Annotated in this window: 50 protein-coding genes (2 of these 50 running past the window's edge); 20 read left to right on the top strand and 30 right to left on the bottom strand. The window is 64.7% G+C overall.

The genetic code is table 11. The features are described from left to right. The 5 genes from BMY68_RS03875 to BMY68_RS03895 all read right to left on the bottom strand — a co-directional run. Positions 1-386 carry the 5' portion of a hypothetical protein gene (locus tag BMY68_RS03875; protein WP_007924960.1) on the bottom strand. Its footprint begins 13 nt before the window's first position, so 386 of the gene's 399 nt are visible here — the first part of the coding sequence; the start codon lies at positions 384-386; the stop codon falls past the left edge of the window. 115 nt (positions 387-501) lie between these two features. Continuing rightward, on the bottom strand, positions 502-867 hold the full coding sequence (locus BMY68_RS03880; protein ID WP_009043256.1) for a DUF2784 domain-containing protein: 366 nt from the start codon (positions 865-867) through the stop codon (positions 502-504). A gap of 36 nt (positions 868-903) precedes the next feature. Next, positions 904-1623: a phosphatidylcholine synthase gene (gene pcsA, locus BMY68_RS03885; RefSeq protein WP_007924962.1), complete on the bottom strand. Its 720-nt coding sequence runs from the start codon at positions 1621-1623 to the stop codon at positions 904-906. 303 nt (positions 1624-1926) lie between these two features. Beyond that, entirely contained in the window at positions 1927-2523 is a 597-nt protein-coding gene (locus BMY68_RS03890) for an NADPH-dependent FMN reductase (RefSeq protein ID WP_085530470.1), read from the bottom strand. Beyond that, positions 2520-3374, bottom strand: a complete 855-nt coding sequence (locus BMY68_RS03895; RefSeq protein WP_085530471.1) for a sterol desaturase family protein — start codon at positions 3372-3374, stop codon at positions 2520-2522. Before BMY68_RS03895 ends, BMY68_RS03890 begins: the two co-directional genes overlap by 4 nt. Before the next feature lie 69 nt (positions 3375-3443). On the opposite strand from BMY68_RS03895, the gene BMY68_RS03900 reads away from it, so the two are divergent. Further along, positions 3444-4403 (top strand): AraC family transcriptional regulator ligand-binding domain-containing protein, encoded by a 960-nt coding sequence (locus tag BMY68_RS03900; protein ID WP_085530472.1) that lies wholly within the window; start codon positions 3444-3446, stop codon positions 4401-4403. Positions 4404-4539: 136 nt separating this feature from the next. Continuing rightward, positions 4540-5781: an MFS transporter gene (locus tag BMY68_RS03905; protein WP_062825404.1), complete on the top strand. Its 1242-nt coding sequence runs from the start codon at positions 4540-4542 to the stop codon at positions 5779-5781. Here BMY68_RS03905 and BMY68_RS03910 read toward each other — a convergent pair. After that, positions 5778-6404: a TetR/AcrR family transcriptional regulator gene (locus BMY68_RS03910; protein ID WP_062825405.1), complete on the bottom strand. Its 627-nt coding sequence runs from the start codon at positions 6402-6404 to the stop codon at positions 5778-5780. The two genes, BMY68_RS03905 and BMY68_RS03910, sit on opposite strands and share 4 nt — an antisense overlap. 104 nt (positions 6405-6508) lie before the next feature. Here BMY68_RS03910 and BMY68_RS03915 point away from each other — a divergent pair, with 104 nt between their 5' ends. Then, positions 6509-7123: an NAD(P)H-dependent oxidoreductase gene (locus tag BMY68_RS03915; protein WP_085530473.1), complete on the top strand. Its 615-nt coding sequence runs from the start codon at positions 6509-6511 to the stop codon at positions 7121-7123. Between the two features lie 55 nt (positions 7124-7178). Here the strand turns inward: BMY68_RS03915 and BMY68_RS03920 are convergent, their stop codons facing one another. Continuing rightward, on the bottom strand, positions 7179-7496 hold the full coding sequence (locus tag BMY68_RS03920) for a DUF2388 domain-containing protein (RefSeq protein ID WP_007924983.1): 318 nt from the start codon (positions 7494-7496) through the stop codon (positions 7179-7181). A 168-nt stretch (positions 7497-7664) separates the two neighbouring features. Continuing rightward, entirely contained in the window at positions 7665-9038 is a 1374-nt protein-coding gene (ppnN, locus tag BMY68_RS03925) for a nucleotide 5'-monophosphate nucleosidase PpnN (RefSeq protein WP_007924984.1), read from the bottom strand. A gap of 290 nt (positions 9039-9328) precedes the next feature. Between ppnN and BMY68_RS03930 the strand changes: the two genes are divergently transcribed. From BMY68_RS03930 to BMY68_RS03940, 3 genes are all read left to right on the top strand, one after another. Next, on the top strand, positions 9329-11464 hold the full coding sequence (locus BMY68_RS03930; RefSeq protein WP_175534805.1) for a C1 family peptidase: 2136 nt from the start codon (positions 9329-9331) through the stop codon (positions 11462-11464). Further along, positions 11461-11871, top strand: coding sequence for a hypothetical protein (locus BMY68_RS03935; RefSeq protein ID WP_085530474.1), 411 nt, complete (start codon positions 11461-11463; stop codon positions 11869-11871). The genes BMY68_RS03930 and BMY68_RS03935 overlap by 4 nt, the downstream gene beginning before the upstream one ends. A gap of 218 nt (positions 11872-12089) precedes the next feature. Beyond that, positions 12090-12497, top strand: coding sequence for a response regulator (locus BMY68_RS03940; protein WP_085530475.1), 408 nt, complete (start codon positions 12090-12092; stop codon positions 12495-12497). 95 nt (positions 12498-12592) lie between these two features. Here BMY68_RS03940 and BMY68_RS03945 read toward each other — a convergent pair whose 3' ends face one another. Next, positions 12593-13462: an isocitrate lyase/PEP mutase family protein gene (locus tag BMY68_RS03945; protein ID WP_009043268.1), complete on the bottom strand. Its 870-nt coding sequence runs from the start codon at positions 13460-13462 to the stop codon at positions 12593-12595. A 504-nt stretch (positions 13463-13966) separates the two neighbouring features. Between BMY68_RS03945 and BMY68_RS03950 the strand changes: the two genes are divergently transcribed. Next, on the top strand, positions 13967-14506 hold the full coding sequence (locus tag BMY68_RS03950; RefSeq protein ID WP_085530476.1) for a DUF4174 domain-containing protein: 540 nt from the start codon (positions 13967-13969) through the stop codon (positions 14504-14506). Positions 14507-14647: 141 nt separating this feature from the next. Here the strand turns inward: BMY68_RS03950 and BMY68_RS03955 are convergent, their stop codons facing one another. Then, complete coding sequence (locus BMY68_RS03955) at positions 14648-15871, bottom strand: aspartate aminotransferase family protein (RefSeq protein WP_085530477.1); 1224 nt, start codon at positions 15869-15871, stop codon at positions 14648-14650. Between the two features lie 101 nt (positions 15872-15972). Between BMY68_RS03955 and BMY68_RS03960 the strand changes: the two genes are divergently transcribed. Then, complete coding sequence (locus BMY68_RS03960) at positions 15973-16875, top strand: LysR family transcriptional regulator (protein ID WP_085530478.1); 903 nt, start codon at positions 15973-15975, stop codon at positions 16873-16875. 73 nt (positions 16876-16948) lie between these two features. Here BMY68_RS03960 and BMY68_RS03965 read toward each other — a convergent pair whose 3' ends face one another. From BMY68_RS03965 to BMY68_RS03980, 4 genes are all read right to left on the bottom strand, one after another. Continuing rightward, on the bottom strand, positions 16949-18781 hold the full coding sequence (locus BMY68_RS03965) for a flavin monoamine oxidase family protein (protein ID WP_085530479.1): 1833 nt from the start codon (positions 18779-18781) through the stop codon (positions 16949-16951). Between the two features lie 213 nt (positions 18782-18994). After that, positions 18995-19504: an NUDIX hydrolase gene (locus BMY68_RS03970; protein ID WP_085530480.1), complete on the bottom strand. Its 510-nt coding sequence runs from the start codon at positions 19502-19504 to the stop codon at positions 18995-18997. Positions 19505-19512: 8 nt separating this feature from the next. Then, positions 19513-20220 (bottom strand): NUDIX hydrolase, encoded by a 708-nt coding sequence (locus BMY68_RS03975; RefSeq protein ID WP_085530481.1) that lies wholly within the window; start codon positions 20218-20220, stop codon positions 19513-19515. 1 nt (position 20221) lies between these two features. After that, positions 20222-20767, bottom strand: coding sequence for an adenylyltransferase/cytidyltransferase family protein (locus BMY68_RS03980; protein ID WP_085530482.1), 546 nt, complete (start codon positions 20765-20767; stop codon positions 20222-20224). 183 nt (positions 20768-20950) lie between these two features. On the opposite strand from BMY68_RS03980, the gene BMY68_RS03985 reads away from it, so the two are divergent. The 3 genes from BMY68_RS03985 to nadE are packed head-to-tail and all read left to right on the top strand — an operon-like array spanning position 20951 to position 23666. Further along, positions 20951-21598: a nicotinamidase gene (locus tag BMY68_RS03985; RefSeq protein WP_085530483.1), complete on the top strand. Its 648-nt coding sequence runs from the start codon at positions 20951-20953 to the stop codon at positions 21596-21598. A gap of 9 nt (positions 21599-21607) precedes the next feature. Further along, positions 21608-22837 carry a nicotinate phosphoribosyltransferase gene (pncB, locus tag BMY68_RS03990; RefSeq protein WP_085530484.1) on the top strand — a complete coding sequence of 410 codons (1230 nt, stop codon included), beginning with the start codon at positions 21608-21610 and terminating at the stop codon, positions 22835-22837. A 1-nt stretch (position 22838) separates the two neighbouring features. Further along, complete coding sequence (nadE, locus tag BMY68_RS03995) at positions 22839-23666, top strand: ammonia-dependent NAD(+) synthetase (protein ID WP_085530485.1); 828 nt, start codon at positions 22839-22841, stop codon at positions 23664-23666. A 76-nt stretch (positions 23667-23742) separates the two neighbouring features. On the opposite strand, the gene BMY68_RS04000 is transcribed toward nadE, so the two are convergent. The 5 genes from BMY68_RS04000 to BMY68_RS04020 all read right to left on the bottom strand — a co-directional run bounded on the left by BMY68_RS04000 (position 23743) and on the right by BMY68_RS04020 (position 29471). Further along, positions 23743-24210 (bottom strand): hypothetical protein, encoded by a 468-nt coding sequence (locus BMY68_RS04000; protein WP_085530486.1) that lies wholly within the window; start codon positions 24208-24210, stop codon positions 23743-23745. Between the two features lie 110 nt (positions 24211-24320). After that, positions 24321-25634 (bottom strand): NAD(P)/FAD-dependent oxidoreductase, encoded by a 1314-nt coding sequence (locus BMY68_RS04005; protein WP_085530487.1) that lies wholly within the window; start codon positions 25632-25634, stop codon positions 24321-24323. 57 nt (positions 25635-25691) lie between these two features. Beyond that, entirely contained in the window at positions 25692-27056 is a 1365-nt protein-coding gene (locus BMY68_RS04010) for a glutamine synthetase family protein (RefSeq protein ID WP_062825419.1), read from the bottom strand. 480 nt (positions 27057-27536) lie between these two features. Then, on the bottom strand, positions 27537-28196 hold the full coding sequence (locus BMY68_RS04015; protein ID WP_009043282.1) for a methyltransferase family protein: 660 nt from the start codon (positions 28194-28196) through the stop codon (positions 27537-27539). A gap of 372 nt (positions 28197-28568) precedes the next feature. Further along, on the bottom strand, positions 28569-29471 hold the full coding sequence (locus tag BMY68_RS04020; protein WP_085530488.1) for a LysR family transcriptional regulator: 903 nt from the start codon (positions 29469-29471) through the stop codon (positions 28569-28571). Positions 29472-29654: 183 nt separating this feature from the next. On the opposite strand from BMY68_RS04020, the gene BMY68_RS04025 reads away from it, so the two are divergent. Continuing rightward, positions 29655-30299 (top strand): hydrolase, encoded by a 645-nt coding sequence (locus BMY68_RS04025; RefSeq protein ID WP_092160408.1) that lies wholly within the window; start codon positions 29655-29657, stop codon positions 30297-30299. A gap of 143 nt (positions 30300-30442) precedes the next feature. Here BMY68_RS04025 and BMY68_RS04030 read toward each other — a convergent pair whose 3' ends face one another. Further along, positions 30443-30772: a hypothetical protein gene (locus BMY68_RS04030; protein ID WP_009043285.1), complete on the bottom strand. Its 330-nt coding sequence runs from the start codon at positions 30770-30772 to the stop codon at positions 30443-30445. Positions 30773-31341: 569 nt separating this feature from the next. On the opposite strand from BMY68_RS04030, the gene BMY68_RS04035 reads away from it, so the two are divergent. Beyond that, positions 31342-33702, top strand: coding sequence for a DNA polymerase II (locus tag BMY68_RS04035; RefSeq protein WP_175534824.1), 2361 nt, complete (start codon positions 31342-31344; stop codon positions 33700-33702). A 32-nt stretch (positions 33703-33734) separates the two neighbouring features. On the opposite strand, the gene BMY68_RS04040 is transcribed toward BMY68_RS04035, so the two are convergent. Then, the gene (locus tag BMY68_RS04040) at positions 33735-34031 is read right to left on the bottom strand and encodes a hypothetical protein (RefSeq protein ID WP_085531523.1); all 297 of its coding nucleotides are present in this window, start codon (positions 34029-34031) and stop codon (positions 33735-33737) included. A gap of 278 nt (positions 34032-34309) precedes the next feature. On the opposite strand from BMY68_RS04040, the gene BMY68_RS04045 reads away from it, so the two are divergent. Then, complete coding sequence (locus BMY68_RS04045) at positions 34310-35743, top strand: serralysin family metalloprotease (RefSeq protein WP_085531522.1); 1434 nt, start codon at positions 34310-34312, stop codon at positions 35741-35743. 119 nt (positions 35744-35862) lie between these two features. Here the strand turns inward: BMY68_RS04045 and BMY68_RS04050 are convergent, their stop codons facing one another. Beyond that, on the bottom strand, positions 35863-37485 hold the full coding sequence (locus BMY68_RS04050) for an MFS transporter (RefSeq protein WP_085531520.1): 1623 nt from the start codon (positions 37483-37485) through the stop codon (positions 35863-35865). A 210-nt stretch (positions 37486-37695) separates the two neighbouring features. Then, positions 37696-39342, bottom strand: coding sequence for a GMC family oxidoreductase (locus BMY68_RS04055; RefSeq protein ID WP_085531518.1), 1647 nt, complete (start codon positions 39340-39342; stop codon positions 37696-37698). A 132-nt stretch (positions 39343-39474) separates the two neighbouring features. Here BMY68_RS04055 and BMY68_RS04060 point away from each other — a divergent pair, with 132 nt between their 5' ends. Then, on the top strand, positions 39475-40368 hold the full coding sequence (locus BMY68_RS04060; RefSeq protein ID WP_085531516.1) for a LysR family transcriptional regulator: 894 nt from the start codon (positions 39475-39477) through the stop codon (positions 40366-40368). Between the two features lie 183 nt (positions 40369-40551). Here the strand turns inward: BMY68_RS04060 and BMY68_RS04065 are convergent, their stop codons facing one another. The 5 genes from BMY68_RS04065 to BMY68_RS04085 form a co-directional block, all read right to left on the bottom strand. Beyond that, entirely contained in the window at positions 40552-42429 is a 1878-nt protein-coding gene (locus tag BMY68_RS04065; protein ID WP_085531514.1) for a DUF3857 domain-containing transglutaminase family protein, read from the bottom strand. Positions 42430-42803: 374 nt separating this feature from the next. Then, positions 42804-43199, bottom strand: coding sequence for a YybH family protein (locus tag BMY68_RS04070; protein ID WP_085531512.1), 396 nt, complete (start codon positions 43197-43199; stop codon positions 42804-42806). Positions 43200-43216: 17 nt separating this feature from the next. Next, on the bottom strand, positions 43217-44317 hold the full coding sequence (locus tag BMY68_RS04075) for a DNA alkylation repair protein (protein ID WP_085531510.1): 1101 nt from the start codon (positions 44315-44317) through the stop codon (positions 43217-43219). 202 nt (positions 44318-44519) lie between these two features. Continuing rightward, complete coding sequence (locus BMY68_RS04080; protein ID WP_085531508.1) at positions 44520-46343, bottom strand: monovalent cation:proton antiporter-2 (CPA2) family protein; 1824 nt, start codon at positions 46341-46343, stop codon at positions 44520-44522. 218 nt (positions 46344-46561) lie between these two features. Further along, complete coding sequence (locus tag BMY68_RS04085) at positions 46562-47452, bottom strand: LysR family transcriptional regulator (RefSeq protein WP_009043295.1); 891 nt, start codon at positions 47450-47452, stop codon at positions 46562-46564. Positions 47453-47619: 167 nt separating this feature from the next. Between BMY68_RS04085 and BMY68_RS04090 the strand changes: the two genes are divergently transcribed. The 4 genes from BMY68_RS04090 (at position 47620) to BMY68_RS04105 (ending at position 52904) form a co-directional block, all read left to right on the top strand. Then, the gene (locus BMY68_RS04090; protein WP_085531506.1) at positions 47620-48696 is read left to right on the top strand and encodes a 4-oxalomesaconate tautomerase; all 1077 of its coding nucleotides are present in this window, start codon (positions 47620-47622) and stop codon (positions 48694-48696) included. A gap of 45 nt (positions 48697-48741) precedes the next feature. Continuing rightward, positions 48742-50064 (top strand): C4-dicarboxylate transporter DctA, encoded by a 1323-nt coding sequence (gene dctA / locus BMY68_RS04095; RefSeq protein WP_009043297.1) that lies wholly within the window; start codon positions 48742-48744, stop codon positions 50062-50064. A gap of 129 nt (positions 50065-50193) precedes the next feature. Next, complete coding sequence (locus BMY68_RS04100) at positions 50194-51498, top strand: CitMHS family transporter (RefSeq protein ID WP_009043298.1); 1305 nt, start codon at positions 50194-50196, stop codon at positions 51496-51498. Between the two features lie 152 nt (positions 51499-51650). Continuing rightward, positions 51651-52904 (top strand): OprD family porin, encoded by a 1254-nt coding sequence (locus BMY68_RS04105; protein ID WP_085531504.1) that lies wholly within the window; start codon positions 51651-51653, stop codon positions 52902-52904. Positions 52905-52956: 52 nt separating this feature from the next. Here the strand turns inward: BMY68_RS04105 and BMY68_RS04110 are convergent, their stop codons facing one another. Beyond that, positions 52957-54909: a M48 family metallopeptidase gene (locus BMY68_RS04110; protein WP_085531502.1), complete on the bottom strand. Its 1953-nt coding sequence runs from the start codon at positions 54907-54909 to the stop codon at positions 52957-52959. Between the two features lie 24 nt (positions 54910-54933). Next, entirely contained in the window at positions 54934-55530 is a 597-nt protein-coding gene (locus BMY68_RS04115) for a LemA family protein (protein WP_085531500.1), read from the bottom strand. A 276-nt stretch (positions 55531-55806) separates the two neighbouring features. Here BMY68_RS04115 and BMY68_RS04120 point away from each other — a divergent pair, with 276 nt between their 5' ends. Continuing rightward, on the top strand, positions 55807-55902 hold the 5' portion of the coding sequence (locus BMY68_RS04120) for an ABC1 kinase family protein (protein WP_085531498.1). Its footprint extends 1548 nt past the window's final position; 96 of the gene's 1644 nt are visible here — the first part of the coding sequence; it begins with the start codon at positions 55807-55809; the stop codon falls past the right edge of the window.

Consider the following 55902-nt stretch of genomic DNA (forward strand, 5'->3'; position numbering starts at 1 on the left):
AACAGGTCGTGGGCGTCGAGCAGGCGGTAGGCGATTTCCGGGTTCTTTTCCAGGCCGCGGCGGATGGCGGCGGGGATCGATTGGCGGGTCTTGCGGCACAGGCCCGGCAGTTCATCGAGCTGGATGGCGATGCCGCGCATGCTGCGCACTTCGTTGAAGCTGGGGGCGATCTGTACGCGGATGCCCAGCAGTTCGTACATCCGTCGCTGCATGTGTTCGAGGTCGCTCAGGCTTTGCAGGTTTTCCAGCCGCTCGAGCAGGCGCTTTTCTTCCTGGCGGGTCAGGCCGAGGATGCGCAGGTCGGTGCCAGGGGTTTGCAGCAGGCGCTCGCGCTCGCAATCGCAGGCGCCGGGAGGGCAGGGCTGGCGGATCTGGAAATCGGGCATCTATGGACTCCACTCGAAGCGATCGCGGATCGCCGTTGCCCATGGGGTTGCCTGGAAATATACACAGACGGGGCAGGCTGTGGCGCGGGATTCGCCAGCCACGCCGTCGGTTTTTTCAAGGCTGCCGGCGCCGCCACAACAGGCGCCCGTAGACCAGAGCGTTGATCAGCAGCACCAGCGCGCCGAGGCCCAGCTGGATCTGCGGCGTCAGCCCGGCCGGGTAGATCAGCGGGATCAGGTAGTGTTCGATGAAACCGTCGCCATACCCCTGCTGGCCGGCGCCGTGGCGCAGGCGGTTTTCCCACTCGGTCAGCGGGCAGGGCAGGTGGAAGACTTCGACCGCCACGCCCCAGGTCGCGGCGGGCAGGTGCAGCCAGGCCAGGCGCGGCCACTTGAGCACCAGCAGGCCGCCGAAGAGTACGAACAGGATAAAGGCCAAGTGCAGCGATACCAGGGCGTCAGCGGCGAAGCGGTAGAGCATGTCGAGTCTCGTTGCGGTCAGGGATACAGCAGTGGTTCAGGTTCGCGCGCGGTCGAACCAGCCCAGCGCGGTGCGCCAGATGCAGATGCCCAGGAAGTACGCCGACATGGCCAGCCACAAGCCCATCACCCACGGGCCATTGTAGGGATGGTTGATCACCAGCGATAGGCTGCACAGCAGCCAGATGGCGGTCACCGCGATATTCACCGGCATGAAGCGGCGCACGCGGAAGGGGTGGAGGAATTTCATCCGGGTCAGGGTCAGCAGCGCCAGGACCACGATGCTCGACAGGCTTAGCCAGGGTGTCGGGGCAAGGATGTACAGCGCCAGCGCCACCACGTTCCAGGCCGCGGGAAAGCCGACGAAATAGTTGTCCTTGCTCTTCATGTTGACGTTGCAGAAGCAGAACAGCGACGACACCAGGATCACCGAGGTCGCCAGCAGCGCGCTGTAGTCCGGCAGCGGGATGTAGCGATAGATGAACAGCGCCGGGATGAACACATAGGTCAGGTAGTCGATCACCAGGTCCAGCACCGAGCCGTCGAAATGCGGCAGCACCGACTGCACATTAACCTTGCGCGCCAGCGAGCCGTCGACCCCATCGACGATCAGCGCCACGCCCAGCCACAGCAGGCAGGCCTTGGGCTGGTTGTCGAACAGCGCCAGGGTGGCGAGAAAGGCCGTGACCACGCCGGTCGCGGTGAAACCATGGGCGCCCCAGGCTTTGAGACTGGCGATGTGTCGGGTCGTTATCACGGGCGTTCTCCAGGAAATGAAACCAGCCATACGACGCCCCATTGGAAGAAACGGGGGCTTATCGCCAAACCTGGCCAGATTGCATCTATCGACCGGGCAGGCGGCGATAAGGTTCACCCTTGCCCGTGTCTTTGTCAGGCCGCTCATGGACTTGCCCGCGTGCAGCAGGGCGCCCAAGCCCGTGACGGCTCCTAAGACTGTAGCCACAGTTTGGCGGGGAAGGGCCCTGGCGAAAGCGAATTTCTTCACGGCGCCGGGGAGGCAGGGCGCCTCGCCGGAGCGGTCACTTCCTGTATTGCGTGGCTACATTCCGTTGGCGAAGGGCACGGCGCGGATATCGATGCGCGAGCGCAGGTGCTTCAGCGCGCCGGCGTATTCGGCCAGGACTTCCAGGCTCCAGTCGGCGCGGGCGCGCAGGTGGCGTTCTTCAGGCGTGGGCTCGGAATGCGCATTGAATACGCCTTCCACCTGGCGAACGATCAGCTGTTCCGGCAGGTAGCAGATCCGGCAGTTCTTGTAGCTGGAGGCCCGCAGTTCGGCGAGCGGGTAGGCGCCGCCCAGGCCGGCCGAGACCCCGACCAGCAATGCCGGCTTGTGCCCCAGCTCGGTGTGGCCGGCATACACGAAGAAGTTCTTGATGGCCGGGCAGGCCATGCCGTTCCACTCCGGTGTCACCACCACCAGCGCGTCTGCCTGGAGCAAGCTGGCCGAGTACTGGCTCCAGGCGCTGTTCGAGTCCGGGCTTGGCCAGAGCGGCAAGGGCGAGCGCCCGAGGTCGAGCAGCGTGACCTGCTCGCAGAGTTTCAGTTGGCGCAGGCGTTGGCCCAGGTAATGGGCAACCTTGGCCGACTGGCTGGCGAGCTGGCTGGAGCCGGCGAGCAGCGCGATATGCAGGCTCATTGCGCCACCTCCTGCTTGGCTTCGGGACGCGCCACGGGTTTGGGCGAGCGCACCAGCGGCCAGAACAGTTCCTGCTGCCAGCTGATGGGACGCAAATCTTCGATGCCATAGGCGGTGGGGCGGCGGCGGGTGATTTTCGCGGTGCCGAACAGCACATCCCAGAAGAACAGCAGATTGCCGAAATTGCCTTTGTAATGGGTCACCCCGTCATGGGCGTTCAGGCCGTGGTGGGCGGAGTGGGTGGAAGGGGTCGAGATGGTCCGCTCCAGCAGCCACATCAGCGGGCGCAGGGCCGGGATGCGATAGAGCCTGTCGTCCCAGGCGACGCTGCTGTGGGCGGCGAAGATCACCGTCATCTTGACGATCAGGTAGCCGTAGTAGACCGGCGCCAGGCCCAGGTAGATGAGCACGCCGGAGAGCCAGATGCCCGGCATCAGCAGGTAATAGAAGCTGTTGTTGCGGTAGACGATGCGGATGCTCATGTACGGCGCCGAATGGTGCGCGCGGTGCAGCGCGTAGAGGAACGGCAGGCGGTGGGTCAGGCGATGCCACCAGTACTGGGTCATGTCATCGAGCAACAGGAACAGGGCCGCGCCCGCCACCCAGTGCAAGTCGCCCAGGCTGTTCTTCAGGGACGGCGCGAAGGTGTCGAGCAGCAGGGTGCTGAGGAACATCACCAGGGGGAAGGTGAGGCCCAGCAATAGCGAGGAACCGATGATCTCGATCAGCACATCGCGACGCTGACCCTTGGGTTGGCGAAAGCAGGTACAGGCGATTTCCAGGAGGATGAAACCGAGGAAAATCCCGGCCACGACCAGGATTGGATTGTTGGCGAGCATTGTTGTATTCATGGCAATCTCGAGTCAGGCCCGACATGGGCATTGCCCGAACAATAAGAAACCAAGAGCTGCCCGGACCCTATGCGCGAACTGGACAAAAACACTGGCGAAGGGGCCAATCAGCCGGTCCGCCGTTTTCACCGGGGCCAGCTCGGCCGGGTGCTGGAGCGGGTCCTGCAACGCCAGACCCGCGGCGACCGCCAGGATTACAACTTGCTGGAACTGGAACAGTTGTGGCGCCTGGCGGCGGAGCGCGACCCGGCCATCGGCCTGCACCTGTTCGGCGAATTCACCCCCCAGGACCTGCACGTACTGGCCTACATCTGCCTGTACTGCCCGGACGTGCGCGGCGCCATGCAATGCTGGGCCGACTACGCCGCGCTGGCCTCGGACATGGACAGCCTGAAGCTGGTCAGCGACGGCGATCTGCTCGGTGTCGAACTGTGCATCGACGCGCCCGCCAGGCTGACCCGCTACGTAGTGGAGCATTACTGCGTCATGGCCCTGACCCAGATCCGCCACGGCACCGGGCAACCCGTGCGACCGGTGCGCGCCTGCTTCAGCCATTCGCGACCGGCTTACCACGAGGAATATCGCCAGTGGTTCGGCGACAACCTCGAATTCGACTGCCCGCACAACTGCCTGTACTACGACCAGGCCACCTTGCGCCTGCCGCTGCTGACGCGCCACGCCGGCATGCAGGCGTTGTTGCGCAGCGAGCTGGACCGCCGCCTGGCCCAGCGCCTGCAACTGGCCGGCTGGACCGGCAAGGTCGCGGCCAGCATGCGCGACAGCCTGGCCCGTGGCGTGGTGCCGAGCCTGGAGAACCAGGCCGAGGCGCTGTACCAGAGCCCGCGCACCTTGCGTCGGCGCCTGGAGGAGCAGGGCATGACCTTTCGCCAGTTGCTCGATCAGGTCCGCGCCGAGCTGGAGCAGCAACTGGAGTTTCTCGGCGAGAGCCGCGCCCAGATGGCGGCCCAGCTGGGTTACGGCGACCTCGCGGCGTACCTGCATGCCCGCAAGCGCTGGAAGCGCGACTGAATCCATCAGGCTCGCGGCATCACCGCAGGCGTTGCGCGGATTCCTTAAAGGAATCCACTGCATAAAAAACATGAATTTTATTTATCGCAATCGAGCCTGTAGCGTGGCCCCGTCCCTGACCGATGGAGCGCCCCCAATGTCCACCCCGCAGCCGCTGTCTCCCGCCGAACGCTACTGGCAGCGCAACCTCGCGGTGTGCGCCCTGGGGGCGTTCACCACCATTGTCGCGATGACCCTGCTGCTGCCGTTCCTGCCGTTGTACGTCGAGCAACTGGGGGTCAGCGATCCGGCGGCCATCGTCCAGTGGTCCGGCGTGGCGTTTGGCGCGACCTTCCTGTCGGCGGCGATCACCGCGCCCTTGTGGGGCCGCCTGGGTGACCGCTATGGGCGCAAGCTGATGCTGATCCGCGCCAGCCTCGGCATGGCCGTGGCCATGTCGCTGATCGGTCTGGCGGAGAACGTCTGGCAACTGGTGTTGCTGCGTCTGCTGGCGGGCTTGCTGGGCGGCTATGCCTCGGGGGCGACCATCCTGGTCGCCACGCAAACCCCCAAGGCGCGCTCCGGCTGGGCGTTGGGCGTGCTGTCCTCGGGGATCATGGCCGGCAGCCTGGCCGGGCCATTGGTGGGTGGTCTGCTGCCGCCGCTGATCGGCATCCGCAACACCTTCTTCATCGCCGGGGCGGTGATCTTCGTGACCTTCCTGGCCACCACCTTTCTGCTGCAGGAGGCGCCGCGCGAGCCGCGCCCGGCCACGCAAAAGGGCCAGGCGCCGGACAACTCCTGGGCGTCCGTAGCGGACAAAAAAACGGTATTGAGTATGTTCGCGGTGGCCTGCCTGCTGATGTTCGCGACCATGTCCATCGAGCCGATCATCACCGTGTACCTGCAGGAACTGCGGGCGGAAAACGTCACCCTGATGGCGGGGCTGGTGATGTCCGCCGCGGCCCTGGGCAGCATTATTTCCGCGTCGCAGCTGGGCAAGCTGGCCGACCGTATCGGCCACTGGCGGGTGCTGACTGTGTGCCTGGCCGCCGCGGCACTGCTGCTGATTCCCCAGGCGCTGGTCAGCGCACCCTGGCAACTGGTGCTGCTGCGCTTTCTCATGGGCCTGGCGTTGGGCGGGCTGTTGCCTTGCATCTCCAGCATCATTCGCCATTCGGTGCCGGAAAACATCGCCGGGCGGATGCTCGGCTACTCGACCTCCAGCCAGTACGTCGGGCAGGTGCTCGGCCCCCTGGCCGGGGGCTTTCTCGGTGGGCACTTCGGCATGCGCACGGTGTTTGTCGGCACCTGCGGCGTCATGGCCTTGTGCGCTCTGGTCACCTGGTGGTTCGGCTCGATGAAACCTGCCGTGGCGGTGGCAGGCGAAGCCGGTTAGACCGGGCCGGCGCCACGCCGCGCACTGCGCTCGACCATGGCGACGATGCTGTCGAACAGCTCGTCGCGGGCCTGCTCGCGGCTGATTTCTCCGGTGGCCGCGGCATGGGACAGCGCCTCGGCCGCCCCGAGCATCGCCCGCAGGCCAGCCGTGGCTATGGTCCCGGGCGCCGCGAAGGGGGCGAGGGCGGCGCGGCATTTTTCCAGGAAGATCAGCTCGTACTCCTCCTTGATCCGCGCCAGTTCCGGCGAACTGGCCAGCGCGGCGATCACCCCCGGGATCTCGCGGCCCTGGGTCAGGACGCAGTCGACATAAGAGCCGGCGATGACCGCTGCGCGGCTGGCCAGGGTCGCTTCGCTGCGGTCCAGGGCGGCGTCCATCAGCAATGTCTGGCGGGCATCGAAGTCCTGGTACAGCGCCGCCAGCAATCCTGCGCGGGTGACGAAATGGTCATAGACCACCGGCTTGGTCACCCCGGCCTGTTCGGCGAGGCGGCCCAGGGTCAGGGCTTCGGTGCCTTCCGCGCCGATCAATTGCCAGGCCACTTCCAGCAACTGTTGCAGGCGCTCTTCGCGGGACAGGCGGCGACGGGGGGGTGAAGTCTCGGAGGGGGTGCTTGACATGCTTATATACCAAAAGTAACTTACTGTTCGTAACTTACCAAAAGTATATAGGGCCTGGTTGCCGCCCTCAATCCAATTTGCCTCCATCGGCAGGAGTCTTCGCCATGCATGCGCTTATCGTTGTCGCCCACCATGATCCCCGCTCCCTCAGCCACAGCCTGGCGGCCCAGGTTGCCCAGGGGCTTGGGCCGTCCCACTCGTTCGAGATCGCCGACCTGTTCGCCGAGGCGTTCGACCCACGCTTCAACGTCGCCGACCACGCGGTCCACCGCCGGCAGGAGCAGCCACCGGCCGACGTGCTGGCCGAGCAGGCGCGCATCGACCGCGCCGATGCGCTGGTGCTGGTCTATCCGGTGTACTGGTGGTCGATGCCGGCGCTGCTCAAGGGCTGGATCGACCGGGTGTTCGCCAACGGCTGGGCATTCGATTTCAACCTCGAAGCCAATCGCTTTGAGAAGAAACTCGGGCATCTGCGGGTGCATCTGCTTGGCGTCGGTGGGGCCGATGCCGGCACTTACGGGCGCCACGGCTACGAGGCGGCGATGAAGACCCAGATCGACCACGGGATCTTCGACTACTGCGGGGCGCGGGTGCTGACCTCGGAGCTGCTGCTGGAATCGGAAAGCCAGGATCCGGCGCTGCATCTGCGCACGGCCCGGGCCATCGGTCGCGATCTGTTCAGCCGCGCCAGCGCCGCCGCGGCGGTTCAGGCGGGATGAGGGGGGATAAGGCTCCGCGACGTCCCGGTCGCGGAGCGCAGGACGGCTTCGGCCGTCAGTGCCCGGCGGGCTGCGCCTGTTGAGTGAGGATCGCCCTGGCCAGTTCTTCATCGCTGGCGTTGAGGCCTGGGTTTTCCTGACGGATTTTCTGCAGCACCGACTCCAGGTAGACGCCACGGATGGCGCCGCCGCTGGCGACGAAGCTGGAGGCGTCGTCACGGGCGGGAATCACCATCTTGTCGTCCTTGAAGGTCGAGTACAGTGAGGCGGAAACCCCTGCGGAGGTGGCGACATCACCCGCATCGACACGGGCCATGGCTGAACCTGCGGGCAGACAGAGCAACAACGAAGAAACGAGTAATAGGCGGCGCATGGGGGCGTCCTCCGACAGCGTGAAGCGAAAAGGAAGTACTACACAATCTAGGATGCGTGGCACTGCCCGGGAGTTCCCCGGGCGCTCGCGGTGGCCGCTGGCCGGGCGTTTTCTGTGGGGCAGCCAGCAGCCCCCGGCATTGCGCCGGGGGCTGTGATCACTGGGCTGTCAGCTCACGACCCGGTAGCACGGCACGTAGGCCGCGCCGCCCGGCAGTTTCATCCGGTGCTGCTGGACGAAGGATTTGAGCAGGTGATCCAGCGGCTGCATGATCGCGGTGTCGCCGTGGATTTCGTACGGGCCGTGTTTCTCGATCAGACGGATGCCCTTGTCCTTGACGTTGCCGGCGACGATGCCGGAGAACGCGCGACGCAGGTTGGCCGCCAGTTCGTGGGACGGCAGTGCGCGGTCCAGTTGCAGGCTGGCCATGTTGGCGTGGGTCGGGTCGAACGGACGCTGGAAGCCTTCGTCGATTTTCAGCAGCCAGTTGAAGTGGAAGGCGTCGTTGCGTTCGCGGCGGAACTGCTTGACCTCCTTGAGCCCCTCGGTCATCTGCCGGGCGACCTCGGCCGGGTCGTCGATGATGATCTGGTACAGGCTGTGGGCCGCGTCGCCCAGGGTCGCGCCGACGAAGGCGTGCAGTTGCTCCAGGTAGGGCGCGGCGCTTTTCGGCCCGGTGAGGATCACCGGGAACGGCAGCTCGCGGTTGTCCGGGTGCATGAGGATACCCAGCAGGTACAGGAACTCCTCGGCGGTACCGGCGCCGCCCGGGAAGATGATGATGCCGTGGCCGACGCGGACGAAGGCTTCCAGGCGCTTCTCGATGTCCGGCAGGATCACCAGCTCGTTGACGATCGGGTTCGGCGCCTCGGCGGCGATGATGCCCGGCTCGGTGAGCCCCAGGTAACGGCTACCGCTCATGCGCTGCTTGGCATGGGCGATGGTCGCGCCCTTCATCGGACCTTTCATCACGCCCGGGCCGCAGCCGGTGCAGACGTCCAGTTTGCGCAGGCCCAGCTCATGGCCGACCTTCTTGGTGTACTGGTATTCCTCGGTGCTGATCGAGTGGCCGCCCCAGCACACCACCATCTTCGGTTCCACGCCCGGACGCAGGGTGCGGGCATTGCGCAGCAGGTGGAAGACGTAGTCGGTGATGCCCTGGGAGCTTTCCAGGTCGATACGCTGGCTGGCCAGTTCGCTTTCGGTGTAGACGATGTCGCGCAGGGCGCTGAACAGCATTTCCCGGGTGCTGGCGATCATCTCGCCATCGACGAAGGCATCGGCCGGGGCGTTCAGCAGTTCCAGGCGCACGCCGCGGTCCTGCTGGTGGATGCGGACTTCGAAATCCTTGTAGGCGTCGAGGATGGTCTTGGCGTTATCGACGTGGGCGCCGGTGTTGAGGATGGCCAGGGCGCACTGGCGGAACAGGGCATAGATGCTGCCGGAACCGGCTTCGCTGAGTTGTTGCACTTCACGTTGGGACAAAGTCTCCAGGCTGCCTTTGGGGCTGACCGAAGCGTTGATGACGTGTCTTGAATGCATTCTGGATTCCTTGAAAGCGAGACCACCGGCCCATGCGGGCCCATGGCTTAAGAATAGTGAGCGGCGGGCGGGACGCCGGGAAAACATTCTCCCGGGCTTCACCACGCGAAGGCAAACGGCCACCGGAACGTGCGGCGCGTCCGCCACGCTACTTTCTCACAGCTGGTGGTCCGAAGCGAAAGCGGCGTGCATCGCCCTTGGCTATGCTCAGCCCAGTCACCCATAGGGCTGGGGAGCGCAACCAGGCGCCGGCAGTGCCAGTCTCGTCACGACATCGGGAGCGCGTGAGCATGGCATCTGCATCCGACCGGTCCGCGGTCAAAAAGGGCAAGGCTGCGGCTACAGCCAAAAAAGCCGAGAAAAAAACCACGAAAAAAACTGCCGCAACGGCCGCCAGGGCTGGCAAGAAGATCGCCCGCCGCAAGGCCGCCACGGCCCCTGTGCGGGTCCTGAACGTGCGACCGGACGGCCTGGATTTTCGCGACACCATGTATATCCCGACCCTGGTGGAAGTCCCGGTACGCCGCGAACTCAGCGACTACCGCAAGACCAGGGTGCCGGTACTCGACCAGGGCCAGGAAAACGCCTGCACCGGTTATGGCCTGGCGACGGTGGCGCATTACCTGCTGCGCACCCGTCGCTATCAGTCCGACGCCACGTTCGTCAGCCCGCACATGTTGTACGACCTGGCCCGTCGTTATGACGAATGGGCCGGCGAGGTGGACGAAGGTTCCAGTTGTCGCGGGGCGATGAAGGGCTGGTACAAGCACGGGGTGTGCCCGGCACCGCGGTGGCAGGCCAACAACCAGGCCACGACCCTGACCCAGGTGCTGGCCGAGGAGTCGGCGCTGCGCCCGCTGGGGGCGTACTTCCGGGTCAACCATACCGACATCGTCGCCATGCACGCGGCGATTGCCGAAGTCGGTGTGCTGTACGCCAGCGCCAACGTGCACGAGGGCTGGCATGCGGTCGGTGGGGATGGCCATATCCAGCCCTCGGCGAACATTCTCGGCGGCCATGCCTTCGCGATCGTCGCCTATGACCAGGACGGTTTCTGGATTCAGAACTCCTGGGGCGAGACGTGGGGGTACGAGGGGTTTGCCCACCTGCGCTACGACGACTGGCTGGCCAACGGCGCGGATGCCTGGGTCGCTCGGCTCGGCGCGCCGATCACCCTGCGCGTGTCGCTGCAGGCGGCATCGCAGGCCAAGGCGGTGGCGGCGGCTTCGTCCAGCGAGACTCTGCGGGAGATTCGCCCGCATGTCATCAGCCTGGGCAACGACGGCGCCTTCGACCCGCGTGGCGACCTGGCGACCACCGCGGCCAGCGTCGAGGAAATATTCGCCGTGGACTTCCCGCGCATCACCGCCGGCTGGGCGAAAAAACGCATCGTGGTGTATGCCCACGGCGGCCTGGTGGCGCAGGCCGGGGCCATCGAAACCGTGGCCGGCTACCGCGCGGCCATGTTGCAGGCCGAGTGTTATCCGCTGGCGTTCATCTGGAAGACCGATTACTGGAGCACCCTGGGCAACATGCTAGCCGATGCTGCCCGGCGCCGGCGCTCCGAAGGGGTGCTGGACGCGACCAAGGACTTCATGCTCGACCGCCTGGACGATGCGCTGGAGCCCATTGCCCGGCTGCTGACCGGCAAGGCCGAGTGGGACGAAATGAAGGAAAACGGCCTGCGTGCCATGGTCAATGCCAACGGCGGGGCGCGGGTGGTGGCCAGGGCCCTGGCGCGCCTGGCTGCCCAGGGGGTGGAGATCCACATCGTCGGGCACAGCGCGGGCAGCATCCTGCTGGCGCCGATGGTGCAGTACCTGGTATCCAAGGGTGAGATGAACGGCGGGCCGATGGCGCGCAGCCAGTTGAAGGGGCTGGAGGTGAAGATCGCCAGTTGCCACCTGTGGGCGCCGGCCTGCACCGTCAAGCTGTTTCGCGAGACTTATTTGGCGCCGATTCGCGACAAGCGCATCCAGAAGTTCGGCCTGTTCACCCTGACCGACCAGGCCGAACGTGACGACCATTGCGCGCATATCTACAACAAGTCCTTGCTGTACCTGGTCTCCGATGCCTTCGAGGACAAGGTACGCATACCGTTGATTCGACCCGACGGTGAGCCGATCCTCGGCATGGAGCGGTTCGTCACCGGCGAAAGCGATCTGGCGCAGCTGTTCTCCAATGCCCCGAACGCCGATTGGGTACGCGCGCCCAACGACTTGCCGATGGGCAGTCAGAATGCCTCCGGGGCCCGTCACCACGGCGATTTCGACAACGACGAAACCACGGTTCGCGCGACCCTGGCGCGGATCCTCGGGCAAGGCGGAGCGCGGCAAGCCCTGGTGTTGTCGCAACCCATCGCCGAGCGGGCGCAACGGCGGCGCCAGCTGGACCTGGCCAGCAGCATTGGCCGGAGGCAACCATGAGCATTCCTTCGCCGATCCGCCCCATCGAGGTGCCGGCCGACCAGTCCTGTGTTACCAGTGACTTCGAAATCGAAGTTGGGCATCGCTACCGTTTCCTGGTGGAAGGCCAGTGGGCCGATGCCACGGACCCACCGACCGGGCCCGAGGGCGTGGCGCACCCGGGCGGCATCCGCGAGGGCTTCGGCTGGGCCAAGCGCTTGCCCGAGGCGGCCTGGATGGCGCTGCTGGTGCGGACCAGGGGCCCGAAGGGCAAGTCGCCCTGGCGCCTGCTCGGGCGCGGCGACGGCGTCTGGTCGGACCTGCCACCGGGGCGCCTGCAGTTCTGCGCCAACGACGTGCCCGGCTTCTACCGGAACAACTCAGGGAAGATGGACGTCAGGGTGATCGATGTCACCGAGGGTGGCTAGCGGGGCTCTTGGCGGGTGCGCAGAGCGGCTTTGGGGCAGGTGTGGGAGCGAGGCGCCCCTGGCGGTGATCCCGCTGCCGTCGGCGCAACCGACGGTGCGTGCACGGTCTTGCCCAGCACCTCGGCAGGCCGAGTGAATTTATCGGCCAGGCGCTGCTCATAACTCTAAATGGCGTAATCGCGCCAGGGTTGTGTACGTAGTCAGGGAGCGGCATCCACATGAGCCCGGTTTCATCTGTCAATCCAGGCCAGCCTTGTCGCCTGCTGTTAGTGGTCGAGGACGAGCCGATGATCCTGGAGTTTCTCTGCGAGATCCTGCAGGACGAGGGCTTCGCCACCCAGGCCATGCTCCGCGCGGATGAGGCGCTGCAGTTCCTGGAAAGCCACCCGGACCAGGTGCGTCTGCTGCTGACCGATATCAATATGCCGGGCACCTTGAACGGCGCGGGCCTGGCCAACCGGGTGCGCGAGTGCTGGCCGGAGATGCCGGTGCTGGTGATGTCCGGTTATGAGACGCCGCAGAGTTCCGGCATCCGCTATCCGGTGTCGTTCATCCGCAAACCCTGGACCATCGGTCAGATCCTCGACAGTGTCGACCAGGCGTTGAACAAGGCGGGGAATAGGTAACTGGGCGGGGCGCTGGCGAGATGAGGAGCGAAGCGGCTTTCGACCACCCAGGACCTCGGGTCCTCGGTGATCGCAAGGGAGGGTGAGCTAGCGGCTCACTCTTTGACGCTCATGAACTCTTTGGCCCAGACGATGTACTCCTCGGGCTGGGTGTAGGTGTGGGCCAGCTCGGTGGCGCTGAGGTCCGAGGCCTGGGTGAAGATCTGCCGCTGTTCGCGCAGGCAGTCGTAGGTGGCCTTGATCGCCGCGAAGTACGCCGCGTGGCCGTCGACGATGATCTTCGCGCCCAGTTGCGCCAGGCGCGCATCGTCGCGCAGCGCCGGGTTGCCGTAGGTCACCAGCATCAAGGGGACCGACAGGTGCTCGGAGATCTGCTCCAGTTGCTCGAAATCCTTGATCCCGACCATGCAGATGCCGTCGGCGCCGGCACGCTCGTATTGCTGGGTGCGGCTGATGATTTCCTGGATCGGCAGGATGGCCGCGTTGGTCCGGGCGATGATCGCCAGTTCCGGGTCGACCCGCGCTTCCAGGGCCGCGCGGATCTTGCCCACGCCTTCGGCGACCGAGATCAGGTCGGTGGACTTGCGCCCGAACTGGGCCGGCAGCAGGGTGTCTTCGATGGTCAGGGCGGCGACGCCGGCGCGCTCCAGTTCGACCACGGTGCGCATCACGTTGAGGGCGTTGCCGTAGCCATGGTCGGCGTCGGCGATCACCGGCAGCTGGGCGACGCGGCCGATGCGGGTGGCCTGCTCGGCGAATTCGCTCAGGGTGATCAGGGCGAAGTCAGGCGCGGCCAGCACCTGCAGCGAGGCGACGGAGCCGCCAAGAATGCCCACTTCGAAACCCAGGTCGGCGGCGATCCGCGCCGACATCGGGTCGAAGACGGAGGCAGTGTGGAAGCAGGAGTCTGAAGCGATCAACTCGCGAAAACTACGGCGTAAATCTTGATGAGACAGCCTGGACATACGAACTCCCGGAAGGAGGTAAAAGAGATGCCGACGATAGCGTCGAGTCAAAAATGCAATCGGTTGTCCAGCGCGCCTGTGTCAAAGGTTCGCTGCGAAAACCTGGGCAGATGAAGACGAAGCAAGCAGGTATGAAACGGCGGGTGATGCCGCACCGGATGGAAAAAGCCAGGCGGGCGCTCTTGTTATGGCCGCCATGAAGGCTATCACGCCGCCGCGGCGAAAATGATGACGAATTCGTATGGGCCCATGCCAGAACGGCATAGGCCATGCCGGTTGTCATGGGCGCCAAGGCGGGTCGACCATGCCGAACAAGAGGGTTCAGTTATCACTGGCGTTTATGGGAGCGTCGATCTGTAGCGGCAAAGACGAGAGTACGCAGCGCTTGTTGCAACGCCTCGAACCAGGGGAAAGGCTCAATAAAATGTCAGAATTTGAGTCCGGGTCTGGACCTTTTCCCCTGATGCGCAATCATTAGGACGTGGATACCCAAAGGAGAGACGCATGTTCATTCGGTCATTGACCCTCGCAACGCTGCTCGCTGTCGCCGGCCCCGCAATGGCGGCCGACAACGAAGGCCCTCTGGCCCAGGATCAGGGCAAGGCGCGCCCACTGATCGTCATCGCTCCCAGCACCGTGGACCCGACCCTGGTGGCGCTGAAGAAGTCCCTCGAGGAGCCGGCCAACCGCCAGGCCTTCAGCGAACGCAACATGGTGCTCTACACGGTGATCAACACCATCGGCCAGCGCGACGGCAAGGACCTGGACCCGCAATCGACCATGGCGCTGATCCGCAGCCTGAAGCTCGGCGCCGGGGCGCAGACCAAGGTGATCCTGGTGGGCAAGGACGGCGAGAAGAAGCTCGAGCATTCCGGGGCCATCGAACTCAAGGAAGTCTTCAGCACCATCGACCAACTGCCGGCGGCGGAAAAGGAAGCCGTTGCGCCGACGTTAGCGCCGGTCTCGGAAGTCAAGGCAGCCCACGCCGGCAAGGCCGCCAAATCGGGCAAGCCTGCGGCACCACCCAAGCCGCTGGACGACTGAGTCTGGCCATCACCGTTTCCTGATAGCGCATCGCGAGCAAGCTGGCTCCTGCAGAAACATACGGGCTCCTGTAGGCGCAAGCTTGCTCGCGATAGCGTTCTAACTCACCTCGCCTGAGTTCAGCTGACCATCAGGCATCGGTCACGACACTGCCAGCATTTCTGCCTCTTTTGCTGCACCGCCATCACCTTCAGTGCTTTGCAGTGTCCGGCTGACCCCGCGCACGATCATCTCGACTTCCCGTTCATCGATGATCAGCGCTGGCAGCAGGCGGATGGTGGTACCGCGGGTCACGTTGATCAGCAGTCCGTGATCCTGCGCCGCCCGTAGCGCCAGCTCGCGCTGCGGGGCTTTGAGCTCGATGCCGATCATCAGCCCCAGGCCGCGCACCTGCAGGACCTGCGGGTGATCCGCCAGCTCCACCCGCAAGCGTTGCAACAGGTGCTCGCCCTGGCGCCTGGCGTTGGCCAGCAGGCCTTGTTCCTCGATGATCTCCAGCACGGTGCAGGCCACCCGACAGGCCAGCGGGTTGCCGCCGAAGGTGCTGCCATGGCTGCCGGGGGTGAACAGCTGCGCGGCCTTGCCCCGGGCCAGGCAGGCGCCGATGGGGATACCGTTGCCCAGGCCCTTGGCCAGGGTCATCACATCCGGGACCACACCCTCGTGCTGGCAGGCGAACCACTGGCCGGTGCGGCCGATGCCGGTCTGGATCTCGTCGAGCATCAGCAGCCAGTTGCGCCGGCTGCACAGCTCGCGCACGGCCTTCAGGTAGCCGGGCGGGGCCAGGCGGATACCGCTTTCGCCCTGGATCGGCTCCATCAGCACCGCGGCGATACGCGGGCCGTGGGCTTGCGCGGCTCGCTCCAGGGCGGCCAGGTCGCCGAAGGGCAGCTTGAGGAAATCCCCGGGCAGCGAGTTCAGGCCCAGGCGCACCGCCGGTCCGTCGCTGGCCGCCAGGGTGCCCAGGGTACGGCCGTGAAAGGCGTTCTCCATGACAATGACCAGCGGCCGCTCGATGCCTTTGTGCCAGCCGTGCAGCCGCGCCAGCTTCAGCGCGGTCTCGTTGGCTTCGGCGCCGGAGTTGTTGAAGAACGCCCGGTCCATGCCGGCCAGCAGGGTCAGCCGCTGCGCCAGCCGCTGTTGCCAATCGATGCTGTACAGGTTGGAGGTGTGCAGCAGCAGGCCGGCCTGTTCGCGGATGACGCTGACCAGTTTGGGATGGGAATGGCCGATACCCGTCACCGCCACGCCGGCCACCGCATCCAGGTATTCGCGGCCCGCCTGGTCCCAGAGGCGGGTGCCCAGGCCGTGGGTGAAGCTCAGGGGCAGGGGTTGATAGGTGCTCATCAGGCAGGTGGCGGTCATGACGGGTCGCTCCATCGAGTGGGGTGTGCTGGCAGTATCGTTAGCCACCCTGGCTAGATAAACTCGTCAATTCTTTAATCATCTTCAAGTCAGGGTTGATAATGGATCTGTTCCAGGCGATGACGGTGTACGTGAAGGTGGTGGAGGCGGGGAACATGACCGCTGCCGCCCGTGAGTGCGGCCTGTCCACCACCATGGTCGGCAATCACCTGCGGGCGTTGGAGCAGCGCCTCGGGGTCAGCCTGCTCAACCGCACCACAAGGCGCCAGCGCCTGACCGAGTTCGGTGCCGAGTATTACCAGCGTTGCCTGGCGGTGCTGGGGCTGGTGGCGGACTCCGAGCGCATGGCGGAACAGGTCCAGGGCGAGCCGTCCGGCACCCTGCGCATCACCGCGCCGCTGACCTTCGGCACCGAGCGCCTGGCGCCGGCGTTGAGCGAATTCCAGCAGCGCTGCCCGCAGGTCAAGGTGGAACTGACCCTGGCCAACCAGCGCTTCGATTTGATCGATGGTGCCTTCGACGTGGCTTTTCGCCTGGGCAACCTGGACACCACGTCGCTGATCGCCCGGCCCCTGGAGGACTACACCCTGACCATCTGCGCCGCGCCGGATTACCTGGAGCGCTGTGGCACGCCGCAAGTCCCGGAGGATCTGCAGCACCACAATTGCCTGGCGTTCGCCTATCCGGCCGGTGACGAGTGGAGCTCCACCGCCACCCAGTGGCCGCTGAGCGGGCCCGAGGGGGACGTGCTGATCCCGGTGTCCGGTTCGCTGCTGACCAACACTTCGTCCGGCCTGCACCGCGCGGCGCGGGGTGGCCTGGGGGTGGTGATGATGCCCGATGCCCTGGTGGAGGAGGACCTGCAACAGGGGCGGCTGGTGCCTGTGTTGCAGGACTATCAATTGCCCTTGCGGGCGATGCACCTGCTGTACGCCCAGGACCGTTACCGCCTGCCCAAGCTGCGCAGCTTCGTCGAATTCGCGTTGGAGAAGTGGGGGCGCTGATCGGCCGCGCGATCAAGCAAAGACCCCGTCGTGCCGGTCTGGCAGCGACGGGGTCGGGTTCATGCAGGCTCGGTCAAGCCCGTTCGACAGGCTTCAGTTTGTCCCAGGATTCCACCGGCCCCGGGTTGCCCGGCAGGCTGCCGCTGCCAAAACACACCGCCAGCTTGTTCACCGCGTTGATCGCGGTGGTGACCGCGCCTTCGGCCCAGCCAGCGGTCCAGGACACGTCATCGCCGGCCAGGATGAAGCGGTCGGGATTGTCCGTGCCGACGTCGCTCATGAACTGGGAAAAGATCCGCCGCTGATACTCGTACTGCCCCGGCAGGTTCATCTTGAAGGCGCCCAGGTACAGCGGCTGATCCTCCCAGTTGTGCTCCACGAACGCATCGACCGTGCTGTATTGCTCGTTGAGGTTGATCTGCGGGTAGAGGTTGTCCAGCAGGTTGGTGCACAGGTCGACATGCTGCGGCAGCGGCGCGGGGCGGTCGCCGAGGAACTTCAGGGCATCGTCGTTCCAGGTGTAGGACAGGAAGATCCCGCTGCCTTTGTAGTCGCCCTTGCTGGCCGAGTAGTCCACCAGGTAGGTGCCGCGGGTCAGCCGGTCGGACAGGGTGATGCTCATCTTGCGTTGCTCGCCCTCTGCCACCGGGTCGTTCCAGAACGGGCGCCGGGTGGCGGCGAAAATCTTCGCCGACTGCATGTAGTGGGTGTACATGATGGCTTCCCAGGTATCGATGGGCAGCAGGCTGTTCATGGCGGGAAGGCTTCGTGGGTTCCCCGAGTAGCGCAGTTTGTCGAGGATCCGCACATGCGGGGTGTAGATGACGCTGGGGAAGTAGCGTTGCTGGGTTTTTTGGTTGCGGGTGTCGGTAATGGAAACGAGGAAGGAGCCGTCCCGCTGGCGCTCGATGTGTCGCACCTCCTGGTGGAACGGGTCGGGGAATACCTCGCGGGCCAGGGTTTCGACCGTGGTTTCCGCGGGCCAATGCTTCATCGTGTCGCCCAGCTCTTGCGGGGTCTTCGACCAGAGCCGTTGCGGCAGGCTGGAAGAGCCGTCGAACATCAGTTGGTGGTCGGCATCCAGGCCGGTGTACAGCACGCGCAGCAGTTCAAGGATGCTGTTCGGGTAGTCGGTGTTCCAGCCGCCGGTGCCGAAGCCGATCTGGCCGAACAGGTCGATATCGGCCTTGCTCCAGCCGGAGTTTTCCAGGAGCGCGGCGTAGAAGCTGACATCGTCGCCGCTGGTGCCGGTCGTGGGGTTGACGATGGCGTTCCACAGCTTCTTGATCGTCTGTTGACTGATGGAGCCTTCGGTCATGGCCTTTTCCATGGCGGTGAAATCGTAGGTTTCCAGGAATTTATCGAAGAACTGGTTTTCCAGGTCGGTGTATTCCGGTGGTTTTGGAAAGTCCGGGTTGCCGTCCACTTCGTAATAGGTTTTTTCCCCGCGGTAATCGACCACGGTGCTGATCGCCGCGGCGGTGCCCGGGTTGGGAAAGTCCGCCGAGTTTTCGCTCATGCCGACTTTTCGGAAGTAGTGGAACAGCGCCTTGCCGGACACCGGAAAACGCATCGCGCCCAGTTCACAGAGCACCTGGTCGCCTGGGTTTTCGGGGTCGCCCTGGACCTTGGAGTAGAGCCGCCCGCCGATGCGCTCCGAGGCTTCGACCACCACCGGGTGCAGGCCCATGCGCATGGCCTCATAGGCGGCGACCAGGCCGGCGACGCCGGCACCGACGATCAGCACCTGTTTCCCGTAGTTCTCCGGGGCGACATGGCCCAGGGGGCTGCCCTGCGCTTTCTGCAGAAAGTCGGCGTAGTGAAAGGGGAAGTCCGGAATCAGCGCGGTGACGTCCTTGTTCATGCGCAGGGGAGAGCGGTTGGTTCTGGAAGGAATCGCAGACATGGGGTTTCTCCTTGAAAGTCATTTCCATGTGTTTCCACTTGCTCGATGGCTCTATATCAATAGTCGCCAGAGGTCCAAGCCTAGAACAGATTCCGGGATGCATAGGGTCGGGCGGGGGTTGTGCCCGCGCGGGGCAGCAGCGCAAGAGCGTGAGAGGAGGATTTGATGTCCGATGCCCTGGTGCCGGAGGACCGGCAGCAGGGCTGGCTGGCGTTAGGCCGACTCGCTGGCCAGCAGCATCATCGCCGCCGACAGGGTGTGGCCGTCGGTGATCTGGCCGGTGGCAATCAGCGTCATCAATTCCTGGCGACTGACCCACAGCAGATGGTCCACTTCACCATCGGTGGCGGCGGCCTGTTGCTCGGCAATCTGTACCTGACACACCGCCACCGCGCTGGCGATCAGCGACGTGTTGCTGTGCAGCAGGCCCAGTTCGCGAACCTGCGACGCCTGCCAGCCGGTTTCCTCCAGCAATTCGCGGGCCGCGGCGTCAACGGCACTTTCCCCGGCATCGATGGCGCCGCGGGGAAACTCGATGGACTGGCCGCCGATGGCCCGCCGCTTGAGGTTGACCAGCATCAGCCGGCCATCGGCCAGGGTCGGCACGGCCACCACGCCGTTCACCGCCCGGGGTTCCTTGATGATGAAGTAGCCCTGTTCACGGACCACCTTGAAATACGGGGTTTCCAGCAGGCACTGGTGGTTGTCGGCGATGGAACTCATGGGGGGTATCACTCCAGAAAACAGCGATCGAACAGGTACAGCTCGGCGGGCTTGAGATTTTCCACTGTGGCTTGCGGCCGGCCGCCGTCGCCGCTTTTCTTGCGTCCGGTTTCGCGCAGGTAACCGGCTTCGCTCATCTTCAACAGGCGCTGGCGGATGCTGGTCTTGAGCACTGGCCGTTGCAGCACCAGGGAGAAGATGTTCACCGCTTCGGGGGCGCTGAATTCGCTGCCGAGAAACATCAACGGCAGGCTGCTGTACAGGGATTTGGAAAACAGCCGCTCGTGCACCTGGGCCACCAGGCTGTTGTGGTCGAAGGGCAGCTTGAAGCTGCCGCTGGCCACGTCGCCGAGGGTAAAGAAACCCTGCTGCGGGCCGGGTTCCACCGGCTCGCTGACGATCCCCAGGTAGAAGGTCGAGGACGACCAGCAGCGCGGGTCGCGAAAGGCGTCGCCGACCGTGCCCACCTGCTCCAGCCAGGCCAGGGGCATGTCCACCTTGCTGGAGCGCCGCAGCCGCTGCACCGCATCATGCAGGCTGCGGTCCTCGACATCGCCGTTGACCACGATGCCCGGCAGGGCCCAGTGCCCGGCGAAGGGCTCGCCGTCGCGTTGATGGAGGAGGATTTCCAGCTCGGAGCGTTCGCGGTTATAGCGCAGCAGGCACAGGTCGATGGTGTGCAGGTAGGCGCTGGGGGAGAGAGGGCGGTCGGGCATATCAACTTCCGTGGACGGCGTAGAGGCCGTAGTTTAGCGGATTCATGCCCGGTGCCAGCCATTGGCTTGGCGGTGTTTCGCCGCGGGCCAGGCACTGGCGCAACACGCTGCTGCGCACCCCCGGTTGTTCTTCGATCCGCAGGATGGAGAAGCGCTGCAGCAGCTCCTCGACGCGATGGAACCCGGGCAACTGGCGCGCCACGTCCTCACCCACCACCAAGGCAATGCGCTTGCCGTCCAGAGCCAGGTCGTCCGCCAGCCGTTGCAGCAGGGTGTAACTGTAGACCGGGGCGGGATCGGCCAGGCCCAGTCGCTGCTCCAGGCGGCTCACTGCCAGTTCGGCGGAGCACTCGGGTTGCAGGTGCCGGGTGATGGCCTGCAACCAGTTCACCCGTTGCTCGAAGTCGGCCATGCGCTTGCCGTCCGGATGGCGAAAGCTGGGGACTACCAGCACGCGCCGGGCGTGGCGGGCGGCTTCGAGCATGACCCGGGCGTGACCGGCGTGGGGCGGGTTGAAGGCACCGCCATAGAGGGCCAGTTCAAACATCTGCATCTCCTTATTGGTACATGACGTGTACCTTATCATTGCTTGTGTGCGCAGGGAATCGGCATGTCATGTGCTATTTATATTGTTTGATTCGGATCGATGAAATAAAAAACGGAGTCAAAGGGGATTGCCTTTAAAGTACATGACATGTACTTTTAGCTCCATGCAAAGGAGAAAACCAGCATGAACAGCCAAACGATGAAGACCGCTTCCTTCGATGTCGATGCACAAAAGAGCTTTACCCCGCTGTGCCCGGACGAACTGCCCGTGGCCGAGGGCGACCGTATCGGTGGCGAGCTGAATTTCATGGCGACCCTGGCCAGCCTGCGCATCGGCAGCAAGGACGCCCACAGCCCCCAGGCCCCCTGGGTGGTGGCCGAGCCCGGGCAGATGCTCCAGCCCACCGGCCTGGAGCATGCCGACCTGACTTGGGTCAGCCACTGCGTACCGGGCACCGAAGGGTTCGCCCTGCTGGACGAATTACCGACGCCCTATGACTACGACTACTTCGTGTGGAAGGGTGTGGAGCCGGACCTGCACCCCTACGGCGCCTGCTACCACGACCTGCACGGCAAGCTGTCCACCGGGGTCATCGAATACCTCGACAGCCAGGGTGTGCAACGGGTCATCGTCGGCGGCCTGGCCCTGGATTTCTGCGTCAAGACCACCGCCCTGCAACTGGCCGCCGCCGGCTTCAAGGTGATCATCCATCTGCCGGCATGCCGCGCCATCAGTGCAGAGGGCGCCACCCAGGCGATCGACGAGATGCAACAAGCGGGTATCGCGGTGGCCGCGACCCGCGAAGAAACCGCCAGATTGGCCAGTGCCTGAGGAGTCACCATGGAAAGTGCATTTGACCGTAACAATGGCGTGATCCAGAGCCTGCTGGACACCGACTACTACACCTTCACCATGATGCAGGCGGTGCTGCACCAGCACCCCAATGCCGATGTGGAATACCAGTTCATTGTCCGCTCCAGAGAGTCCCTGGTGCATCTGATCCCGGAGATCCGCCAGGAACTGGAAAAGCTCGCCAGCCTGCAGATGCGCGAAGGCGAACAGCGCTTTCTGTTCAACAAGCGTTTTCGCGAGTACCTGACCCCGGACTTCGAGCAGTTTCTCGGCCTGTTCCGTTTCAACCTGCGCTACATCCACGTGGCGGCGGTCGATGGCCAACTGAGCATCCGCGTCCGCGGCCCGATGCTGCACTGCATCATGTTCGAACAGCCGGTGCTGGCCATGGTCAGTGAGTTGCGCAACCGCGACAGGTATCCGGAGGTGGAGCTTGCGGACGTCACCCGCCGGCTCTATCAGAAATTCGAATGGCTGGAGAAAAACGCCAGCCGCGAAGAACTCGCCGAACTGCGGGTCTCGGACTTCTCTACGCGTCGGCGTCTGTCGTTCAAGGCCCAGCGCGAGGTGGTGAAGATCATGCGCAGCGACTTCCCCGGGGTCTTCGTCGGCACCAGCAACGCCCACCTGGCCTACGAGTTCGACCTGCCGCTGATCGGCACCATGGCCCACCAGTGGCTGATGGTGCACCAGCAACTGGGACGGCTGCGGGAGAGTCAGAACACGGCGCTGGAAAACTGGGTGCGCGAATACCGCGGACGCCTGGGCATTGCCCTGACCGACTGCATCAGCACGGACTTCTTCCTCAAGGACTTCGACCTGTACTTCGCCAAGCTCTACGACGGCCTGCGCCAGGATTCCGGGGACCCGATTGCCTGGGCCGACAAGGTCCTGGCGCGCTACCGGGAACTGGGCATCGATCCACGGACCAAGGACCTGATGTTCTCCGACGGCCTGAACTTCGAGAAATGCCTGCCGATCCTGCGTCACGTGCGTGGCCAGGCCCGGTTCGGTTTCGGCATGGGCACCAGCCTGGCCTGCGATGTCGAAGACGTCGAGCCGCTGAGCATTGTGATGAAGCTGGTGCGAGTGCATGGCGAACCGGTGGTGAAGTTCTCCGATGACCCGATCAAGAACGTCTGCGAAGACCCGTCGTTCCTCAGGTACGCGGCGCAGGTGTTCAACGTCAACCTCAGTAACTCGCCCCTGGAGGCCTGATATGAGCAGCCAAACCCAAGAACGAATTGCCCGGGAGCTGGGCATCGATCGGCAACTGGCGCGTGGAGACGAAGCCGCGGAAATCGTCCGGCGCGTGGCTTTCATCCAGCAGGTGTTGCGCGAGTCCGGCGGCCAGGCCCTGGTGCTGGGCATCAGCGGTGGCGTCGATTCCTTGACCGCCGGCCGCCTGTGCCAGCTGGCGGTGGAGCAGATGCGCGGGGCAGGGCACGACACCCGGTTTATCGCCATGCGCCTGCCCTATAAAAGCCAGGCAGACGAAAGCGATGCCCAGGCCTCCCTGGACTTTATCTGCCCGGACTCGGTCAGTACCTGCAACATTGCCGAGAGTGTCGACGGTCTGATGAACCAGGTGCGGATCGATGGCTTGCGGCCGTCGGCCGAACTGACCGACTTCGCCAAGAGCAACGTCAAGGCGCGGGCGCGGATGCTGGCCCAGTATGCGGTCGCCAACTTCAGCAACGGCCTGGTGGTGGGGACCGACCACGGGGCCGAGGCCCTGATGGGGTTTTTCACCAAATACGGCGACGGTGCCTGCGACCTGGCTCCGCTGTCGGGCCTGACCAAGACCCAGGTGCGCGCGCTGGCCGAGGCGCTTGGCGCTCCCGGGCACCTGGTGCACAAGGCCCCCACGGCGGACCTTGAAGAACTGGCGCCGGGCAAGCTGGACGAAACGGCTTATGGCTGCAGCTACGCCGAGATCGACGCCTACCTGATGGGCGAGCCGGTGTCCGATGCCGTGCGCCATCTGATCGAAACCGCCTACCACCGCACCGCCCACAAACGCGCCTTGCCGCGCACCCCAGCCTGACTCCTCTATGGCTGTAGGAGTCGACTCGCCAGCGAAGAGGTTCGCAAGGTCGTCTTCGCCGGCAAGCGCAAGGCCGTCAATCCGGCCACTTCTTCAGTGCCGCCCGGCACTCTTCGGTCAGCTCGGGCATATGTTCCTGCACTTCTGGCCAGCCCAGCAGCTCCAGGGCCTCTTGGGCGCCCAGGCGCAGCGGCGCCCACTGTGGGTGTTCAAAGCCATTGTCTTCGAGGGTCATTCCATAGGCTTGCGGGCTCAGGGCTTCACAGGCGCTTAACAGGGTTTGCAGCCGCTGGTGCAAGTGCGGCGCCAGGTGCGCAGGGAAACGCTGCACAAAGTGCGCGAGATAATCGAGATGGTCGGACCACAGATTACACTCGGCGCAGCAACCGATCTCCGTTCGCTGCCGACCTGCATCCAGGGCCAGGAATTCCAGGGCTGGCCCCAGTTCGCCGACCAGGATGATTTTTCGGTACTCGTCCTGGCCATACCAGGTCCAGATCCTCGAGCCGATGGTTTGTGTCTCGTCGATGCCCGCTTGCACCATTTGCCTTCTCCTTGATGTCACCCACGCGGCCATCCATTCATGGATTCGCGCCGCTGCTGCCATAGGCTACAGCAGCGCGTCGGGCCCGTCCGGCGATGCTTGCATTCACCTCAACGCAACCGTTCGAGCATCTGGTAGTACCACATGCCCGCCGCCAGCATCGGGTTGCCCAGCTGGTCGCCGAAGGGTACGCGGATGTGCTGGCAGGCGGCGAAGGTGTCGTAGTGCTCGAGGTGCCCGGTGATGGCCTGGGCCATGATCTCGCCCATGATGTGGCTGGTGGCGATGCCGTGCCCGGAGTAGCCCTGGCAATACCAGACGTTGTCCGAGAGCTTGCCCAACTGCGGGATGCGGTTGATCACGATGCCCATGGCGCAGCTCCACTGGAAGTCGATGGCCACGCCCTTGAGCGCCGGGAAGGTGCGTTCGATGCAGGGGCGCAGTTCGCCGGCGATGTCCCGCGAATCCTTGCCGCTGTAGTTGGCGCCGCCGCCGAACAGCAGGCGGCCGTCGGCGGTCATGCGGTAATAGTCGAGCACGAAGCGGCAGTCGTAGACCGCCAGGTCCTGGGGGTTGAGGCGCTTGGCCAGGTCGCCCAGGGGCGCGGTGGTGACGATGCCGCCCATGGCCGGGAAGATCTTGCCCTTGAGCTGTTTCGGCTCCAGCTTGTGATACACGTCGCCGGCCAGCAGCACCTGCTTGGCGTCGATGCGGCCCTGGGCGGTGATCACCGCCGGGCGCTCGCCGTGGACGATCCGCAGCACCTCGCTGTGTTCGAAGATCAGCGCGCCGAGGCTCTCGGCGGCGCGGGCTTCGCCAATGCACAGGTTCAGCGGATGCAGGTGCAGGTTGCGGGTGTTCTTGATCGCGCCGTGGTACAGCTGGCTTTCCAGCACCTCGCGCAGCTGTTGCTTGTCCAGCAGGCTGACCTCGTCGCCCATGCCGCGGCGCACCGCTTCTTCGTAGTCGGCGCGCAGGCCGGCGAGGTGGCTGGGCTTGTAGGCAGCGTGCAGGTGGCCGTGCTTGAGGTCGCAGGCGATGGCGTATTTGTCCACGCGCTGGCGGATGATCCGGTGCCCGCGCCAACGCAACTGCCAGATGAAATCGTCGACTTCGTCGCCCAGGGTGCGGCGCATCTGCTTGCGCATGGCCTCGTCGCCGGACAGGCTGCCGGTGACCTGGCCGCCGTTGCGCCCGGTGGCGCCCCAGCCGATCTTGTGGCTCTCGACGATGGCCACTTTCAGGCCTTTTTCCGCCAGTTCCACGGCGCTGGCGACGCCGGTGAAACCGCCGCCGATGATCACCACGTCGACCTGATGGGTGCCTTGCAGGGGCGGGTAATGGGTTTCCTGATTCAGGGTGGCGCTGTAATACGAAGGGCAGCGTTCGGCTGCCGGTGTGACTTGGTTGAATGCGGCTGTCATGGGCTGTTCTCGAATTTTTATTGGGGCCGGGCCGGCGCCGTGACGCCGGCCAGCGCGTCACGCCTGGGTCAGGTACCAGCGCCAGTCCTGCTCGCCGACTTCGGCCATGAACTGGCGGTATTCGGCGCGCTTGACCGCCAGGTAGACCCCGAGGAATTCGCTGCCCAGGGCGTCGCGGGCCCAGGTGGAATTTTCCAGGGCGGTCAGCGAGGTCAGCCAGTCGGTGGGCAGCAGTTCGCTGGCCTGGGCATAGCCGTTGCCTTGCACCGGATCGCCCGGATCGAGTTGTTCGCGCAGGCCGCGATGGATCCCGGCGAGGATCGCCGCGGCGGCCAGGTAGGGGTTGGCGTCGGCGCCGCAGATGCGGTGCTCGATATGCCGGCTGTTGGCCGGACCGCCCGGCACCCGCAGGCTCACGGTGCGGTTGTCGACGCCCCAGGTCGGCGCCAGCGGCGCGTAGCTGTTGGCCTGGAAGCGGCGGTAGGAGTTGGCGTTGGGGCAGAACAGCAGCAGCGAGTCGAGCAGCGACGCGAGCATGCCGCCCACCGCCTGGCGCAGCAGCGGGGTGCCGGCCGGGTCTTCGGCGGCGAACAGGTTGTGGCCCTCGGCGTCGGCGATGCTCACATGCATGTGCATGCCGGTGCCCGCCAGGTCATCGAAGGGCTTGGCCATGAAGGTTGCCTGCATTCCGTGCCGGTGGGCCACGGCCTTGACCAGGCGCTTGTAGCGCACCGCCTGGTCCATGGCCTCCAGGGCGTCGCCGTGTTCCAGGGTGATTTCCACCTGGCCCGGGGCGTATTCGGAGATCGCCGTGCGCGCCGGGATACCTTGCAGTTTGCAGGCGGCGTAGAGGTCGGCGAGGAAGGGTTCGATCTGCTCCAGCTCGCGCAGGCCATAGACCTGGGTGTGCCGTGGCCGGCCGCCGTCGGCGTCCAGCGCCGGTTGCGGGCGGCCGTTGCTGTCGCGCTTGGCATCCAGCAGGTAGAACTCCAGCTCGCAGGCCATCACCGGGTAATACCCCTCGGCCTTGAGTTGGTCGATGACCTTGATCAGCAGGTGGCGCGGGTCGGCGATGCTGGCCGGCAGGCCTTCCTGCGGGTGCATGCTGACCTGCACCGCGGCGGTGGGGATCTGCCGCCACGGCAGGCGCACCAGGCTGCCGGCCAGGGGGTAGGCGCGGCAGTCGATATCGCCGACGTCCCAGACCAGCCCGGAGTTTTCCACGTCGTCGCCCTGCAGGGTCAGGCCGAGGATGGTGCTGGGCAGCGGCCGGCCGCTTTCATAGACCGCCAGCAGTTCCTCGCGGTGCAACAGCTTGCCGCGCGGCACGCCGTTGGCGTCGAGGATGAACAGCTCGATCATGTCGATATCGGGGTTGGCGGCCAGGAAGCTACGGGCCTCGTCAAGGGCTGCAAATTTCATGGTTCTCTCGCTTGCGCCATGGCGGCGCGCAGGTTCGGTTCATGCAGCGGCGCTGGCAGGGCCCGGTTGCAATGGCAGATAGCAAGGCGGCAAGGCTCGACGCGCAAAGGCGCGCGTTCAGAGCGAAAGCGAGAGGTCCGGAGGGCGCGAGGAATGACGCAGGCGGGAGCGGCACAGGGCCATGGGCAGGTTGACCAGCAGTTTCATCGCCGGGCCCCGGGGTTGCCGTGGAGATCGCCGTGGGTGCGTTGCGTTGTTGCCGTTCCAATGCCGATGCCGAGGCGGCTGCACGAGGCAGCAGCGCGGGGCTGGCAGGGCGGGCGGCAACACAAGGCGTTCATCGGCCGGCGGATCTCGTCAAGAATTCACGGACATTTCGTGCAAGTGAGGTTCACTGTTTTACCGGGACTGGTCCTCGCTGCCAAGGGGCGCGTCACAAAATATTTAACACCGCCCCCGGCAGCCCGACGGAAAAAATCCTCAGTAAACCCACGGCACCAGGCGCCAGGTGTAGGCGCAGTAGGTGTCGTATTGCTTGCCGAATTCTTTGCGCAGCAAGGCTTCTTCGGCGTGGATGCGGGCAATCAGCGGGATCAGCATCAAGGCGGTCAGCAGCAGGCCGACCCCGGAGCGGAAGGCCAGGGCCCAGCCCACGCAATTGATCAGCAGCCCCAGGTAACTCGGGTTGCGCAGGGTGCCGTAGATGCCGGTGGTCACCAGCTGATGGCCGGGCTGGATCGCCACCAGGCCACTGAAGCGCTTGCCCAGCACGAACACCGGCCACAGCCGCAATATGCCGCCGCCGATAAAGAACACCACGCCGAACCAGCGCACATCGGTGCTACCAAAGGTCCAGAAGTCCAGGCGGTCGGTATAGGCGGGAAGAAAGGCCAGCAACAGCCCGAGGATGCCGAAGGCGACGAGGACCCAGCGGTTTTCCCGGTCTTCCTGTTTGCCGGGGCTCAGGTTGCCTTCGCTGAACTGGGCAACAAAGGCCATGGCCAGCAGGGACAGGGTAATGACCCACAACGCCGGGTGGGAGAAAAACGCCACCGGTCCGCCCATGCCGAGGATGGCCAGGCCGAGGTAGGCGAGGGTAGCGATCAGGCTGAGCGCCGCGAGTTGGGGAGAGTTACGCATGATGGCCCCTCACGAATGCCGAGGTGTATGCCTTCAGTGTAGGTCCATCGTCGAGACAGCCCAGGTCGCCCGCGGCACCGCGTCGCCTGCATCGCCGGCAAGCCTGGCTCCTACAGAAGAGGGGGTGTTCACGCATGTCTGTAGCCGCTGCCGAGCAGCGCGAGGCTGCGCTCGAGGACGAAGTCCTCGCAAAACCTGCGCATGCGGTTTGCCTGTAGGAACGCGGTGCCTGGTTTTGCGGCCCCTGCGGTGCCGATCGCAGCCTCGCGGGCTCGGCAGCGGCTACAGGGACGCCATGGTGTTCCCGGCTTCTGTAGGAGCGAGGCTTGCCCGCGAGGCGGTGTATCTGACACCCCATCTCGCCTGGATCACCTACGGATGCACAGGCGGTTTCTCCGCCAGTTGGGCGACCAGGAACTCGATAAAGGCCCGGGTCTTCTGCGGCACGCGCCGGGCGGACGGGTACACCGCGTGGATGCTGATCGGCGGAGCCTGCCATTCGCACAGCACCGGCACCAGGCGGCCGGCGGCCAGGGCGTCGGCGACGATGAAGTCGGGCAGCAGGGCGATGCCCATGCCGGCCTCGGCGGCCTGGGCCAGCAGGTCGCCGTTGTTGGCGTGCAGCGGGCCGGTGACGTGGACGCGCTGGGTGTCCTTGCCGTTGCTCAATTGCAGGCTGACCCCGCTTTGCAGGTAGCCGTAGTTCAGGCACTGGTGGGCGGTCAGGTCGCGGGGCGTCTGCGGGGTACCGGCGCGCTTCAGGTAATCCGGCGAGGCCACCATGATCCGCGGCGCCGGGGCCAGCAGCTTGGCGACCATCGACGAGTCGGCCAGGCTGGCGATGCGAATGGTCACATCGAAGCCGCCGCGCACCGGGTCCACTTGCTGGTCGCTGAGCACCAGCTGCAATTCGATGTTCGGGTGCTGCTCATGAAACAGCGGCACCAGCGGCCCGAGACGACGCAGGCCGAAGGACATCGGCGCGTTGACCCGCAGCACCCCGCGCAATTCGCCGATGCCGTCCCGGGCCCGTTGTTCGGCCTCGTCCACGGCGGCCAGGACTTCCCGCGCCGACTCGTAGTACTCGGCGCCGGCTTCGGTCAGATGCAGGCTGCGGGTAGTGCGATGCAGCAGCTGAACGCCGATGGCTTCCTCCAGCGCCTGGATCTGTTTGCTGACTTTCGAGCGCGGCACGTCCATGGCCCGGGCCGCGGCGGCGAAGCCGTTGGCGTCGACCGTGACGACAAACGCGCGCATGCATTCGATGCGATCCATGACTGTCCCTTTTTTGGAATCAATGATTCTCGATTTTAGGGAATTGTTGCTTTTTATTCCAACCCCTAAATTAGCCACCAAGCCGGCCGCACAGCCTCCCGCAGCGGAACCCGCGCCGAGCTCCCGAATTGTGCAACTCAACGCTTTAACCCACTTAGCTATCGACAGCAAAAGGAACGCGCCATGTCTATCCGTGAACTGCTCAACCCAACCAACTCCGCCCTGATCCTGATCGACCACCAGCCGCAGATGTCCTTCGGCGTGCAGTCGATCGACCGCCAGACCCTGAAGAACAACACCGTGGGCCTGGCCAAGGCGGCGAAGATCTTCAACGTGCCGACCATCTTCACCTCGGTGGAAACCGAGAGCTTCAGCGGCTACATCTGGCCGGAACTGCTCAGCGTGTTCCCCGACCACCAGCCGATCGAGCGCACCTCGATGAACTCCTGGGAAGACAAGAAACTGGTGGAAGCAGTCAAGGCCACCGGGCGCAAGAAGCTGATCATGGCCGCGCTGTGGACCGAGGTCTGCCTGAACTTCCCGGCCCTGGAAGCCCTGGCCGAAGGCTACGAGGTGTACATCGTCACCGACGCATCCGGCGGCACCACCCAGGAAGCCCACGACATGTCGGTGCAGCGCATGATCCAGGCCGGCGCGGTGCCGGTGACCTGGCAGCAAGTGCTGCTCGAATTCCAGCGCGACTGGGCGCACAAGGACACCTACGACGCGGTGATGGACCTGGTGCGCGAGCACAGCGGCGCCTACGGCATGGGCGTGGATTACGCCTACACCATGGTGCACAAGGCGCCGCAGCGTCAGGTCAAGTAAGTCTGCCGCCAAGGATAACGCGGTTTAGCAGAAACACCGCGTCGTCCAACTATCTGGCAAGTTGCAATAAAAAAGGGACGCTCTTATTGGAGCGTCCCTTTTTATTTAATGGATCAACGGTTAGCGACAACGACAAGTTGCACTTAGCAGAACCGGTCAATCACCCGAACTTCCGACTTGTTCTGCAGCGATTGCCATTCATTCTTCAGGGTATCGAATACCCGTCCGATGAAGTCCCTGTCGGCGGCGGCCTTCTTGCCGACGTAGCCCTGGCCACGGCGGTACATTTTCAGGCGGGCCAGCAGGTCCTGGTTGTTCTTGTCGAACTCTTCTTCATGGGCGTGGGGCGACAGGCAGTCGATATGGACCTGGCCAGACTTGGCAATCCAAAGGATGTGGCTGTCATGGCTGTCTTTCTGTGCCGCGAACAGATGAGACAGTTCATCAATAGTAGGTTGATTGTTCAGATTCATTTGTAAGCCCCTTGACCATTTCGATCTATCTAGTTGAGTCGCTAATTGATATCGCTACATCGGTAAGTTGAACCCTGATACCGGAAACAGGGCGACAGAGGGTGTCTGTCGGATACAGATAAGGCCCAGAGCCTGATGCGTGTAGTCGTCTTGATTAACTGCTACGCAATAGCGTCACAACGAAGAGAAGCAGCGTAAACCTGGATCAAGCTGCCGAAGTTTTCAGTTTCGGCCACAAGCATCTTGAGGAGTTTTCGCCAGCTTCCCGCCCTTTGTACTGGACGTTCATGCCAGGTCAGTTTCATCAATCTGCCTTGTGGGCAGTACACATCCGGGTTAACAGCTCGGCGGTCAGACGAGCTTGCTCATAACACCTTTGCCACGTCTCCCGATCGGGGAGACGCCTGCATCATGCAAGGGCAAATTCGCCTCGTCAACGGTTTTGTAGTGAAAATTTTCAAGCACTACATATTGTCCGACAAAACCTTTCGGCACATGAGCGGAACGGGCTATCGCGACCGAGGACAGGTAGAATCGAGACCTTGAAACAGGTGCTTGAGGTTGCAGTGGTGGATTTACAGCAGGGCTTCGTCCTGACCCGGCATTGGCGTGACACGCCGGCAGGCACGGAAGTCGAGTTCTGGTTGGCAACCGATGCCGGGCCGCGCCAGATCCGCTTGCCGGTGCAGACCTCCGTGGCCTTCATTCCCGCCGAACAGCAGGAACAGGCCCGGCGCCTGCTGGCCGACGATCGCGATGTGCAATTGCGCCCCCTGGACCTGTGCGACTTCCAGCACCGCCCGGTGCTTGGCCTGTACTGCCCGCAGCACAATCAATTGATCCGCCTCGACAAGACCCTGCGCCGTGTCGGGGTCGAGGTGCTCGAAGCCGATGTGCGGCCGCCCGAGCGCTACCTGATGGAGCGCTTCATCACCGCACCGGTGTGGTTTGGCGGCACCCCGGGCGAGGGCGGGATACTGCTGGAGGCGCAGATGAAACCGGCGCCGGACTACCGGCCGGCGTTGAAGCTGGTGTCGCTGGATATCGAGACCAGCGAGACCGGCGAGCTGTATTCCATCGCTCTGGAAGGCTGCGGGCAGCGCCAGGTGTACATGCTCGGCCGCGCTCGCGAGGACGACAGCGCGGTGGATTTCGACCTGGAGTTCTGCGCCAGCCGCGAGCAGTTGCTCGAACGGCTCAACCAGTGGCTGGCACGGCACGATCCGGATGCGATCATCGGCTGGAACCTGGTGCAGTTCGATCTGCGGGTGCTGCACGAGCACGCGCGGCGCCTGGCGGTGCCCTTGCGCCTGGGGCGCGGCGGCGAAGAGATGCAGTGGCGCGAACACGGCAGCCGTACCCATTATTTCGCTGCGGCCGCCGGGCGTCTGATCATCGACGGCATCGAAGCCCTGCGCTCGGCGACCTGGAGCTTCCCGTCGTTCAGCCTGGAAAACGTCGCCCAGACCCTGCTTGGCGAAGGCAAGTCGATCGACAACCCCTACCAGCGCATGGACGAGATCAACCGCATGTTCGCCGAGGACAAGCCCGCCCTGGCGCGCTACAACCTCAAGGACTGCGAACTGGTGACGCGGATTTTCGCCAAGACCGAGCTGCTCACCTTTCTTCTCGAACGGGCCACCGTCACCGGGCTGCCGGCCGACCGCAACGGCGGCTCGGTGGCGGCCTTCACCCACCTGTACATGCCGCTGATGCACCGCCAGGGTTTCGTCGCGCCGAACCTCGGCGAGAAGCCGCCACAAGCCAGCCCTGGCGGCTTTGTCATGGACTCGCGGCCGGGTCTCTACGAGTCGGTGCTGGTGCTGGACTACAAGAGCCTGTACCCGTCAATCATCCGCAGCTTCCTGATCGATCCGGTGGGGCTGGTGGAAGGCTTGCGCCACCCAACGGACGAGCAATCGGTGCCGGGCTTTCGCGGTGCGCGGTTTTCCCGCACCCGGCATTGCCTGCCCTCGATCGTCGCCCGGGTCGCCGAGAGCCGCGAAGTGGCGAAACGCGAACACAACGCGCCGCTGTCCCAGGCGCTGAAGATCATCATGAACGCCTTCTACGGTGTGCTCGGTTCCAGCGGCTGCCGCTTCTTCGATCCGCGCCTGGCGTCGTCGATCACTATGCGTGGCCACGAAATCATGCGCCGCACCCGCCAACTGATCGAGGCGCAGGGCCACAAGGTGATCTACGGCGACACCGACTCGACCTTCGTCTGGCTCGGCAGCGCCCACGCCGAGGTGGATGCCACGCGCATCGGCCGCGCGCTGGTGGCGCACGTCAACCAGTGGTGGCGCGATCACCTGCGCGATGAGTACGGCCTGGAAAGCGCCCTGGAGCTGCAATTCGAAACCCACTTCTGCCGCTTCCTGATGCCGACCATTCGTGGGGCGGAGGAGGGCAGCAAGAAGCGCTACGCCGGCCTGGTGACCCGCGCCGACGGCACCCAGGAGATGGTCTACAAGGGCCTGGAAGCGGTGCGCACCGACTGGTCGCCGCTGGCCCAGCAGTTCCAGCAGGAGCTGTACCAGCGGATCTTCCACCGCCAGCCGTACCAGGACTATGTGCGCGACTACGTGCGGCGCACCCTGGCCGGTGAACTGGACGAGCAACTGGTGTACCGCAAGCGCCTGCGCCGCCAACTGGACGATTACGAACGCAACGTGCCACCCCATGTGCGCGCCGCGCGGCTGGCTGACGAATACAACCAGCGGCAGGGCCGGCCCCAGCGTTATCAGAACGGTGGCTGGATCAGCTACGTGATCACCCTGGCCGGTCCCGAACCCCTGGAAAACCGCACTGCGGCCATCGATTACGATCACTACGTGACCCGCCAATTGCAGCCGGTGGCGGATGCCATCCTGCCGTTCGTGCAGGACGATTTCAGCACCCTGGTGGGTGGGCAGATGGGCTTGTTCTAGGAGGCGTCTCGGCTACACGTGCGTGAGTTGGCTCAGTCGTCGACCGAGGTGCAAATGCCGCTGGCACCCTGTTTGCCGCTGTAGGTCACGACCACCGAGTCGTCGTCCTCTACGCTGATGTCCACCGTGATGCCCGAGCCCTTGGCCTCGAAATAACGCTCGTTGACGGTCTTGGTCTGGGCCTCTTTGCCGTTGATGAACACCGGCCCGCCTTCGTCCGCGCTGACTGGAATGTTGCCCGGACAGTCGACGTTGAACAGCGGGATGCCTTCGGCGTGGGCGGCACTGGCAAGGATCGACAGGGCGCAGCTCAGGAGGATTTTTTTCATTGTGGACCCCTTCAGGAAACAGGCAGAAGCACGAGTGTGGCAGTGGTTCCATTAGCGCTGAAGCTTAGCGTATGGCACGCCGGGGCAGGGGCTGGGTTGCGATTTTAATGAGGCGCAAAGTCGCCCGGGCATATTGTCGGACAATAAAAATCGTGGACGCCACGCCGGGGTCTGTGTCAGTTTTTCCCCGCCTTGAATAGGGCGAGTGATAGGACGATCTCGCTAACAGGTCGCCGTGGTCTATCGGAAATTTTCAGCGTTGAACAAGGACGTAAATGATGTCAAAAGCCAAAGAAAATGCCGGTTTTTCGGCAGCTCCGGGCAGCGATGCCTACCAACTGATCACTGCCTTCAGCCATGCCTATGACCGTGGCGGCGCGGAGCTGGTGAATGGCAAGCCGTCGTACACCGCGGACCAGGCCGCCGAGCAGATCCTGCGCAAGGGCCTGTCCTGGCAGGACCAGAACGGCGACGGCAAGGTCGAGCTCAGCTACAGCTTCCTCACCAGCAAGCCGGCCAACTACAACCCGAACCTGGGCAGCTTCAGCGAGTTCAGCGCCTTGCAGAAAGCCCAGGCGTTCCTGGCCCTGCAATCCTGGTCGGACGTGGCCAATGTGCGCTTCAACGAAGCCGCGAGCGGCGGCGACGGGCACCTGAGTTTCGGCAACTACAGCGTCAGCACCGGTGGCGCGGCCTTCGCCTACCTGCCTTCGGGCAGCAGCTATGACGGCCAGTCCTGGTACCTGATCAACGATCAGTACCGGGTCAACGAAACCCCGGGCAACGGTAACTACGGTCGCCAGACCCTGACCCACGAAATTGGCCACAGCCTGGGCCTGTCCCATCCGGGCGCCTACAACGCCGGCAACGGCAACCCGACCTACAACGATGCCACCTACGCCCAGGACACGCGCGGCTACAGCCTGATGAGCTACTGGAGCGAGAGCAACACCGGGCAGGACTTCAGCAAGGACGGCGGTGGCGCCTACGCCTCGGCGCCGTTGATGGACGACATTGTCGCGGTGCAGAAACTCTACGGCGCCAACCACGAGACCCGCGCCGACGACACGGTGTACGGCTTCAACTCCAACACCGGGCGCGATTTCTACAGCGCCAGCTCGTCCGCCTCCAAGCTGGTGTTCTCGGTGTGGGACGGCGGTGGCAACGACACCCTGGACTTCTCCGGCTTCACCCAGAACCAGAAGATCAACCTCAACGAGGGCTCGTTCTCCGACGTCGGCGGCCTGGTGGGCAACGTGTCCGTGGCCCACGGCGTGACCCTGGAAAACGCCATTGGCGGCTCGGGCAACGACCTGCTGATCGGCAACGCTGCGGCCAACATCCTCGAGGGTGGTGCCGGCAACGACATCCTCTACGGTGGCGGCGGTCGCGACACGCTATGGGGCGGGGCGGGGGCGGACACCTTCGTGTTCGGCGAGGCTTCCGATTCGACCCTGACCGAACCCGACTGGATCATGGATTTCACCAGTGGCCAGGACAAGATCGACCTCAGCGGCCTGGCGCCGTTCGCCTCGGGGCAGGCGACCCTGAACTTCGTCAGCGGCTTCACCGGCCATGCCGGCGACGCGATCCTGACCTACTACGCCGAGACCGACCAGACCAGCCTGCTGGTCGACCTCACCGGCCTGGGCGCGGTGGACTTCGCCGTGGGCACCGTTGGCCAGGCGGCGACCACCGATATCGTGGCCTGATCGACAGCAACGGAAGCGGCGCGCCATGGCGCGCCGTTTTTTTGCCAGGTGCCCTTGGCTGATGCTGAGCGCCCCAGGGCCTGCAGCCCTGCTTGGGGCGCTACCGTCAGCCGGGCTTTTCAGTTGTTGTCGATATCGACGTTGCGGGTCTCGCGCAGGCAGATCAGGCCGACGAGCAGGCTGACCCCGGTGATCACCACCGGGTACCACAGGCCGTAGAAGATATCGCCGGTGTACACCACCAGAGCGAAGGACACGGTGGGCAGGAAGCCGCCGAACCAGCCGTTGCCGATGTGGTAGGGCAGGGACATGGAGGTGTAGCGGATGCGGGTCGGGAACAGCTCGACCATCAGCGCCGCCAGCGGGCCGTAGCACATGGCGGCGATCAGGATCAGGGCGACGATCAGCACCACCACCATGGTTTTGTTGACGTTCTGGGTGTCGGCCTGTTGCGGGTAGCCGGCCAGGGTCACGGCGCCGCGCAGGGCCGCTTCGTCGAAACCGTCGAGCTGCACGTCGCCGACGCTGACCTGCACCGGGCTGCCGGCGGGCGCGGCGACGCTGGTGTAGGGCAGGCCCTGCTTGACCAGGAAGGTCTTGACCTTGTCGCACGGGCTGTCGAAACGCGCCTTGCCCACCGGGTCGAACTGGAAGGTGCAGGTGGCGGGGTCGGCCAGCACGCTGATCGGCGCCTGGCGGCTGGCCTGGTCGATGGCCGGGTTGGCGTAGTGGGCCAGGGACTTGAAGATCGGGAAGTACAGCGCGGTGGCCAGCAGCAGGCCGACCATCAGCACCGGCTTGCGGCCGATCTTGTCCGACAGCCAGCCGAAGAAGATGAAGAACGGCGCGCCGATCACCACGCTGATGATCAGCAGCATATTGGCCAGGGCCGGGTCCATCTTGAGGAACTGGGTGAGGAAGAACAGCACGTAGAACTGCGCGGCGTAGAAGGTCACCGCCTGCCCGGCGTTGATGCTGAACAGGGCGATCAGCACCACCTTAAGGTTTTCCCATTTGCCGAAGGACTCGCGGATCGGCGCCTTGCTGGCGCGGCCTTCTTCTTTCATCTTCAGGAAGGCCGGCGACTCGTGCAGGCTCAGGCGGATCCAGGTGGAAATGCCCAGCAGCACGATCGACAGCAGGAACGGCAGGCGCCAGCCCCAGACTTCGAACTGATCGCCGGTGAAGTAGCGGCAGCCCAGCACCACCAGCAGCGACAGCAGCAGGCCGAGGGTCGCGGTGGACTGGATCCAGCTGGTGTGGAAACCGCGCTTGCCCTGGGGGGCGTGCTCGGCGACGTAGGTCGCGGCGCCGCCGTATTCACCGCCCAGGGCCAGGCCCTGGAGCATGCGCAGGGCGACCAGGATGATCGGCGCGGCGATGCCGATGCTCGAGTAGGTCGGCAGCAGGCCCACGGCGAAGGTCGCCAGGCCCATGAGAATGATGGTGGCGAGGAAGGTGTACTTGCGCCCGATCATGTCCCCCAGGCGCCCGAACACCAGCGCGCCGAACGGCCGCACCACGAAGCCGGCGGCGAATGCCATCAGGGCGAAGATAAAGGCGGTGGTGTCGTTGACCCCGGCGAAGAACTGCTTGCTGATGACCGCCGCGAGGGCGCCGTAGAGGAAAAAGTCGTACCACTCGAACACCGTCCCCAGGGACGAGGCGAAGATGACTTTCTGGCTTTCCTGGCTGGTGGGCGCGGCGACCGCCGCGTCCATCGATTGAGCATGTTCCGACATATCGATATCCCTCACAGTGATTGTTTTTGTTGTTCCACTGTCGGCGCCAGCGTGGCGTCGCTATCTGTATCTTGTCGCTGTCTTGTGCATCTGTAGGTGTAGGAGCGAGCTGGCTCGCGATAATTCCTTGAGCCGTGCACCGCCCTTCAGGTCGTTATCGCCAGCAAGCTGGCTCCTACATGGATCTCATCGTTGCTGCTCCTGTGCGGATCAGGCCGGGGTGACGCTTGGTTTTTCGGCGGCAGGGCTCCTGGTCGAGGTGGCGAGAATCAGCTCGGCGGCCTTCTCGGCGATCATCAGCGTCGGCGAACAGGTATTGCCGGAGGTGATGTACGGCATGATCGAGGCATCGGCGATGCGCAGGCCGGGGATGCCATGCACCCGCAGCTCGGCATCGACCACCGCCTCCGGCCCGTGGCCCATGCGGCAGGTGCCCACCGGGTGGAAGATGGTGGTGCCGATGCGCGCGGCGGCTTCGTGCAGTTGTTCTTCGCTGCGCAACTCGGCCCCCGGCAGGTATTCGATCGGCTTGAAGGCCTGCAGGGCCGGCGCGGCGACGATGCGCCGGGTCAGGCGAATGGCGTCGGCGGCGACCCGCAGGTCCTCCGGGTGGCTCAGGTAGTTGGGCTGGATCAGCGGCGCCGCCTGCGGGTCGGCGGAGCGGATTTGCACTCGGCCGCGGCTTTGCGGGCGCAGGTCGCAGACCGACGCGGTAAAGGCCGGGAACGCATGCAGCGGTTCGCCGAAACGCTCCAGCGACAGCGGCTGCACGTGGTATTCGAGGTTGGCCGAAGTCTGTTCCGGTCCGGAGCGGGCAAACGCCCCCAGCTGGCTCGGCGCCATGGACAGCGGGCCGCTGCGGTCGTACAGGTAGCGCAGGCCCATGCCCATCTTGCCCCACAGGCTGCCGGCGATCTGGTTCAGGGTGCGGGCGTTTTCCAGTTTGTAGATCAGCCGCAGCTGCAGGTGGTCCTGCAGGTTGCCACCGACCCCCGGCAGTTCGTGGGCGACGCCGATGCCCAAGCGTTGCAGCAGCGCGGCGGGGCCGATTCCCGAACGCTGCAGGATGCTCGGCGAGCCGATGGAACCGGCGCTGAGGATGATTTCGCGACGCGCCTTGAAGGTCTGCGGCTGGCCCTGGTAGCGGGAGCTGAGCGCCGCCGCGCGGCCGTTTTTCAGGAGCACCCGATCGACCTCGACCCCGGTCAGCACGGTGAGGTTGGGCCGCTGGCGAATCGGTTTGAGGAAGGCCTTGGCGGCGTTCCAGCGCACCCCGGCTTTCTGGTTGACCTGGAAGTAGCCGCAGCCTTCGTTGTCGCCGCCATTGAAGTCATCGACGCTGGCGATGCCGCTCTGTTCGGCGGCGTTGCGGAAGGCATCGAGGATCGGCCACGACAGGCGCTGGCGCTCGACCCGCCATTCGCCGGCGGCGCCGTGGAATTGCGAGTCGCCGGCAAAGTGGTTTTCGCTTTTGCGAAACAGCGGCAGCACGTCCTGCCAGTTCCAGCCGGGGTTGCCGTCGGCGGCCCAGCGCTGATAGTCGCCGGCCTGGCCGCGCATGTAGATCATGCCGTTGATCGACGAGCAGCCGCCCAGCACCTTGCCGCGCGGGTAGCTCAGGCTGCGGCCTTGCAGGCCGGGTTCGGCTTCGGTCTTGAAGCACCAGTCGGTGCGCGGGTTGCCAATGCAGAACAGGTAGCCGACGGGGATATGGATCCAGGGGTAGTTGTCGCGGCCACCGGCTTCCAGCAGCAGGACGCGGTGGGCCGGGTTGGCGGACAGCCGATTGGCCAGCAGGCACCCGGCGGGACCGGCGCCGACCACTATGTAGTCGTAGGGATCAAAGGCAGGCAGCATCCATGACCTCGTTTTATCGTTCTTGTTGCGGCTCATCCTAGTTGTTAGCTTTCGTTAAAAGAATGTTAGTTTTTGCTCAGCCGCTGTGCGTTTTTAAACAGCGGCTCCCCCTGGCATTTGCAAGGAAGAGTCATGTTCGACTGGAACGACCTGCGGTTTTTTCTCGAGCTGCAACGCAGTGGCCGCCTGCTGACCGCGGCCCAGCGGTTGAAGACCACCCATGCCACGGTGGCCCGGCATATCGAGGCGATCGAGAAAAGCCTCGGCACCGCGCTGTTCGTCCAGCACGCCCAGGGCTATGAACTGACGCCGGCCGGGGAGGCGCTGCTCAAGCACGCCGAAGCCATGGAGAACGTGGCCTTGCTGGCCCAGGAGGAAATCACCCAGTCCACGGCGCCCCTGGGCAAGATCCGCGTGGGCGTCACCGAGGGCCTGGGCATCATGTTTCTCGCCAGCCGCATGCGCGGCCTGTTCGAGCGTTATCCGGGGCTGGAGGTGGAACTGGTGGCGGTGCCGCGTTTTGTCAGCATCCTCAACCGCGAGGCGGAAATCAGCATCCACCTGGAGCGGCCCAACGCCGACATGCTGGTGACCCGCAAGCTCACCGACTACCGCCTGGCCCTGTACGCCAGCCAGGACTACCTGGACCGCGCACCGCCCTTGCGCAGCCGCGAGGACCTGGGACGGCAAGCCTGGATCGGCTATGTCGACGACCTGCTGTTCAGCCAGGAGCTGATTTTCCTCACCAGCTTCTGCCGCAACCCCCAGGTGGTGTTCCACAGCACCAGCGTGATCGCCCAGCAACAGGCCGCGCGCTCCGGCCTGGGGATCGCCGTGCTGCCGTGCTACATGGCCGCCGGCGATCCGCAGCTGGTGCCCTTGCTGCCCGGCGAGAGCATCCAGCGCGCCTACTGGATCAGCACCCGCCGTGAGCTGCACAAGTCCGTGCGCCTGCGGGTGGTGTGGGATTACGTGGTCGAGCTGTGCGCGGCCGAGCAGGGCTTGCTGCTCGCCGAGCCGGCCTGATCGCAGCAAACACTGGCGTGCCTTTGTAGGAGCGAGCTTGCTCGCGATGGCCGCGAGAACGACGCGTTCATCCAGGCGATAGGCGTCATCGTTGACGTTTATCGCGAGCAAGCTGCGCTCCTACATGGACGGCGCCGAACTTGCAGGAGCCCAGCTTGCTGGCGGTGCAGGCGCCGCTGTGGCTCAGGCTTTCTTTGTGCCCTTGAGCTGGACCAGTTGCCGTGTTTGCTCGGCGCACGCCTTGGCCTGGCTGACCATGGCGTCGAACGGCGCGCTGATGATTTCATCGTGGCTCAGCCAGCGCTTTTTCTGGCTCAGGCGGTAGTGATAGAGGTACTCGCCCTTGACCCGTTCGCTGCTCAGGTCCATGTCGAACCAGGGCGAGCGCACGTTGCAGGCCTTGATGTCCTTGTCCAGCCGGGCACCGGAGAGGGTGAAGGTGTAGCGCAGGGTATTGGCGTCGCCGATGTACAGGTCCGCCAACTGGCCGTTGCGGCGGTAGTTGACCAGGAAGTCCCAGTCGCCCTCCAGGGCCGGGGCCTTGTAGAAGTAGTTGCCGGAGATGTTTTCCAGGGGCTTGAGGTCGGTCAGGGAGGCCTTGATCCGGTAGGTCGCGGGCGCGACGAAGGCGGTCGGCTCGCGGCTGATCTGGCAGTCGCGCAGTTCCCGGGTGAAGCGCTCGCACAGGCTCTGGTCGTTGCTGGCGATACCGTTCTGGTTGTCGGAGACCATCAGCCGCATCAGCTCCATATGGCTGAATTCGATACGCGCGTTGACCCGGGCCTGGCCGTTGCTGTCGAAGTGCTCCTGCTTGTCCAGCACGAGGCTGGTGTCCGGGGTTTCCAGGGGGATGTAGTCCTCGCGCACCTGGCCCTTGGCGTCGCTGACAAAGGCCCAGCGCTCCTGGATGTCGGGCATGCTGCGGCCCGGGTCGAACACCGGGTTGGTCGGGTCCAGCCACCACACTTTGCCATCGACCTCGGCCCGCACGATGGCGTGGTTCGGCGCGTGGGTGCCGGGGATCAACAGCGGCGCGACGACGTTCTCGCGGCTGACCCAGGCCGTCTCGGCCTTGATCCCGCTGGCCTTGAGCATGGCGGCCAGGAGCACCGCCAGGTCCTTGCAGTCGCCATAGCCGCGCTGCTCGATCTGCTTCAGCTCGAAGGGCAGATAACCGCGCTCGGTGGCGCGCCAGTCGCCCAGGTAGCGGTAGTTGTCGTTGATGTGCTGCATCAGCCCGGCCACTTTCTGCGCTGGCGGCAGGTCGCGCAGGCCGGCCACGGCCTTGGCGCTGGCCGGCGGCAGGGGCGCGGCGAGGATCTGCTGGTAGCGCTGGGCCAGGGGGCCGAAATAGTCCTGCACCTCGGTGCTGCTGCCCAGCTCGACCCGCGGCACCCGCTGGATAAAGCCGATCGAGGGTTCATTGATGTAGTTGAGGAAGACCGGCGCCTTCTGTTCGATGGTCAGCTTTTTGCGGTCGCTGCTGGCGGTAAAACGGTAGTCGTCCATCTGCTCGCTGCGCCAGACGATCGGGCGCGTGGCGCGGTAGGTGATCTTGAAGCTGTCCTGGCGCACCGGCTTGGGGCCGAACTGCAGCACCGAGTGGAACTGCTCCAGCAGCGGTTTGGCCGCGTAGTGCTGTTGCACGGTGTAGCTGAGCCGGGTGCCGACCCGCAGGTTGGGGAAGGCCAGGGACGTCTGTTTCTCGCGCAGGAAACCCTGTTCCGGATTCGGCGCGGTGCGCGTATCGATCTGCGCCGGCGCCAGCGCCACGGGCTTGCCGCCCGGCTGGGTGAATTCGGCCTTGCGCAATTCGAAGCCGTCGGTTTCGGCATAGCTGAAGTCGATGCGCGAAAGCATGTCCCGGCCCGCCGGGGTGAGGATGCTGTAGTGCTGGGTGGTGGTGCAGTCGCTGCTGTGGTCGGCGTTGAACTGGCATTCCATTTCGGAATCGGCGGCCAGGGCGGCTTCCGATTGCGGTTGATAGGCCGCAAAAGCTTGCCAGGAGAGCAGTCCGAGACCGGCGCAGATCAGGGGACGGTAAAGCGGAAAACGGTACATGAGCGCCTCGGGTGAATCATTGAAATCAGCCACGTCGCACCGGTCGAATCACCTGTGCCAGGGGCGTGGCTGGCGGGGGAGGCGCCAAATGATAATTTATCTCAATACGGATTTACACCATTGTCTGACAATTAGTCTTGGCTGAAAGGCCCGAGATAGAGCGGTTTCTTTGACTCAGTCGGGATTGTTGAACGGCAGGTGAGGGTGTCCGCAGTGTTGGGATTTTTCCTCGAAATAGCGTTTTTCTCCCCGCAGATATGGCGCAAAGCCATATCTGCGAGCTGAACAGTTCCAGGCGGTTTTCCGTTGTTTTTGCAAGAAGTGGCTTGGCTGATTTTGCGAAACAATTTGTTACGAGATCGCCGCCCGCTGGCTCAGCCGTCGAGCAGGTCGGTGCCGTAGGAGTTGTCGATCACACAGCGCCAGCCATCCGCCGGCTCATGGCGAAAGACATAGGTGGCGCGCCGTTCGAGGGTGCTGGCGATGCCATCCCGATCCAGGGTGTCGAGCAGGGTATGCATGATCACCAGCGCGGTGCCGGCGCCTTCGATGACCTGCATCGCGCCCTGCCGGACCACCATGCTGTGGTTGAAGTGCTCGGCGATGGCCACGAAGGCCCGGCGGATCTGTTCCTTGCCCCGGGCTTCCAGGCCCGGCTTGACCACCAGCGTGGCGTCCTCGGCGTAGAAATCCATCAGGCTGTCGAAGTCTTCGGCGGTGATGGCGCGGTCGGCGGCTTCGATCAGGGTTTTCAGCGGATGGGCCGGCATGGTCGCTCCTTGCGGTTTCAGTTGTGGATCTCGAACGCCGTGCTGCCCAGGCGTTCGCCGTTGACCAGGATATGCAGCATATGGCGCCCGGGATAGTGGCGGCGGGTGCTCAGTTCGCGGATGTGCTGGGCGCGGCCAAGTTGCTCCCGGGCCTTGGCCGGCAGGGTGAAGGCCTTGAGCTTGAACACCTTGGCGCGGGTGCCGCCCGAGGCCTTGACGTAGTCGATGGCGTAATCCACCACCAGGCGCTGGCTGGCGTCGGCAGTGGACTCCAGGGCAAAGGACAGGTTGATGCGTTCGCCCAGGCGAATCACCGCCGGCTCGACCCGCAGGCCATGCAGCGTCACCTGCGGCGCATGCCCGGCGCCGACGATCGCCAGCGCCCGGCGATGGCCCTGCTTGATCAGGCTGCGCAGGGCATGGCGGGCGATCCAGGCGGTGTGCGGGTTATCCAGCGGCCAGCCTTCGAGCAACCCCAGCAGCCAGTCGGGATGATCCTTGCTGATGTCGTTGAGGTGGTTGGCCACCGACTTGCGCACGTACAGGCTGGGGTCGGCCTTGAGGCATTCGAGGATAGGCACAGCCAGGGTCGGGTCGGCCTGGATCCGCTCCAGGCGGAACGACCAGGGCAGGCGCGGGCGGCTGCCTTCGCTGGCCAGGCGGCGCACATGCTCGTTGTCGTCCCGGGCCCAGTCCTGCAGCACCGCCAGGGTGCGCGACAGGTCGCTGGCGAGGAACGGGCGGATGGCGAATTCCGAGGAGCCGAAGGCGGTGAAATACTTGAGCGCCGCCATCGAGCGCTCGAAGGCGTGGCCGCCGTAACTGGCCACGTAGTGCGGCAGGAACATGCAGACGAAGCGGCTGTCCAGGCGCGGGGCGAGGTCGTACAGCCGTGCGAGGTTGGCTTCGTAGTCCGCCGGCAGCACCGCCTGCAGGCTCTCGCTGACCCGCGCCAGGCGCTGCATCACCGACAACTCGGCGAGGCCCTTGTTCGCGTGGGCGAGAAAGCCGCGGTGGTCGAACGCCGGGTACACCGCGAGCATTTTTTCGGCGATGTGTTCCAGGCGTTCGGCGTTGAAGATTTCCTTGAGGGCAGGGGGGTTGCTGGTGGCGGTCATCGGCGTATCCATTCGGGACGGGGCGCCGGGCACTGTAGCGCAGCGGGCTGACAGATTGTGTCAGGAGCCTGGGGGATGGAATCAGGCCCGACGCCATCGCGAGCAATCGAGCGCCGACCGGCTGCTCCTACAGGGATCGTGGTGTTTCTGTAGGAGCGAGCTTGCTCGCGAAAAAATCCGGCCACAGCGCGTGGCCCTATGTTCAGCGCGGCGCCGGCAACACGCCTTCGGACTGCTCGTCCTCGGCGTCGGCCTCGAACAGCCGCGCCAGCTCGGCCCGGGCCTCCTGGGCCGATTGCAAGATCTTCGCGTGGTCGTCGTAGATCGCGTGCTGGGCTTCGAGCACCTGTTCGTCGTGGGCGGTGAAGCGCTTGATCCGCGAGTCGGCCTGGGCGTGGGTCAGGCCCAGGCCGATCAGCGCCTTGCGGCTCATTTCCAGGCTGGAGTAATAGGTTTCCCGCACCGCCTCGGCTCCCAGGTCCACCAGCTTGTGCACGTGCTGGCGGTTACGGGCGCGGGCGATGATCTTGATGTGCGGGTAGAGCTTGCGCACCACCGCGGCGGTGTTGATGTTGGTCTGCGGGTCGTCGGTGGCGATCACGAAGTACTCCGCCTCGCCGACCTTGGCCGCCTTGAGGATTTCCGCGCGCATCGGGTCGCCGTAGAACACCGGCATGCCGCCGAAGCTGCGGGTCAGCTCGATGGTGTCGACCGAGGTGTCGAGGGCCACGAAAGGGATGTTCTGCGCCCGCAGGATCCGCGCGACGATCTGGCCCATCCGGCCCATGCCGGCAATCACCACCCGCGGCGCGTCGGTTTCGATCTCGCGGTATTCGGCGGGCATCTCCAGCGGCTTGGCCTTGGGCTGCAAGAAGCGCGCGCAGGCCAGGAGCAGCAGCGGGGTCACGGCCATGGACAGGGTGATGGTCAGCACCAGCAGGTCATACAGGCGCGCCTCGAACAGGCCCTGGTCGCGGCCGATCTTGAACACCACGAAGGCGAATTCGCCGCCGGCCGCCAGCACCACGCCCAGGCGCACCGCGCTCAAGCGTCCCAGGCCGCCGGCCAGGCGCCCGACCACGAACAGCAGCGGCAGCTTGATGGCGATCAGCAGCAGGGTTAGGCCCAGCACCGCGATCGGCGCGCTGAACAGCAGGCCGATATTGGCGCCCATGCCGACGCTGATGAAAAACAGCCCCAGCAGCAGGCCCTTGAAGGGTTCGATCTGCGCTTCCAGTTCGTGGCGATATTCCGAGTCCGCCAGCAGCAGGCCGGCGAGAAAGGCGCCGAGGGCCATGGACACGCCAACCATGTCCATCAGCCAGGCGGTGCCGATCACCACCAGCAAGGCAGTGGCGGTGGACACTTCCGGCAGGCCGGTGCGCGCCACCACCCGGAACACCGGGCGCAACAGGTAGCGCCCGCCGATCACCACCACGGCGATGCTGCCCAGCACTTGCAGGCCATGGCGCAGGTCTTCGGCGCTGCTGGTGTTGTGGTCGACCCCGGCCAATACCGGGACCATGGCGATCAACGGAATCGCCGCGATGTCCTGGAACAGCAGGATGGCGAACGCCAGGCGCCCGTGGGGGCTGGTCAGCTCCTTGCGTTCGGCCAGGCTTTGCAGGCCGAAGGCGGTGGACGACAACGCCAGGCCCAGGCCCAGCACGATCGCGCTGTTGAGCGGCTGGCCAAACAGGAACAGGGCGACGCAACCGATCACCACCCCGGTCAGCAGCACCTGGGCCAAACCGACGCCGAACACCGCTTTGCGCATCACCCACAAGCGCCGTGGCGACAGCTCCAGACCGATGATGAACAGCAGCAACACCACGCCCAGCTCCGACACATGGCTGATGCTCTGCGGGTTACCCACCAGCCCCAGCACCGCCGGGCCGATGATCACCCCGGCCAGCAGATAACCAAGCACGGCCCCCAGTTGCAGGCGCTTGGCCAGGGGAACGGTCAGCACCGCCGCGAACAGAAACACGACAGCGGCTTGCAACAGGTTGCCTTCATGGGGCATGGGCTTACTCCTGGGAAACGGGTATTGGGTGGTGCACGGAAAAAACGGCTGCGCCTCAGGCAACCGTTTGGCCCGCAGGTTCCATGGGGGGATGGCTGTGCAGCATAAAGTCTGGGGCCGGCGCAGTCAGCCGTTAATGGCCGATACGCCGCAGGTTGTCAGGCGCAGGTTGCAGTCATTCGTGCTCTTCGATACTGGCGTGCCTGCACCATCGACCGTTAATGCGGCCATTGCTCGAGCAGGATCGACACGAACTTTTCCGCGGCCGGCGACAGCGAGGCGCCGCGGCGGTAGACCAGGCCCAGGGTGCGGTTGACCACCGGTTCGCTCAGCGGAATGCTCACCAGGGTCGGGTGGTCGGCCGCGGGCATGGCCAGGCTGGGCATGGCCGACACCCCGAGCCCGGCCTCGACCATGCCCAGCGACGTGGACAGGTGCTGCACCTCGTAGAACCACTGGGGACGCCAGCTCAGGCCGGACAGGGCGTGGTCCAGCAGCATCCGGTTGCCGCTCAGGCGGCCGACGCCGATCAGTCGGTAATCGCTGAGTTCCGACCAGGTGACCGAGGCCTTTTTCGCCAGTTCATGGTCACGCCGGCACGCCAGTACGAAAGGTTCGTTGACCAGGGGCACGAACTCGATGTCCGGGTGCTGCCCGCTCATCATGTTGATGCCGAAGTCCGCTTCGCCGCGCAGCACGGCTTCCAGCCCTTCATTGGCGCTGAGGTCGAGCAGGCGGATGCGGATTTTCGGATAGCGCTCGTTGTAGAGACGGATCACCGACGGCAGGAAGTAGAAGGCCGCGGTGGGAATGCAGGCCAGGGTCACCTGGCCGATCTGCCGTTCCGCCAGTTCGCGGATATTGAGGATCGAGTCGTCGAAGTCATCCAGCAGGCGCCGGGCCTTGGGCAGGAAGTCCCGGCCGACGCTGGTCAGGCTGACCTTGCGCGTGGTGCGGTCGAGCAGGGCGGTGCCCAGGCCTTCCTCCAGCTTCTTGATCCGGCGGCTCAGGGCCGGCTGGGACAAGTGCAGGGCATCGGCCGCCTCGTGGAAACTTCCGAGTTCGGCGATTTTCACGAAGGATCTTATGTCCTGGAGCTCATATTCCATGTTTTCGTCTCAAGCGAAGGTGGGAAGGCAGCGCTGTTCACCTTAGATTTATCATGTGCAAAACGCAATAATCGCTACGATCTTTGCATTGGAAACATGATTTATTCCCTGACACTCTTGTGCCCAGAACATCAATTAACCCGATTGATTAACAAGAGTCTGTGTCCATGCAACGAATTCCTTGTGTGCTCATGCGCGGCGGTACCTCCAAGGGGCCGGTGTTTCTCGCCTGGGATCTGCCGGTGTCCATCGAACAGCGCGATGAGCTGCTGCTCGACCTGATGGGCTCGGGACATGAACTGGAGATCGACGGCATTGGCGGTGGCAGCCCGCAGACCAGCAAGGTCGCGATCGTCAGCCCGTCACTGCACCCCGAGGCCGATGTCGACTACCTGTTCGTGCAGGTGATGGTGTCCCAGCGCCGAGTCGATACGGCGCCCAACTGCGGCAACATGCTGTGCGCGGTCGGTCCCTTCGCCGTTGAGCAAGGCCTGGTCAAGGCCACGGGCGAGCAGACCCAGGTGCGGATCCGCAATCTCAATACCGGCACCTTCGTCAATTCCCTGGTGCAAACGCCGGCGGGCAAGGTCAGCTACGAAGGCGATACCGCCATCGATGGCGTGCCCGGCACCGCCGCTCCGGTGCAGTTGACGTTCCTCGACGCCGCGGGCAGCAAGACCGGCAAACTCTTCCCCACCGGGAACACCCGGGACCTGATCGATGGCGTACCGGTGACTTGCATCGACATGGCCATGCCGCTGCTGATCGTCGAGGCCGGTCAATTGGGCAAGCGCGGCGATGAAACCCCGGCCGAGCTGGACGCCGACAAGGAATTCCTGCGGCGGCTGGAGGCCCTGCGCTTGAAGGCGGGCCTGGCCATGGGCCTGGGCGACGTCAGCGACAAGGTGATCCCCAAGCCGGTGCTGATCTCGCCGGCGGTGGCCGGCGGCACCGTGCAGGCGCGTTACTTCATGCCGCACAGCTGCCATCGCGCGCTGGCCATCACCGGCGCCATCGGCCTGGCCACCGCCTGCGTCAGCGAGGGCAGCGTCGCCGCCGAACTGCTGGGCGGAGCCACGCAACTGAAGCAAGTGCGCCTGGAACATCCCAGTGGCGCGATCGATGTCGTATTGTCCTACACCGGCAACCAGGGAGAGACCATTCGCGCCTCGGTGGTACGCACCGCGCGAAGGCTGTTCTCCGGTTTCGTCTACGCCCCGGCGTCACAACGCCTGGCCGGATAGTCCTGCACCGCAGTGACAGTCGTTCGCATCAGAACAATTCTAAAAATGGGTGATGCCATGAAAGTCGTTAAATCGCTCTACTTCCAGATCATCTGTGCCGTGCTGCTGGGCGTGGTGGTCGGGCACTTCTGGGCCCAGCAGGCCATTGCCCTCAAGCCCCTGGGCGATGCCTTCATCAGGCTGGTCAAGATGATGATCGCGCCGGTGGTGTTCTGCACCATCGTCACCGGGATCGCCGGGATGAACGACAAGCGTTCCCTGGGTCGCCTCCTGAGCAAGACCCTGCTGCTGTTCCTGGCGTTGACGGTGGTCAGCCTGATCATCGGCCTGGTGGCGGTCTACCTGTTCAAGCCCGGCGCGGGCATGAACATCGACCCCACTCACCTGAGTACCCAGGGCTTGTCGCAGTACACCGAGTCGGCGGCGAAGCTGGGGGTGGTGGAGTTCTTCATGCACATCATTCCCGAGACCTTTATCGGCGCCTTCACCAAGGGCGAAGTGCTGCCGGTGCTGTTCATCGCGGTGCTCTGCGGTTTTGCCCTGTCGTCCCTGGGCGAGCGCGGCAAGCCCGTGCTGGATGTGCTGGAAGCCGCCTCGCACATGGTGTTCAAGATCTTTTCCTACCTGATGCGCTTTGCCCCGATCGGTGCGTTCGGCGCGCTGGCCTTCACGGTCGGCCAGTACGGCATCACCTCCCTGGGCGCCCTGGCCAAGCTGATCATGACCCTGTACATCGCCTGCGGATTCTTCGTCTTCGTGGTGCTGGGGGGTATTTGTCGCGCCCATGGGTTCAGCCTGTGGAAGCTGTTGCGCTACCTGCGTGAAGAGTTCCTGGTGGTGCTGGGCACCTCATCCACCGAGCCGGTGATGCCGCGCATGCTGGAAAAGCTCCAGGCCCTGGGTTGCAAGAAAGGCGTGGTGGGCCTGGTGCTGCCCACCGGCTATTCGTTCAACCTCGACGGCACGGCCATCTACCTGTCGCTGGCGGCGATTTTCATTGCCCAGGCCTGCAACATCGACTTGAGCCTGGGGCAGGTGATCACGATGCTGGCGATCATGCTGCTGTCGTCCAAGGGCGCGGCGGGGGTGACTGGCAGCGGCTTCGTCGCGCTGGCCTCGACCCTGACGGTGATCCACGACATCCCCTTGGCGGGGCTGGCGCTGTTGATCGGCATCGACCGCTTCATGTCCGAGGCCCGTGCGCTCACCAGCCTGGCCAGCAATGCCGTGGCCACGGTGGTGATCTCGCTGTCGGAAAACGCCTGCGATCGCCAGGTGCTGCTACAGACCCTGGATGGCAAGGCGACGCCCAACGCCCAGGCCAGTGACCCAGCCTGGGAGCCGGTGCAGGCCGGCAAACACCTTTAGCCGCTTGCGGCTCCCTCCACCTTCCGTTTCTGACCCCGGTTGAAACCCTCGCCAGGCCCCGCCTGGCGGGTAGGGGGCCGTGCGCCTGGGCGTCGGCCATGCTTGTCCATAACAACAAGAGAATCCCTCATGCTTGCATTACTCGGCCTGGCCATGGTGGTCGTGTTCACCTTCCTGATCATGACCAAACGCTTGTCCCCGATCGTTGCCCTGACCCTGGTGCCGATTGTCTTCGCGGTGATCGGCGGGTTTGCCGGCAGCACCGGAAAAATGATGCTCGACGGCCTGAAAATGGTCGCCCCCTCCGCGGCGCTGCTGCTGTTCGCGATTCTGTTCTTCGGCCTGATGATCGACGCGGGCCTGTTCGACCCGCTGATCCGCAAGATCCTCAAGCGGGTCAACGGCGACCCGGTGAAGATCGCCGTCGGCACCGCGTTGCTGTCGCTGCTGGTGGCCCTGGACGGCGACGGCACCACCACCTACATGATCACCTGCGCGGCGATGCTGCCGCTGTACAAGCGCATCGGCATGAACCCGATGATCCTTGCCACCATCGCCATGCTGTCCCTGAGCATCATGAGCGGCATGACCCCCTGGGGCGGTCCGGCCACCCGGGCCATCGCCGCCCTGGGGCTGGATGCCGGCGAGTACTTCGTGCCGTTGCTGCCGACCATGATCGGCGGTGCGGCCTGGGTGGTGTTCAGCGCCTTCCTGCTGGGCCGCGCCGAGCGCAAGCGCATTGGCAACACCGAGCTGCAGAGCGGTGGCGGCAACTGCTACATCAAGGCCATTGTCGAAGACACGCCCTGCAAGCGACCGAAGCTGGCCTACGTCAACCTGTTGCTGGTGGTGGCGGTGATGGTGGCGCTGGTGATGGGCCTGATGCATTCGGCGATCCTGTTCCTGATCGGCTTCGTGCTGGCGCTGATGATCAACTACCCGCAACTGGAGATGCAGAAAGAGCGGATCCTCGCCCATTCGGGCAATGCCATGACGGTGGTGCTGCTGGTGTTCGCCGCCGGCATCTTTGCCGGGATCTTCTCCGGTACCAAGATGGTCGATGCCCTGGCGCAGACCCTGGTGGACTGGATTCCGCCGTCGTGGGGGCATCTGTTCCCGCTGGTGGTGGCCATCACCAGCATGCCGCTGACCTTCGTCCTGTCCAACGATGCCTACTACTTCGGCGTGGTGCCGATCCTCGCCAATGCCGCGGCGGCCTATGGCATCGATCCGCTGGAGATCGCCCGGGCCTCGATCCTCGGTCAGCCGGTGCACCTGATGAGCCCGCTGGTAGCCTCGACCCTGCTGCTGGTAGGGATGGTCGACCGCGACATCGGCGACTTCCAGAAAGCCACCGTCAAATGGGCGGTCCTGACCTCCCTGGTAATTACCGCCCTGGCCCTGCTGACCGGCGCGCTGACCCTGTTTTCCTGAGCCTGTTCTCCTGAGTCATCCCTCTGAACCATCAGGTGTTCCCTGGCGCGCCGGGTCCATGGCGCGCGGCACCTGCACCTTGAATAACGGCACCTCGAATAGCTGCACCTTAAAAAAACAACAACTCGAATAACAACAATGAGTAGTCCGATATGAGCCGTTCGATCACCCCTGGGGCGTGGTTTCCTCTGGTCGCCCTGTTGCCGCTGACGACTGTCGGCGCGGCAGGCTTCAGCGACGACAGCACGCTCAAGCTGCAACTGCGCAATGTCTACTTCAATGAGAACTTCCGTGACGAGCATGGCCTGAGCGCCCGGGCGGCACGCACGGCCAAGAGCGAGCGCACGGAGTGGGCCCAGGGCCTGCTGCTGGATTTCCAGTCGGGTTTCACCCCCGGCACCCTCGGCCTGGGTATCGACGGGCTGGCCCTGGTCGGGGTCAAACTCGACTCGGGGCGGGGCCGCAGCGGTACCGGCCTGCTGCCGGTGCATGACGACGGTCGTGCCGCCGACGCGTTCGCCAGTGCCGGTGTCACGGCCAAGGCCAGGCTGGCCGGGACCACGCTCAAGCACGGCACCTTGCTGCCGAGGAACCCGGTGCTGATCTACAACGACGCGCGGCTGCTGCCGCAGACCTACCAGGGCACGCAGCTCACCAGCAGCGACATCGACAACCTGACGCTCACCGCCGGCCGGCTGGATCGCTTCAAGCTGCGCGATTCCAGCGACAGCGTGCCGATCGTTGCGGACGGTTATGCCGGCGACAAGTCCGGGGACTTCACCTATGCCGGGGGCGACTACAAGCTCGGCAAAGACCTGCGCCTGAGCTACTTCTACGGCGAGCTCGAGCACTTCTACCGGCAGCACTTCGCCGGTCTCCAGCACGACATGAAGCTGGGCGCCGGTGTGCTGACCAGTGACTTGCGTTACTTCCACAGCAGCGACAGCGGTTCGGCCTACGGCGGCAACATCGACAACGATATGCTCAGCGGCCTGCTGTCCTATGCCGTGGCCGGCCATACCCTGAGTGGCGGCTATCAGGTGCTCAGCGGTGATGCCGGCTTGCCTTATATCAGCGGCGCCACGGTGTACTCGTTCAGCAACGTGGGCATTGGCAAGTTCATCGAGGAGGACGAGAAAACCTGGATGCTCGGCTACGGCTATAACTTCGCCGCGCTCGGGGTGCCGGGGCTGGCGTTTTCCACCCGCTACCTGAGCGGCAGCGATGGCCGCTCGAACACGGCGATCAAGGAATGGGAACGCGATGCCGAACTGGCCTATGTGGTGCAGCAAGGCCGCTTCAAGGGCCTGGGGGTGAAGCTGCGCAACTATGTGTACCGCTCCGACTTTGCCCGGGGGCGCGACAGCAACCGCCTCTATTTCACCTACGAGATCGCGCTCTGGTAAGGAGGGCGGTGCCTGCCCAGGCTGGTGCTGGGCAGGAATGGTTGAGCGGTACTCAGAACGTGGCGGCCTGGGGGGCGCTGGCCGATGCCTGGGAGGGCGCGGGCTCGGTGACTGCCGGGGGCAGCAGCGGCGGCATCGGGCAATCCAGCACATCGGCCACGGCGCGCATCAGCTCGGCTTCGGCCACGGTGACCTGGCCGTCGTAGCAGACGCAGCGGGCCATGGCCTGCAGCAGCGTCGGCCGTTCCTCGGGCATCAACTGGCGCAGGCGCACCAGGGCGGCATCCAGGTGTTCGAGGTCGACCTCCGCCGGTTGCGGCTGGGCGAAGGGCAGGCCGGTCCAGGCATGGGCCAGGGCCAGTTGGGCCTGCTGCGCGGTCTTTTGCCCGGCACTGGCCAGGGCGCCGAGCAGGACCGCCAGTTCTTCGCTGCGCTGGAACAGCCCCCATTTGTACTCGGGCGCCGGCAGGCCTTCGACATTGCGTTGCACGATGCGCAGCAGCGTCCACTCCAGCAGCTCGACCTGATCGTCGGCGTCGATCAGTTGCCGCAGGTTGTCCATGAACAGCTTGCAGGCTTGCTTGTCCAGCTGCTGCAGGGCCGGTATCGACAGGTCCAGCAGCGGCAGGCGCAGGTTCGGGTCGAGGGCCGCCAGTTGTTTTTGCAGGGCTTGCAGGCAACCGAAGACCTCGGTGGGGCTGTTGGCGTCCAGCTGCGCGAGTTGTCGGCGGCGCATCGAGTCGTTGGCGGACAGCAGCAGGCCATAGACCAGCGCCTGGGCGCCGGTGGTGCTGTGGGCGCTGCGCTGGAGCGCCGGGTCGAGGCTGACCAGCGTCGCCTGGGCCGCCAGCAGATGTTGCGCGTTCGGGCTGCCGATGCTGGCAATCGACTGCTTGATCGCATTCAGGTCGAACACCAGGGCGCTGGTCGCTTGCGACTGGCGGCTGAACACCCCGGAGCTGTCCAGGCCGGAGCGGGCGGGTTCGGCCGGCAGTTCGATGGCTTCGATGGTGGGCAAGCGGCCGTCCCAGCCGGGTTCCAGGCGCCGGATCCGCGCCGAGAGGGGCGGATGGGTCGCGGACTGGCCGTAGACGGAGAGGGTGGCCCCTTCACTGAAATACAGGTGGCTGTATTCAGCGCTGAAGGCGCTGTCGAGTTTCGAGCTGGCGGCGTAACCGCCGATTTTTTTCAGCGCGCCGGCTAGGCCCACCGGGTTACGGGTGAACTGCACCGCCGAGGCATCGGCGAGAAACTCGCGCTCGCGGCTGATGGCGCCCTTGATCAGGTTGCCGAAAAAAGTCCCGACCGAGCCCAGCAGGATCAGCGCCAGGCCACTCCACATCGCCAGCCCGCCGACCCGGTTTTGCGCCAGCCGGCCAGCCTGGTTGACCCCTTCGGTCATCGCCTCGCCGGTCAGGCCGATGACCAGGATGCCGTGGACAATCGCCACCAGCCGGGTGTTGAGGCGCATGTCGCCGTTGTAGATGTGGCTGAACTCATGGGCGATTACCGCCTGCAGTTCCTCGCGGTTGAGCACCATGATGGCGCCGCGGGTGACCCCGATCACCGCTTCCTGCGGCGTGAAGCCGGCGGCGAACGCATTGATCCCGGCATCGGGCAGCACGTACACCTGTGGCACCGGCGTGCCCGAGGCCAGGGCCATTTCCTCGACCACATTGAGCAGCCGTTGTTCTTCCAGGCCGTCCGGGTGCAGGTTGATCAGCCGGCCACCCAGGCGCTTGGCGACCACCTTGCCGCCGGCTTTGAGTTCGGCGTGCTTGCCCATGCTGCTGCCGATCACCACCAGGAACACCACCGCGGCGATCATTGCGGTCAGGTGCCAGTCGAATCTCGGCGACTGCTTCATCTCCTTGAGAAATTGCAGCCAGAGCAGGTTCAGCGCCAGGCTGGTGACGGCCACCAGACACAGCACGGCCAGGATCATCAGCAGCACCAGGGTGCCGGTACGCCGTTTGGCCCGGGCCTGGTGTTCAAAAAAATTCATCGGACCATCCAGGGTGACAGGGGGTTAGAACGCGACCTTGGGGGCTTCCTGGATCAGGGCGCTGTCGGCGAATTGCAGCAGGCTGGCATCGGCGCCGTGGCCGAACAGGCCGGCCAGGATCACCGGCGGGAAACTCTGTTTGTAGCTGTTGTAATCCATCACCGTGTCGTTGAAGGCCTGGCGGGCAAAGGACACTTTGTTTTCGGTGCTGGTCAGCTCTTCGCTCAGCTGTTGCATGTTCTGCGACGCCTTGAGGTCCGGGTAGGCCTCCATGCTCACATTCAGCCGGCCCATGGCGCTGGAGAGTACGCCTTCGGCCTGGCCCAGTTGCGCCATGTACTGCGGATTGCCGGGCTCGGCCGCGACGGCCTTGAGACCCGCCAGCGCGGCATTGCGCGCCGCGGTCACGGCTTCGAGGGTGTCGCGCTCGTGCTTGAGGTAAGCCTTGGCGGTTTCCACCAGGTTGGGGATCAGGTCGTAACGGCGCTTGAGCTGGACTTCGATCTGCGCGAAGGCGTTCTTGAAGCGGTTCCGGCGGGCCACCAGGCCGTTGTAGACGGTGATGACATAGATCACCAGCAGGGCCAGAACGAGCAGAATCACAATAGTTGAAACAGCCATACGGATGTCCTTATCGGCGTGCGGATTTCAGGGGGGCGCCATGGTAACCGAATTCATGGCGGGCGCAGCCATGGGCAGCCGTCGGCATGCGCTCTTCGGCAGCGCCTCGCACCAGGAGGCGCAATCGGCGCCAGCGCGTTGTGAATGATTGCCGGGCGTTGTGGTCGGACCTTGCATGGCTTGTCGTCGATTCCGGAGTCCGCGGCAGGCGCGCCACCCAACCCTGGGCCCGCCAGCCACGCCGCGGGCGTCACCTTGTGAAGGATCATCCCGACCATGCTCGAACCCACCTGGACGGCTCTCAAACACCATAAGCGGGTGCACCAGATTGTCGCCGTGCTGGCGGCCTTCGGTGCCCAGGACGTTTTGCTA

Source organism: Pseudomonas sp. NFACC41-3 (assembly GCF_900109505.1).
GTDB lineage: Bacteria > Pseudomonadota > Gammaproteobacteria > Pseudomonadales > Pseudomonadaceae > Aquipseudomonas > Aquipseudomonas chlororaphis.

Excerpts from the sequence above, each read along its gene's own strand:
- BMY68_RS03880 (WP_009043256.1), bottom strand. The coding sequence starts at position 867 with ATGCTCTACCGCTTCGCCGCTGACGCCCTGGTATCGCTGCACTTGGCC.
- BMY68_RS03890 (WP_085530470.1), bottom strand. The coding sequence starts at position 2,523 with ATGAGCCTGCATATCGCGCTGCTCGCCGGCTCCAGCCAGCTCGCCAGC.
- BMY68_RS03895 (WP_085530471.1), bottom strand. The coding sequence starts at position 3,374 with ATGAATACAACAATGCTCGCCAACAATCCAATCCTGGTCGTGGCCGGG.
- BMY68_RS03900 (WP_085530472.1), top strand. The coding sequence starts at position 3,444 with ATGCGCGAACTGGACAAAAACACTGGCGAAGGGGCCAATCAGCCGGTC.
- BMY68_RS03905 (WP_062825404.1), top strand. The coding sequence starts at position 4,540 with ATGTCCACCCCGCAGCCGCTGTCTCCCGCCGAACGCTACTGGCAGCGC.
- BMY68_RS03910 (WP_062825405.1), bottom strand. The coding sequence starts at position 6,404 with ATGTCAAGCACCCCCTCCGAGACTTCACCCCCCCGTCGCCGCCTGTCC.
- BMY68_RS03915 (WP_085530473.1), top strand. The coding sequence starts at position 6,509 with ATGCATGCGCTTATCGTTGTCGCCCACCATGATCCCCGCTCCCTCAGC.
- BMY68_RS03920 (WP_007924983.1), bottom strand. The coding sequence starts at position 7,496 with ATGCGCCGCCTATTACTCGTTTCTTCGTTGTTGCTCTGTCTGCCCGCA.
- ppnN (WP_007924984.1), bottom strand. The coding sequence starts at position 9,038 with ATGCATTCAAGACACGTCATCAACGCTTCGGTCAGCCCCAAAGGCAGC.
- BMY68_RS03930 (WP_175534805.1), top strand. The coding sequence starts at position 9,329 with ATGGCATCTGCATCCGACCGGTCCGCGGTCAAAAAGGGCAAGGCTGCG.
- BMY68_RS03935 (WP_085530474.1), top strand. The coding sequence starts at position 11,461 with ATGAGCATTCCTTCGCCGATCCGCCCCATCGAGGTGCCGGCCGACCAG.
- BMY68_RS03940 (WP_085530475.1), top strand. The coding sequence starts at position 12,090 with ATGAGCCCGGTTTCATCTGTCAATCCAGGCCAGCCTTGTCGCCTGCTG.
- BMY68_RS03945 (WP_009043268.1), bottom strand. The coding sequence starts at position 13,462 with ATGTCCAGGCTGTCTCATCAAGATTTACGCCGTAGTTTTCGCGAGTTG.
- BMY68_RS03950 (WP_085530476.1), top strand. The coding sequence starts at position 13,967 with ATGTTCATTCGGTCATTGACCCTCGCAACGCTGCTCGCTGTCGCCGGC.
- BMY68_RS03955 (WP_085530477.1), bottom strand. The coding sequence starts at position 15,871 with ATGACCGCCACCTGCCTGATGAGCACCTATCAACCCCTGCCCCTGAGC.
- BMY68_RS03960 (WP_085530478.1), top strand. The coding sequence starts at position 15,973 with ATGGATCTGTTCCAGGCGATGACGGTGTACGTGAAGGTGGTGGAGGCG.
- BMY68_RS03965 (WP_085530479.1), bottom strand. The coding sequence starts at position 18,781 with ATGTCTGCGATTCCTTCCAGAACCAACCGCTCTCCCCTGCGCATGAAC.
- BMY68_RS03970 (WP_085530480.1), bottom strand. The coding sequence starts at position 19,504 with ATGAGTTCCATCGCCGACAACCACCAGTGCCTGCTGGAAACCCCGTAT.
- BMY68_RS03975 (WP_085530481.1), bottom strand. The coding sequence starts at position 20,220 with ATGCCCGACCGCCCTCTCTCCCCCAGCGCCTACCTGCACACCATCGAC.
- BMY68_RS03980 (WP_085530482.1), bottom strand. The coding sequence starts at position 20,767 with ATGTTTGAACTGGCCCTCTATGGCGGTGCCTTCAACCCGCCCCACGCC.
- BMY68_RS03985 (WP_085530483.1), top strand. The coding sequence starts at position 20,951 with ATGAACAGCCAAACGATGAAGACCGCTTCCTTCGATGTCGATGCACAA.
- pncB (WP_085530484.1), top strand. The coding sequence starts at position 21,608 with ATGGAAAGTGCATTTGACCGTAACAATGGCGTGATCCAGAGCCTGCTG.
- nadE (WP_085530485.1), top strand. The coding sequence starts at position 22,839 with ATGAGCAGCCAAACCCAAGAACGAATTGCCCGGGAGCTGGGCATCGAT.
- BMY68_RS04000 (WP_085530486.1), bottom strand. The coding sequence starts at position 24,210 with ATGGTGCAAGCGGGCATCGACGAGACACAAACCATCGGCTCGAGGATC.
- BMY68_RS04005 (WP_085530487.1), bottom strand. The coding sequence starts at position 25,634 with ATGACAGCCGCATTCAACCAAGTCACACCGGCAGCCGAACGCTGCCCT.
- BMY68_RS04010 (WP_062825419.1), bottom strand. The coding sequence starts at position 27,056 with ATGAAATTTGCAGCCCTTGACGAGGCCCGTAGCTTCCTGGCCGCCAAC.
- BMY68_RS04015 (WP_009043282.1), bottom strand. The coding sequence starts at position 28,196 with ATGCGTAACTCTCCCCAACTCGCGGCGCTCAGCCTGATCGCTACCCTC.
- BMY68_RS04020 (WP_085530488.1), bottom strand. The coding sequence starts at position 29,471 with ATGGATCGCATCGAATGCATGCGCGCGTTTGTCGTCACGGTCGACGCC.
- BMY68_RS04025 (WP_092160408.1), top strand. The coding sequence starts at position 29,655 with ATGTCTATCCGTGAACTGCTCAACCCAACCAACTCCGCCCTGATCCTG.
- BMY68_RS04030 (WP_009043285.1), bottom strand. The coding sequence starts at position 30,772 with ATGAATCTGAACAATCAACCTACTATTGATGAACTGTCTCATCTGTTC.
- BMY68_RS04040 (WP_085531523.1), bottom strand. The coding sequence starts at position 34,031 with ATGAAAAAAATCCTCCTGAGCTGCGCCCTGTCGATCCTTGCCAGTGCC.
- BMY68_RS04045 (WP_085531522.1), top strand. The coding sequence starts at position 34,310 with ATGTCAAAAGCCAAAGAAAATGCCGGTTTTTCGGCAGCTCCGGGCAGC.
- BMY68_RS04050 (WP_085531520.1), bottom strand. The coding sequence starts at position 37,485 with ATGTCGGAACATGCTCAATCGATGGACGCGGCGGTCGCCGCGCCCACC.
- BMY68_RS04055 (WP_085531518.1), bottom strand. The coding sequence starts at position 39,342 with ATGCTGCCTGCCTTTGATCCCTACGACTACATAGTGGTCGGCGCCGGT.
- BMY68_RS04060 (WP_085531516.1), top strand. The coding sequence starts at position 39,475 with ATGTTCGACTGGAACGACCTGCGGTTTTTTCTCGAGCTGCAACGCAGT.
- BMY68_RS04065 (WP_085531514.1), bottom strand. The coding sequence starts at position 42,429 with ATGTACCGTTTTCCGCTTTACCGTCCCCTGATCTGCGCCGGTCTCGGA.
- BMY68_RS04070 (WP_085531512.1), bottom strand. The coding sequence starts at position 43,199 with ATGCCGGCCCATCCGCTGAAAACCCTGATCGAAGCCGCCGACCGCGCC.
- BMY68_RS04075 (WP_085531510.1), bottom strand. The coding sequence starts at position 44,317 with ATGACCGCCACCAGCAACCCCCCTGCCCTCAAGGAAATCTTCAACGCC.
- BMY68_RS04080 (WP_085531508.1), bottom strand. The coding sequence starts at position 46,343 with ATGCCCCATGAAGGCAACCTGTTGCAAGCCGCTGTCGTGTTTCTGTTC.
- BMY68_RS04085 (WP_009043295.1), bottom strand. The coding sequence starts at position 47,452 with ATGGAATATGAGCTCCAGGACATAAGATCCTTCGTGAAAATCGCCGAA.
- BMY68_RS04090 (WP_085531506.1), top strand. The coding sequence starts at position 47,620 with ATGCAACGAATTCCTTGTGTGCTCATGCGCGGCGGTACCTCCAAGGGG.
- dctA (WP_009043297.1), top strand. The coding sequence starts at position 48,742 with ATGGGTGATGCCATGAAAGTCGTTAAATCGCTCTACTTCCAGATCATC.
- BMY68_RS04100 (WP_009043298.1), top strand. The coding sequence starts at position 50,194 with ATGCTTGCATTACTCGGCCTGGCCATGGTGGTCGTGTTCACCTTCCTG.
- BMY68_RS04105 (WP_085531504.1), top strand. The coding sequence starts at position 51,651 with ATGAGCCGTTCGATCACCCCTGGGGCGTGGTTTCCTCTGGTCGCCCTG.
- BMY68_RS04110 (WP_085531502.1), bottom strand. The coding sequence starts at position 54,909 with ATGAATTTTTTTGAACACCAGGCCCGGGCCAAACGGCGTACCGGCACC.
- BMY68_RS04115 (WP_085531500.1), bottom strand. The coding sequence starts at position 55,530 with ATGGCTGTTTCAACTATTGTGATTCTGCTCGTTCTGGCCCTGCTGGTG.